Annotated in this window: 45 protein-coding genes, 1 tRNA gene and 3 riboswitches (2 of these 49 running past the window's edge); of the genes, 21 read left to right on the top strand and 25 right to left on the bottom strand. The window is 62.1% G+C overall.

The annotated features are described in order from the left end of the window. From AC57B1_RS11740 to AC57B1_RS11695, 10 genes are all read left to right on the top strand, one after another. Positions 1 to 444, top strand: partial view of a flagellin gene (locus AC57B1_RS11740; RefSeq protein WP_408344107.1) — the 3' portion only. The gene continues 705 nt to the left of window position 1, outside the view; only the last 444 of its 1,149 coding nucleotides appear in the window; the start codon falls outside the window, past its left edge; it ends in the stop codon at positions 442 to 444. 157 nt (positions 445 to 601) lie between these two features. After that, positions 602 to 2,107, top strand: coding sequence for a flagellar filament capping protein FliD (fliD, locus tag AC57B1_RS11735; RefSeq protein WP_496417578.1), 1,506 nt, complete (start codon positions 602 to 604; stop codon positions 2,105 to 2,107). 3 nt (positions 2,108 to 2,110) lie between these two features. Beyond that, positions 2,111 to 2,425, top strand: coding sequence for a flagellar protein FliT (gene fliT, locus AC57B1_RS11730; RefSeq protein WP_408344101.1), 315 nt, complete (start codon positions 2,111 to 2,113; stop codon positions 2,423 to 2,425). Positions 2,426 to 2,701: 276 nt separating this feature from the next. After that, the gene (locus tag AC57B1_RS11725) at positions 2,702 to 5,089 is read left to right on the top strand and encodes an O-linked N-acetylglucosamine transferase family protein (RefSeq protein WP_496417577.1); all 2,388 of its coding nucleotides are present in this window, start codon (positions 2,702 to 2,704) and stop codon (positions 5,087 to 5,089) included. Then, positions 5,086 to 6,231 carry a dTDP-4-amino-4,6-dideoxy-D-glucose aminotransferase VioA gene (vioA, locus tag AC57B1_RS11720; protein ID WP_408344095.1) on the top strand — a complete coding sequence of 382 codons (1,146 nt, stop codon included), beginning with the start codon at positions 5,086 to 5,088 and terminating at the stop codon, positions 6,229 to 6,231. The genes AC57B1_RS11725 and vioA overlap by 4 nt, the downstream gene beginning before the upstream one ends. A gap of 5 nt (positions 6,232 to 6,236) precedes the next feature. Beyond that, positions 6,237 to 6,935: a WbqC family protein gene (locus AC57B1_RS11715; protein ID WP_408181653.1), complete on the top strand. Its 699-nt coding sequence runs from the start codon at positions 6,237 to 6,239 to the stop codon at positions 6,933 to 6,935. After that, positions 6,932 to 7,909 (top strand): hypothetical protein, encoded by a 978-nt coding sequence (locus AC57B1_RS11710; RefSeq protein ID WP_496417576.1) that lies wholly within the window; start codon positions 6,932 to 6,934, stop codon positions 7,907 to 7,909. Before AC57B1_RS11715 ends, AC57B1_RS11710 begins: the two co-directional genes overlap by 4 nt. Then, the gene (locus AC57B1_RS11705; protein WP_408344086.1) at positions 7,906 to 8,430 is read left to right on the top strand and encodes a GNAT family N-acetyltransferase; all 525 of its coding nucleotides are present in this window, start codon (positions 7,906 to 7,908) and stop codon (positions 8,428 to 8,430) included. The genes AC57B1_RS11710 and AC57B1_RS11705 overlap by 4 nt, the downstream gene beginning before the upstream one ends. Before the next feature lie 33 nt (positions 8,431 to 8,463). Next, positions 8,464 to 9,249, top strand: a complete 786-nt coding sequence (locus AC57B1_RS11700; RefSeq protein WP_408344083.1) for a phytanoyl-CoA dioxygenase family protein — start codon at positions 8,464 to 8,466, stop codon at positions 9,247 to 9,249. Between the two features lie 4 nt (positions 9,250 to 9,253). After that, complete coding sequence (locus AC57B1_RS11695; RefSeq protein WP_496417575.1) at positions 9,254 to 9,991, top strand: class I SAM-dependent methyltransferase; 738 nt, start codon at positions 9,254 to 9,256, stop codon at positions 9,989 to 9,991. Between the two features lie 232 nt (positions 9,992 to 10,223). Here AC57B1_RS11695 and AC57B1_RS11690 read toward each other — a convergent pair whose 3' ends face one another. Both AC57B1_RS11690 and AC57B1_RS11685 read right to left on the bottom strand, forming a co-directional pair. Then, positions 10,224 to 11,198 carry a SphA family protein gene (locus tag AC57B1_RS11690; protein ID WP_408181665.1) on the bottom strand — a complete coding sequence of 325 codons (975 nt, stop codon included), beginning with the start codon at positions 11,196 to 11,198 and terminating at the stop codon, positions 10,224 to 10,226. After that, positions 11,185 to 11,880 (bottom strand): DUF1214 domain-containing protein, encoded by a 696-nt coding sequence (locus AC57B1_RS11685; RefSeq protein ID WP_408181667.1) that lies wholly within the window; start codon positions 11,878 to 11,880, stop codon positions 11,185 to 11,187. The genes AC57B1_RS11690 and AC57B1_RS11685 overlap by 14 nt, the downstream gene beginning before the upstream one ends. A 586-nt stretch (positions 11,881 to 12,466) precedes the next feature. Here AC57B1_RS11685 and AC57B1_RS11680 point away from each other — a divergent pair. Continuing rightward, positions 12,467 to 13,534 (top strand): HAD family hydrolase, encoded by a 1,068-nt coding sequence (locus AC57B1_RS11680; protein ID WP_496417574.1) that lies wholly within the window; start codon positions 12,467 to 12,469, stop codon positions 13,532 to 13,534. A gap of 81 nt (positions 13,535 to 13,615) precedes the next feature. On the opposite strand, the gene AC57B1_RS11675 is transcribed toward AC57B1_RS11680, so the two are convergent. The 3 genes from AC57B1_RS11675 to AC57B1_RS11665 form a co-directional block, all read right to left on the bottom strand. Beyond that, positions 13,616 to 14,626 (bottom strand): sodium:calcium antiporter, encoded by a 1,011-nt coding sequence (locus AC57B1_RS11675; protein ID WP_091797913.1) that lies wholly within the window; start codon positions 14,624 to 14,626, stop codon positions 13,616 to 13,618. A gap of 96 nt (positions 14,627 to 14,722) precedes the next feature. Further along, positions 14,723 to 14,898: riboswitch (yybP-ykoY riboswitch) on the bottom strand. Between the two features lie 161 nt (positions 14,899 to 15,059). After that, the gene (locus AC57B1_RS11670; RefSeq protein WP_496417573.1) at positions 15,060 to 15,581 is read right to left on the bottom strand and encodes an outer membrane protein; all 522 of its coding nucleotides are present in this window, start codon (positions 15,579 to 15,581) and stop codon (positions 15,060 to 15,062) included. Between the two features lie 383 nt (positions 15,582 to 15,964). Then, positions 15,965 to 16,040, bottom strand: a tRNA-Arg gene (locus AC57B1_RS11665). A gap of 275 nt (positions 16,041 to 16,315) precedes the next feature. On the opposite strand from AC57B1_RS11665, the gene AC57B1_RS11660 reads away from it, so the two are divergent. After that, positions 16,316 to 17,215, top strand: coding sequence for a c-type cytochrome (locus AC57B1_RS11660; RefSeq protein WP_091797907.1), 900 nt, complete (start codon positions 16,316 to 16,318; stop codon positions 17,213 to 17,215). A 168-nt stretch (positions 17,216 to 17,383) separates the two neighbouring features. On the opposite strand, the gene AC57B1_RS11655 is transcribed toward AC57B1_RS11660, so the two are convergent. Beyond that, positions 17,384 to 19,474, bottom strand: a complete 2,091-nt coding sequence (locus tag AC57B1_RS11655) for a UvrD-helicase domain-containing protein (RefSeq protein WP_091800949.1) — start codon at positions 19,472 to 19,474, stop codon at positions 17,384 to 17,386. 320 nt (positions 19,475 to 19,794) lie between these two features. On the opposite strand from AC57B1_RS11655, the gene AC57B1_RS11650 reads away from it, so the two are divergent. The 8 genes from AC57B1_RS11650 (at position 19,795) to AC57B1_RS11615 (ending at position 31,185) form a co-directional block, all read left to right on the top strand. Next, entirely contained in the window at positions 19,795 to 20,844 is a 1,050-nt protein-coding gene (locus tag AC57B1_RS11650; RefSeq protein ID WP_091797904.1) for an oxidoreductase, read from the top strand. Between the two features lie 194 nt (positions 20,845 to 21,038). Next, positions 21,039 to 21,389, top strand: a complete 351-nt coding sequence (locus tag AC57B1_RS11645) for a YdgH/BhsA/McbA family protein (RefSeq protein ID WP_091797901.1) — start codon at positions 21,039 to 21,041, stop codon at positions 21,387 to 21,389. Positions 21,390 to 21,536: 147 nt separating this feature from the next. Continuing rightward, a riboswitch (glycine riboswitch) is annotated at positions 21,537 to 21,619 on the top strand. A 43-nt stretch (positions 21,620 to 21,662) separates the two neighbouring features. After that, a riboswitch (glycine riboswitch) is annotated at positions 21,663 to 21,818 on the top strand. Positions 21,819 to 21,898: 80 nt separating this feature from the next. Continuing rightward, positions 21,899 to 23,017 carry a glycine cleavage system aminomethyltransferase GcvT gene (gene gcvT / locus AC57B1_RS11640; RefSeq protein ID WP_496417572.1) on the top strand — a complete coding sequence of 373 codons (1,119 nt, stop codon included), beginning with the start codon at positions 21,899 to 21,901 and terminating at the stop codon, positions 23,015 to 23,017. A 144-nt stretch (positions 23,018 to 23,161) separates the two neighbouring features. Continuing rightward, on the top strand, positions 23,162 to 23,542 hold the full coding sequence (gcvH, locus tag AC57B1_RS11635; protein ID WP_408181677.1) for a glycine cleavage system protein GcvH: 381 nt from the start codon (positions 23,162 to 23,164) through the stop codon (positions 23,540 to 23,542). Positions 23,543 to 23,615: 73 nt separating this feature from the next. Next, positions 23,616 to 26,552 carry an aminomethyl-transferring glycine dehydrogenase gene (gene gcvP / locus AC57B1_RS11630; RefSeq protein ID WP_496417571.1) on the top strand — a complete coding sequence of 979 codons (2,937 nt, stop codon included), beginning with the start codon at positions 23,616 to 23,618 and terminating at the stop codon, positions 26,550 to 26,552. Between the two features lie 159 nt (positions 26,553 to 26,711). Further along, a complete protein-coding gene (locus tag AC57B1_RS11625) occupies positions 26,712 to 27,821 on the top strand; it encodes an alginate lyase family protein (RefSeq protein WP_496417570.1) in 1,110 nt (369 codons plus the stop codon). A 29-nt stretch (positions 27,822 to 27,850) separates the two neighbouring features. Further along, a complete protein-coding gene (locus AC57B1_RS11620) occupies positions 27,851 to 29,239 on the top strand; it encodes an L-serine ammonia-lyase (protein WP_496417569.1) in 1,389 nt (462 codons plus the stop codon). Positions 29,240 to 29,454: 215 nt separating this feature from the next. Continuing rightward, positions 29,455 to 31,185: a thiamine pyrophosphate-binding protein gene (locus tag AC57B1_RS11615; protein ID WP_496417568.1), complete on the top strand. Its 1,731-nt coding sequence runs from the start codon at positions 29,455 to 29,457 to the stop codon at positions 31,183 to 31,185. A 115-nt stretch (positions 31,186 to 31,300) separates the two neighbouring features. Here the strand turns inward: AC57B1_RS11615 and AC57B1_RS11610 are convergent, their stop codons facing one another. The 7 genes from AC57B1_RS11610 to hemE all read right to left on the bottom strand — a co-directional run bounded on the left by AC57B1_RS11610 (position 31,301) and on the right by hemE (position 43,852). After that, positions 31,301 to 31,921, bottom strand: coding sequence for a hypothetical protein (locus AC57B1_RS11610; protein ID WP_496417567.1), 621 nt, complete (start codon positions 31,919 to 31,921; stop codon positions 31,301 to 31,303). 8 nt (positions 31,922 to 31,929) lie between these two features. Then, positions 31,930 to 32,202, bottom strand: coding sequence for a hypothetical protein (locus AC57B1_RS11605; protein WP_496417566.1), 273 nt, complete (start codon positions 32,200 to 32,202; stop codon positions 31,930 to 31,932). A 233-nt stretch (positions 32,203 to 32,435) separates the two neighbouring features. Next, on the bottom strand, positions 32,436 to 33,584 hold the full coding sequence (locus tag AC57B1_RS11600) for a branched-chain amino acid ABC transporter substrate-binding protein (RefSeq protein WP_091797879.1): 1,149 nt from the start codon (positions 33,582 to 33,584) through the stop codon (positions 32,436 to 32,438). An 86-nt stretch (positions 33,585 to 33,670) separates the two neighbouring features. Then, positions 33,671 to 37,600 carry a trifunctional transcriptional regulator/proline dehydrogenase/L-glutamate gamma-semialdehyde dehydrogenase gene (putA, locus tag AC57B1_RS11595; RefSeq protein WP_408344045.1) on the bottom strand — a complete coding sequence of 1,310 codons (3,930 nt, stop codon included), beginning with the start codon at positions 37,598 to 37,600 and terminating at the stop codon, positions 33,671 to 33,673. Positions 37,601 to 38,447: 847 nt separating this feature from the next. Continuing rightward, positions 38,448 to 39,869 (bottom strand): YeiH family protein, encoded by a 1,422-nt coding sequence (locus tag AC57B1_RS11590; RefSeq protein WP_408344042.1) that lies wholly within the window; start codon positions 39,867 to 39,869, stop codon positions 38,448 to 38,450. A 171-nt stretch (positions 39,870 to 40,040) separates the two neighbouring features. Next, the gene (locus AC57B1_RS11585; protein WP_496417629.1) at positions 40,041 to 42,287 is read right to left on the bottom strand and encodes a primosomal protein N'; all 2,247 of its coding nucleotides are present in this window, start codon (positions 42,285 to 42,287) and stop codon (positions 40,041 to 40,043) included. Positions 42,288 to 42,751: 464 nt separating this feature from the next. Next, positions 42,752 to 43,852 (bottom strand): uroporphyrinogen decarboxylase, encoded by a 1,101-nt coding sequence (hemE, locus tag AC57B1_RS11580; protein WP_091797873.1) that lies wholly within the window; start codon positions 43,850 to 43,852, stop codon positions 42,752 to 42,754. Between the two features lie 218 nt (positions 43,853 to 44,070). Here hemE and AC57B1_RS11575 point away from each other — a divergent pair, with 218 nt between their 5' ends. Continuing rightward, positions 44,071 to 44,868: a transporter substrate-binding domain-containing protein gene (locus AC57B1_RS11575; RefSeq protein ID WP_496417565.1), complete on the top strand. Its 798-nt coding sequence runs from the start codon at positions 44,071 to 44,073 to the stop codon at positions 44,866 to 44,868. Positions 44,869 to 45,747: 879 nt separating this feature from the next. On the opposite strand, the gene AC57B1_RS11570 is transcribed toward AC57B1_RS11575, so the two are convergent. The 12 genes from AC57B1_RS11570 to AC57B1_RS11515 form a co-directional block, all read right to left on the bottom strand. Continuing rightward, complete coding sequence (locus tag AC57B1_RS11570; protein ID WP_496417564.1) at positions 45,748 to 47,478, bottom strand: AMP-binding protein; 1,731 nt, start codon at positions 47,476 to 47,478, stop codon at positions 45,748 to 45,750. A gap of 233 nt (positions 47,479 to 47,711) precedes the next feature. After that, positions 47,712 to 48,137, bottom strand: a complete 426-nt coding sequence (locus AC57B1_RS11565; protein WP_007180027.1) for a F0F1 ATP synthase subunit epsilon — start codon at positions 48,135 to 48,137, stop codon at positions 47,712 to 47,714. A gap of 208 nt (positions 48,138 to 48,345) precedes the next feature. Further along, the gene (gene atpD, locus AC57B1_RS11560) at positions 48,346 to 49,740 is read right to left on the bottom strand and encodes a F0F1 ATP synthase subunit beta (protein ID WP_408344030.1); all 1,395 of its coding nucleotides are present in this window, start codon (positions 49,738 to 49,740) and stop codon (positions 48,346 to 48,348) included. Positions 49,741 to 49,855: 115 nt separating this feature from the next. Then, positions 49,856 to 50,740 (bottom strand): F0F1 ATP synthase subunit gamma, encoded by an 885-nt coding sequence (gene atpG, locus AC57B1_RS11555; protein WP_011490290.1) that lies wholly within the window; start codon positions 50,738 to 50,740, stop codon positions 49,856 to 49,858. A gap of 139 nt (positions 50,741 to 50,879) precedes the next feature. Then, positions 50,880 to 52,421: a F0F1 ATP synthase subunit alpha gene (gene atpA, locus AC57B1_RS11550; RefSeq protein ID WP_091797860.1), complete on the bottom strand. Its 1,542-nt coding sequence runs from the start codon at positions 52,419 to 52,421 to the stop codon at positions 50,880 to 50,882. Positions 52,422 to 52,479: 58 nt separating this feature from the next. Continuing rightward, positions 52,480 to 53,019: a F0F1 ATP synthase subunit delta gene (locus AC57B1_RS11545; RefSeq protein ID WP_091797857.1), complete on the bottom strand. Its 540-nt coding sequence runs from the start codon at positions 53,017 to 53,019 to the stop codon at positions 52,480 to 52,482. 2 nt (positions 53,020 to 53,021) lie between these two features. Beyond that, positions 53,022 to 53,492, bottom strand: a complete 471-nt coding sequence (locus AC57B1_RS11540; protein ID WP_006050845.1) for a F0F1 ATP synthase subunit B — start codon at positions 53,490 to 53,492, stop codon at positions 53,022 to 53,024. Between the two features lie 138 nt (positions 53,493 to 53,630). After that, on the bottom strand, positions 53,631 to 53,900 hold the full coding sequence (gene atpE / locus AC57B1_RS11535) for a F0F1 ATP synthase subunit C (protein ID WP_007180033.1): 270 nt from the start codon (positions 53,898 to 53,900) through the stop codon (positions 53,631 to 53,633). Positions 53,901 to 53,982: 82 nt separating this feature from the next. After that, positions 53,983 to 54,834: a F0F1 ATP synthase subunit A gene (atpB, locus tag AC57B1_RS11530; RefSeq protein WP_091797855.1), complete on the bottom strand. Its 852-nt coding sequence runs from the start codon at positions 54,832 to 54,834 to the stop codon at positions 53,983 to 53,985. A 177-nt stretch (positions 54,835 to 55,011) separates the two neighbouring features. Further along, positions 55,012 to 55,557 (bottom strand): ATP synthase subunit I, encoded by a 546-nt coding sequence (locus tag AC57B1_RS11525; RefSeq protein ID WP_091797852.1) that lies wholly within the window; start codon positions 55,555 to 55,557, stop codon positions 55,012 to 55,014. Positions 55,558 to 56,293: 736 nt separating this feature from the next. Beyond that, positions 56,294 to 57,184, bottom strand: coding sequence for a ParB/RepB/Spo0J family partition protein (locus AC57B1_RS11520; protein ID WP_408479491.1), 891 nt, complete (start codon positions 57,182 to 57,184; stop codon positions 56,294 to 56,296). Between the two features lie 18 nt (positions 57,185 to 57,202). After that, positions 57,203 to 57,671, bottom strand: the 3' portion of a protein-coding gene (locus tag AC57B1_RS11515) for a ParA family protein (RefSeq protein WP_091797847.1). It continues 323 nt past the right edge of the window; the window shows 469 of its 792 coding nt (coding positions 324–792); its start codon lies off the right edge, out of view — the gene reads right to left on this strand; the stop codon is at positions 57,203 to 57,205.

The following is a 57,671-nucleotide window of genomic DNA, read 5'->3' as shown; positions in this document are numbered from 1 at the left end:
ACGGCCGCGGGTACGGGCACGGCAGTCACGAACCTGACGCTGAACTCCACGCTCGCCACGGCGATGGGCGCAACGGCTTCCGGCGTCGCGACCGCATCGATCGCACAGATCAACGCGATCAACAACCCGCCGACGGTTTCGGGCCTCGACATCAGCACGGTCACCGGCGCGAACGAAGCAATGGTCTCGATCGACAACGCACTGCAGACCGTGAACACGCTGCAAGCTGCACTGGGCGCCGCGCAAAACCGCTTCACGGCAATCTCGACGTCGCAGCAAGCTGAATCGACCGACCTGTCGTCGGCACAGTCGCAAATCACGGACGCCAACTTCGCACAAGAAACGGCGAATCTGAGCAAGGCACAAGTGCTGCAGCAAGCTGGTATCTCGGTGTTGGCGCAAGCTAACTCGAACCCGCAGCAAGTTCTGAAGCTCCTGCAGTAAGAGCTGACGCAGTAACGGCGATGCGTCGCGCGCAAGTGGGGCGCATCGCCGGGTTTCAAACGACGGGAGGCATGCCTCCCGCTGTGCATTTCCATCACGCAGTGATGTAGCATCGCGCACCACCCAATACAGATTTCCAGACGCCCGGAGCCTCTGCATGTCCTCGATCTCAACCTCGTCTTCTACAGCAAGCGCCAACGCCGCGCTGCAGTCGGCTGCTCAATCGATCATCAGCGGTTCGACGGGCAATTCGTCGATGGACGTGTCGACGCTCGTCACGGCGCTTGTGAACGCGAAGACCGCAGGACAAACCGCGGCACTGGCGGCACGACAAACCACCGACAACACCACGCTGTCCGCCTACGGCGCACTAAGCTCGGCGCTGAGCGCACTGCAGTCGGGCATCACGAATCTCGCCAACGGCACCACGCTGTCGACGTTCGCGGCCACCGCGAGCGGCACCGGCTTGACCGCGACCGCCGGCGTCGGCGCCGTGGCCGGCAGCTACTCGGTCGCCGTGACGCAGATTGCCAGCTCGCAAGCCTTGTCGTCGGCGGCCTTCAGCTCCACGACACAACTGGGTACCGGCACGCTCTCCATTTCGCTGGGCGGCAAGTCGATGGATATCAACGTCGACGGCACCAACAACACGCTCTCGGGCATCGCTTCGGCGATCAACGCGAGCAGCAGCAACCCCGGCGTCACGGCGACCATCGTGACCGGCACGGACGGCGCCCACCTCGTGCTGCGCGCGGCGAACACCGGGGCGGCGAACGTCATCAACGTCACGACCAGCAACATCACGACCGACAACGGCCTGTCGAGCCTCGGCGTGACCTCGACCGCCAGCACCACCGGCGGCCAGTCGACGATCACCTCGGCCAACGCGGGGAGCGCCTGGACGCAGAGCGGTTTTGCCCAGGACGCGGAATTCACCGTGGGCGGAATCGCGGCCAGCAGTTCGACCAATGCGGTGACGAGCGCCATTGCGGGCGTCACGATGAACCTGACGTCCGCATCCGCGGGCACCACGCAGACGCTGACCATTGCGGCCGATACGACCTCGCAGAACACCGCGATCAATAATTTCGTGAGCCTCTACAACACCGTCGTCACGACGATGTCCACGCTCACCTCGTTCAGCTCCGGCTCGTCCTCGCAAGGTCCGCTGCTCGGCGACTCCACGCTGCAGACGATCAAGAACACGCTGGCCACCATCATCGGCGGTTCGGTCGGCTCGGGTAGCACCGGCACCACGCTGGCGGCGATCGGTATCTCGCTGAAGGACGATCCGGCGGACGGCACGCTGGTGGTCGACAACACCGCGCTGAACACCGCGCTGACGAGCAGTCCGGCCACGGTCGCATCGCTCTTCAACTCGACCAACGGCATTGCCGAGCAGTTGAACTCCAGCATCACCACGTTCACGCAGACCGGCGGCATCATCGACTCGCGTAATACCGCGCTCAATGCCGATCTGAAGAGCATCACCACGCAGCAAACCGCCCTCGCCGACTACACGACACAGTTGACGAACCAGTATCAGGCGCAGTTCACCGCCCTGAATACGTTGATGGCGACCATGAACAACAATTCGCAGTACCTGACCGCGCTGTTCGGCGGCACCAACAGCGCGGGCGCGCTGGCCACGAACAAGGGCTAAGCAATGAACGCGCACACCATGAATCAGACGGAACTGGTCGAACGCGTGCTGTCGATCACGCGCGAAATCGAGCAGGCGGCGTCGCTTGCCGACTGGCCGGAAGCCGCCCGCCTGACCGAAGCACGCTCGCCGCTGCTGATGTCGCTCATCGCGGAACAGGAGCCGGCCGCGCTGGAAATGATCCGCCAGATCCAGGCGATCGACGCTGCACTGGTCGCCGACGCGGCAGTCACCCAGAACGAACTGCATATCGAGTTTGAAGCGGCGATCGGGCGCACCAAGGCCGCCGGCGAATATCAGCGCATGGCCCGCCTTTAAAAATCACCCGAAGCGGCATGCCCCAAAGCGGCATCCGCTCCGTAAGAGCCGGTTCGACCGGCCGACCGAATAATTAGAACTACGCGCCGAAGTGAGGCGCGCTCGTTCCCTCAGCCCGCCTCGTGCGGGCTTTTTTCTTGTTTTCCGCTGGTCTTCCGGCTTTCCGCCCCCCCTCTCCATACGCTAAACAGGCGGCCTTTTTACCGTCATCTCCGAGCATCGGAAACGCCCTCTCCGTCGCACAATTTCCGTCATAGACCATTCTGCGCTGAGACCATGACTCTCCTGTACGAGCAGCCGACAGCTGACCCCTTGACGCCCGAACAACAGCTCGAGCACGACATCGCACTCGTTTTGCAAACGGCGCTGGAGCACCACCACAAGGGCGAATTCGACGATGCCGAAGCGCTCTATCTGGCGATCCTCGACGCCAAACCGCAGCACTCGGACGCGCTTTACGACCTTGGCGTGCTGCTCGTTCAAACTGACCGTCCCAAAGACGCATTGCCCCGCTTCGAACTGGCGCTAGGTCAGCAACCGCAAAACGGCCAGTATTGGACGGCTTATATCAGCGCGTTGATCGACGCGGGTGAAACAGCCGCCGCGTGGCTCGCGCTGGAAATGGCGCAGAAGCAAGGACTGAAGGGCCCGGCGGTGGACGGCCTGATCGTGCGGATGGCGAATCCCGGCAAGATCGTCCTGACGCAGCCCGTGGCAGCCCAGAACCCGCAGACAGCCGGCAGCGCGGCCGCTTCACCACATAGCGGCGGCGCGGAAGCAACCGCAGATGCCGGCAAGTCCACGATCGCAGCCGGACGGCGCGTGAGCCAGCAGGAAACCTCGCGATTCACGTCGCTCTACAACAAAGGCCAGATCGCCGACGCCGTCAAACTGGCTCGCACGCTCACCCAGCGCTTCCCCGCCGACGGCAACGCGTGGCGCTGGTTCGGGATTGCGTTGCATCGTCTGGGCCGCTACGACGACGCGCTCATCCCGCTGCGCAAGGCTGCCGAACTCCTGCCCGAAGAGCTGGAGAGTCGCGCCGTCCTCGCGGATACGCTGCGACTGAAAGGCTTGCACAAGGACGCCGAAGATGTCTGCCGCGCGATCATCGCGATCAACCCGGCCTACGCCGAAGCGCAACGGATCTACGGCATGTCGCTGGTTCACCAGGGACGAGTGGCCGAAGGTCTGGCTGCGGCCCGGCGCGCGATCGAACTGGCGCCGGACACGTCCGGCATGTACAACACACTGGGCGTGTTGCAGCTCGATCTGGGCATGGTGAGCGAAGCGGAGAAAAGCTTTCACGTCGCGCTGGAGAAAGACCCGAAAGACCCGATCGCGGCGGACAACTATCTGTTTTCGCTCGCCCACAATCCTGAAGTCAAGCAAGACACGCTGTTCGCCGAACACGTCAAGTTCGCCCAACAGCACGAAGCGCCGGTGCGTTCGCAGTGGCCGCGTCATGTGAACAAGCGCACGCCGAATCGCAAGCTGAAGATCGGCCTCGTTTCCGGTGACCTGTTCCGTCACGCCGTCGCCTCGTATCTGTTGCCGATCATGGAGCGTCTCGCGACCGACGCCAGCGTCTCGCTTCATGTGTACAACAACCACATCCTGGAAGACGACTACACCCATTTGCTGCGCAAGTGCGCCCATGAATGGCACCAGGTCACCGGCATGCCGGACGCGCACCTGGCCAACCGGATCCGCGACGACAGAATCGACATTCTGTTCGACCTGTCCGGCCACACGGGCCGCAATCGCCTTCTCACGTTCGCGCGCAAGCCCGCGCCGATCCAGGTCAGCTGGCTCGGCTACCCTGCCACGACCGGCCTGAGCGCGATGGACTATTACCTCGTGGACCGGTTCGGTGTGCCGTTCGGCGAGCCGGAGCGCATGTTCTCCGAGAAGATCGTCCATTTGCCCGCGAACGCGCCTTTTCTGCCAGAAAAAAGCGCCCCGCCGGTCAACATCCTGCCGGCCATGCACAACGGCTACGTGACGTTCGGCAGCTTCAACCGCCTCAACAAACTGCGCCCCGACGTGATCGCCCTCTGGGCGGAATTGCTGAACGCGCAACCGTCGTCGCGAATGTTGCTGGGCGCGATTGCAACCGACGAGGACGAACAATTGCTCCTCGACTGGTTCGACAAAGCAGGCATCTCGCGCGAGCGTCTGATGTTCCGCCGCCGCTCGAGCATTCCGGTCTATCTGCAGCAGCATTTTCACGTCGATATCTGTCTCGACACGTTCCCGTACACGGGTTCGACCACCGTGCTGAATTCCCTGTGGATGGGCGTGCCGACCTTGACGATTGCAGGCGACACGTTGCCGAGCCGCGCCGGCGCCACCTGGATGTCGCACGTCGGCCTGCAACAGTATCTCGCCACCGATAAGGCGGACTTCGTCGCCAAGGGCGTCGCGCTGTCGTCGGATATCGAGGCGCTCGCCGCACTGCGCACCGGTTTGCGCGAGCGCTGCATGGCCTCGGCGGCATTCCGGCCTGAAGTCGTCGCCGCGGGCTTGTCGCGCGCATTGCGAATCATGTGGCAACGCTGGTGCGACGACCAAGCGCCCGTCGCGTTCGAAGTAACGGCAGAAGAAGCCACCGCCGCCACCGACGACGCCGCCGCGCCGTCCAAGACAGGGGACAACAAGTGAACGCAGCCTTACCGCTTGGGGCCATCGAGCCGCAGATCGACGAGCGCATTTACGTTACCCAGCCGCACCTTGCGCCGCTCGAAGAATTCATCCCTTATCTTCAACAGATCTGGGACAGCAAGATCCTCACCAATGCCGGCCCGTTTCATCAACAGTTCGAAGAGGCGCTGTGCAAGTACCTCGGCGTGCGTCATCTTGCGCTGTTCACCAACGGCACGCTGGCGCTGCTCACCGCGCTGCAGGCGCTGCGCGTGACCGGCGAGGTGATCACGACGCCCTATTCGTTCGTGGCAACCGCTCACTCGCTGGTCTGGAACGGCATCAAACCGGTATTCGCCGACGTCGATCCGCATACGCTCAATCTCGATCCCGCCAAGATCGAGGCCGCGATCACGCCGCAGACCACCGCGATCATGCCGGTGCATTGCTACGGCAAGCCGTGCGACGTCGAGGCGATCCAGAAGATCGCCGACAACTACAATCTGAAGGTGATTTACGACGCGGCCCATGCTTTCGGCGTGCAGACCGAAACCGGCAGTGTGCTCGAACACGGCGACCTCGCCGTGCTGAGCTTCCACGCGACGAAGGTCTTCAACACCTTCGAAGGTGGCGCGATCATTTGCCAGGACGCCAAGACCAAACAGCGCATCGACCATCTGAAGAACTTTGGATTCGTCGATGAGGTGACCGTAGTTGCGTCCGGCATCAACGGCAAGATGAGCGAAATCAACGCCGCGTTCGGGTTGCTGCAATTGCAGCACATCGACGAAGCGCTGGCGCGGCGCGCGCGGATCGACGCAATCTATCGCGAACGCCTGCGCGACGTGCTCGGTATCCGCTGCCTGCCCAAAGAAGGCCAGAAAGTCGCGAACCATTCGTACTTTCCGATTCTCGTCGGCCCGGAGTATCCGATCAGCCGGGATGCGCTGTATCAGAAGTTCCGCGACCAGAACATCTACGCGCGCCGCTATTTCTATCCGCTGATCTCGGACTTTCCGATTTATCGCGGCCTGCCTTCGGCGCGTCAGGACAATCTGCCGGTCGCGCATGCCGCTGCACAACAGGTACTGTGTCTGCCGATTTTCCCGGCGCTGACCGACGACATGCTCGATCGCATCATCGGGATCATCGCGGATACCTGAACGCCATGAAGCTCGCGATCATGCAGCCCTACCTGCTGCCGTATATCGGGTATTTTCAGCTGGCAGCGGCTGTCGACAAGTTCGTCTTTTACGACGACGTGAACTTCATCAAGAACGGCTGGATCAACCGCAACCGGATGCTGCAGGGCGACCAGGTGCGTTATCTCACCGTGCCGCTCAGCGGCGCGAGTCCTATGCTGAAGATCAACGAGGTGCTCGTCGAGCCGCGCGAGCGCTGGCTACGCAAGCTGCTCGAATCGATTCGGCATGCTTATGCCAAAGCGCCTCACTACCCGCAGGTGAGCGCGCTGATCGGACGGATTCTGGCGGAGCCGCTCGCGCCGGTTTCGCTGCTCGCCTCGCACACCGTGATGGAAATCTGCAAATACCTCGAGATCGATACCGAGTTCGTCCCGTCGTCGACGAAATACGGCAATGCGCAACTCAAAGGTACTGAGCGGGTCCTGGACATCTGCGCGCGAGAGCAGGCGGCTACCTATGTGAACCTGCCGGGCGGTCGAGCGCTTTACGATAGCAACGCATTTTCGGCACGCGGCGTGGAGCTTGCCTTCATCGAGCCGAACCTGAGCCCGTACGCACAGTTCGATGACGCGTTTCACCCGGCCTTATCCATTCTCGACGTCCTGATGTTCAATAGCAAAAACAGCGTGAGAGATATGCTGTGCGTCGAGGTGAACGCATGACGGCTCGCGAATCGCGTGCAATCGGCGGCTATTTCGAACTCGAACTGCCGCGAGTCGACGCGCCGCTTCACGGCAACGCACTGCGCTTTCAGTCATCGCGCGCCGCGTTTCTTGCGCTGCTTCGCGCGGGGCGACCGACTGCCGTCTGGATGCCCTGGTACGTCTGCGATGCGATGATCGAACCGCTGCGCATGACCGGCACGCCGGTCAAACGCTATCGGCTCGATGCCGACTTGCGCGTGCAGTCTGCCGACCTCGCGCACGGCGAGTGGCTCGTCTACGTCAACTACTTCGGACTGTGCGCTCGCCAGGTCGACGACGTGCTCAGCCGGTTTCCGCGCGAACGCGTGCTGATCGACAATGCGCAGGCGTTGTTCGCGCGGCCCGCCGATTGTCTCGCCACACTGTATTCGCCGCGAAAATTTCTCGGCGTGCCGGACGGCGGCTATATCGTCACGCAGCAGCCGGTCGACACGCCGGCAGCGTTTGACGAAGGCTCATTGCTGCGCTCTCGGCATCTGCTGACCCGGCTCGCGAAAGATGCGGAAGCAGGCTACGCCGACTACGCGGCGGCCGAAGAAAGTCTGAAGCAACAAGAGCCGTTGCGGATGTCGACATTGACCGAGCGGTTACTCGCCAGCATCGACTACGACGGTGTGAGAGCACGGCGAGTCGAAAATTTCGCCTTCCTGCACGAGAAGCTGCAGCGCTACAACCGCTTCACGTTTCGCTACGACGAACAGACGGTGCCGCTCTGCTATCCGTTGTTCGACGCGCCCACCGGCGCGCGCGAAGCGCTTCGTGCGCAGCGCATCTATACACCCACCTACTGGCCGGACGTGGCGGACGCCAAAGGCGCGCCGGACTTCGAACGCGATCTCCCGGGTTCGACGCTTTGCGTGCCGTGTGATCAGCGCCTAACACGCGACGACCTCGAGCCGATCGTGCAACACTTACTGGACCGGCTCGCATGAGCGACAACACGATATTCCTGCGCGAAATCGAGCGCGGCGATCTGCCGACGATCAATGCATGGCGCGCCGACAAGGCATTGGTCAGCCTGCTGGGCGGCGCCTTCCGCTATGTGGGCGCCGAGATCGACAACAAATGGTTCGATAGTTACCTCGGTTCCCGCGCGGGCAACGTGCGTCTCGCCGTATGTCTCGCCTCGACCCAGGCCGTGGTGGGCGTGACATACCTGCTGGGCATCGACTGGGTGAACCGCAGCGCGGAGTTCTCGATTCAGATCGGCGCGGAAACGGCACGCGGCCGGGGTATCGGCGAGGCCGCGACGCGTCAGACGCTCGACCACGCGTTCGGCGACCTCAATCTCAACCGCATTTCGTTGACCGTGCTCGCATCCAATGCGCGCGCCATCGCGCTTTACGAGAAAGTGGGTTTTCGTGCCGAAGGTCTGCTGCGCCAGGCCGCCTTCAAAGGCGGCCGCTATCTCGACGTCATTCCGATGGCCGTCCTGGCTGACGATCGGCGCTGAGCCCTCCCCTTTTGCCGTTGCTTTGCTCCACCCATGAACACGATTGACGCTCATCACCACACCGCACTTGCAACGGCAGGCTGGACCGTGCTTCCTCGCCTGATACGCAGCGAACTACTCGATTCGCTGGTCCAGGCGCTGGGTCCTTCGCTCGCGCTGCGCGACGCAATCCGACGACGCAACGGCGTGCTGGAAAACAGCGCCGGCACCTTGCATCATCTGCTGATGGATGACCCGTGCTACGTCGAATTGCTCGCGGAGCTCTCGGCGCTGGAGCCGGTCTTCAAAGGTTACTTTGAAGGCAACTTCATCCTGAATTCGTACGGTGGCGTGATCAACGAACGCGACTCGCGCTCGTACGTGCAGAACGTGCATCGCGACATTCGCTTCGGCTCGGACACGCGGCGCTTCATGGTGAACGCGTTGGTGATGCTCGACGATTTCACGCTCGAGAACGGCGCAACGCATGTTCTCTCGCACTCGCAAAACATCCAGCAGCAGCCTACCGACGAGCATTTCTACGCTCAGGCCGCGCGTGCGACCGGCGAGCGCGGCTCGGTTCTGCTGTTCGATTCGCGCATGTGGCATGCCACCGGACGCAATACCACCGACGCGCCGCGGCGTGCGCTGACACTGACTTTCACCAGCCCATTCTTCAAGCCACAGCTCGATTACGCGCGGCTGTTCGGCTACCGCAACCTCGACCGCTGCAATGCATGGATGCGCCAGGTGCTCGGCTTCAACGCCCGGGTGCCGGAGTCGCTCGATGAGTTTTACGTGCCGGTGGAGCAGCGGTTCTATCAACGCGGACAGGATTGACGACATGAGCAGAGACTACAACGCGGAAGCGAAAGATCATCCGGAACATCGCTACGCTTACGACTTCGACTACCTGATGCATGAGTACATGCTTCGGACCTTCGAGCCGTTCCTCGCCGGCGATAACGCGCTTGAACTGGGATGCTTCGAAGGCAACTTCACGCGCCTTCTGACGAAGCGCTTCGATTCAGTGGAAGTGGTCGAAGCATCGGCGGACTGTATCGCCGTTGCGTCGGATAAGACCCAAGGCGCCGCCAGCTTCCATCACTCGACGTTCGAAACTTTCGAACCGTCGCGACGCTATGACAATATTTTCCTCATCCATACGCTCGAACACCTCGATCATCCGGTTGAAGTGCTGAGGCGGATTGGTGGCTGGTTATCCGAGGGTGGCCGGCTGTTCGTGGCCGCGCCGAACGCGCGCGCCGGCTCCCGGCAGATCGCGGTCAACATGGGGCGGATCGACCATCACGCCGCCGTGACGCCGGCGGAAGCCGCACATGGACACCGGGTAACCTATTCGATCGATACGCTGCGGGCCGATCTGCGTGCGGCGAACCTGCGCCCGGTTACTGAAGGCGGCGTGTTTTTCAAGGGTCTCGCCAACTTCCAGATCGATGCGGCATTGCAGGCCGGCATTATCTCTCGAGAGTATCTGGACGGCTGTTTCGAGTTGGGCCGCGTCTATCCAGATTTGTGCTCGAGCGTGTACGCGATATGCCAGCGCAAGATGGAGCGCTGATCGAGACGCTCGAGTCCAGTTTGCGTCTGCCTGAGCCGGCGGCCCGACCTTCGGCGGTGCGCTGCCGCGCGGCCGCCTGCCGTCATAGCCGCGCTCTTGCCGATAGATGTTACGGCGGAAGCGGACGCATCGCGGCCCCCAAGCGACCACACAGTCTTTCCTTGCCATTCAAGCAAGCGACGGGCGCAACGCTTCCGGCAACTCACGTCTCACGCTCGACTCACCGCGCGCGCTACTGAAAAGTCGCATTGACCGACAGTTGCACCGCATTGCCCTTCGGCCGGTTGCTCGTGTTGAACTCATTGACCCAACGCAGGGCCGCCGACACAGGGGTTTTCTGGATCTTGCCCGACCACGTGACCATCGGCCCGAGGCCGACGGAATGACCCTGACTGCCGCCGACGAGGTCTGCGATACCGCCGCTGTCATTGCCGATCTGCTGAATGTAGCCGCCCACCACGCCGACGCCCCAGCCATTGCTGAAGCGCTTGAGCGCAAGTAGATCGAGCACGCTGACCGGCGCGTTGTGATAGTGGGTGTCGTTATTGGGTGTGTAGAACTCGAGACCATAGTTCAACGACAATTCGATATTCTCTTTCGGAAGCAGCTTCGTATAGGCGATCGTCGGCGTGAAGGTCCACGTGTTCTGCCCGGCATTGGCCAGCCGGTTGGGGTTGTATGCGCCAGTCGGCGCATAGATCTGCACGCTCAGCGCGACATGGTCTGTCTTCGTTAAGTGATAACCGGCGATGACCGGCGTGAAGAAGAAATCGGCGAATTGCGTGCCGTGGTCGTTCGGCAAGCGGCCATGGAACGACGAGATGTCGGTGTACTGGACCGGCACGCCGAACGAGGACGCGAAGTTCCAGCCGCCCACGGTGATACCCCACGTCTTGACCGCAGCGAGGATGGTGTACTCGGCCGTCGCGTTGACGCCGGCCGTGACCTGCCCGGCGATCGGAATCGATTTGCTCGCGCCTAGCGACCCTTCGTAATATATCGTGGCGGCGGACACGATCCAGTCGTTGGTGGGCGGCACGACACCGCCGTACGGCGTCACCTGCATGCCGGTAATGGGCCGGCCTATACCGCCTTCAGTCGCCCACGCCGTTTGGCAAAGACTCACACCGGCGGTGGTGAGAAGCGCGCCTTTGCACAGCCGGGTGACGAGCTGCCTCGTCGCGAAGAAACGGTTAGGTTGACTCATGATCGTCCTCATCAAATAGAAGTTCGGCATTCTCACTCCAGCCGAACCGCATCCGCACCGTCTGCGTCGCCAAGCCGCACGCGCGCGGGTGCGACCTTGTGTCGGCCTTGTGTCGGCCTTCGCACGCGATTGACGGCGGCGTCCAGTTTTCATCGAGCATGGCTTGCCGCGACCCGTAGGCGCGCAAGTACAGGGAGAACTTCGCAACAGCCGGCACCGGCGACGCATTGGCGAAACTGTCTTCGCGGGCCTCGCGTCTCGCACGTGGAGCGAGAGCAGGCCGTTTGCGTTGAAATTCGAGTTTTTGATCGGCTTGCCGGGGCGCGTAGCGGTTATGTGCGTTGAGTGAAGAAAAGTAATGCCAGTTGTATAACGTCAGCGACCGGGTGCCTTTCTCAGACGGCGGCCGATCTCCATGGAAGCTCGCAGTGTAGCGCCCGCCGCCGTCGCGAAATGGGCCCGATGCGTCGGTGTCCGAATAAAAACAGTTTGTCTTTCTCACGCTGTTGACAAAGCTGTTCGACTTCTCTATCAGCGTTTGGATACGCTGGTCGATGTCAAAGACAGCGCCGCTCCTGATCGTACGGCGATTCCCCGGCAAGACATCGCTTAGACCGTCAAGGTTCGTCTTCTTACGTTCGCTCGAATCGGCCCGCATGCCGACCGGCGAGAACACGGACACGAACGCGCATACCGTATCCTCCCCAAACACGCACCTATAACCCATTATCGGGCCTCGTCTATGGGCGCTCTTATCGCCGAGCGCCTGCCTTTGCCTACGCGAAACCGTTTCAGAGGCGTGGTGGCTTTCGCGTGTCCGATTTAAATCGAATTCATTATTTCGCGCGTGTTCATGCGGCCGAGAAATCGGCAAGCAGATGCCAATCCACGCGGATAAAGCATGCTATGTCACTCGAACAATTGGGAATGGCAGTGCGACGGAATACAGGGCTTGCATGAGCGCTCCTTGAAAACGAGAAACGCCGCATCAAACGAAGCATGCGGAAAGTGGACGAATCACCACGCTGGCATCGTTGGCAATACTAGCAACGTTTCCGGCAATTTCAGAGATAAATTTGTAACGCAGCCGAAGGGCTAGGCGAAGCGGGGAGTCGTCCGGCTTGCTGATTTATTCAATGGATATTCGTACGGGAGGAGCGGGCTCCGCTGTCCCGCCGAAAAAATCTCGCAAGGGCTGCAATAAGCGCCTTAGCCCATTAGACTGGCGCTCGCTCCAGATTCGACCCACCGTTTTCGATGAGGCTTTCATGATTCGCTCGCTGCACCGGTACTGCATTGCCTTCACCGTCGTACTTCTCTCCGCTTGCTCCGTCACGCCGCGCCAGGATAGCGGCGAATCGCAGGCCGGCGCAGCGACGGCCGCGACGTTGGCATCATGGAACGACACCAGGGCCAAGCGCTCGATCGTCGATTTCGTCACGCTCGTGACGACACCGGAGTCCAAGGACTTCATCCCGCGCGCCGACCGTATTGCCGTGTTCGATAACGACGGCACACTGTGGCCCGAGCAGCCGGCCTCCGTGCAACTGGTGTTCGCGCTACAACGTGTGAAGACGGTGGCCGGACGGCATCCGGAGTGGAAGCGCCAGGAACCGTTCCGCTCGATCCTCAAAGGCAATCTCAAGAATGTGGCGGCAAGCGGCGACGCCGGCTCGATGCGGCTACTGGCCACGGCGCACGCAGGCATGACGAGCGAGCAGTTCGCCGCGCTCGTGCACGAATGGTTCGATTCATCGAGCGACCCGCGCTTCAACCGTCCTTATGCCGATCTCGCGTATCAGCCCATGCTCGAATTGCTTGCCTATCTGCGCGCGAACGGCTTCAAAACTTATCTGGTGACGGGCGGCGATGTCGAGTTCGTCCGCGAGGTGGCTCAGCGCATGTATGGCATTCCGCCGGAGCAGGTGATCGGCAGCACCGTCAAATACCGGTACAGCCAGACCAACGGCGCAATTTCGCTGACGCGCCTCGCGCAAGTCGACACGCTGGTCGACGGCGCGGCCAAACCGCTTGCCATCGATCGCGTGATCGGCCGACGTCCGGTGATCGCGTTCGGTAACGCGGATGGCGACGCGCCGATGCTCGAATGGACTTCGGCAGGTGACGGCCCGCGCCTTGCCGCGCTCGTGCATCACACGGATGCGGAACGCGAATACCAGTATGACCGCACGTCGAAGAGTGGCAAGCTCGACAAGGGTCTCGACGAGGCCGGCGCAAAGGGCTGGCTCGTCGTCGACATGAAAGACGACTGGAACACCGTGTTCAAGCCCGCCAGCGCAACGACATCAGCAGCAGCGAGCGCGCCGGCCCATTGAGCCTGAAGCGAGAAAAGCCGCCGGTGCGCGGCCTTTCCCGATTGCTTCACCTGCCGCTCGTTGACGCATTGAGCCGCGCGGCTAGCGCGTCAGCGTAATGGCCAGATACGTGACGTACAGCACGCCGCAAACCAGCAACGCCCATACCGGCACGCCGCGCTCGCGCACATTGATGCGCAGCCATGCCGCCGCGGCGAGCGTGATCACGATGCCGGTCACCACTTCGATGCGCGGCGTCCATGGTGTCAGCAGAATGCCGATCGCGGGCAGCAAGGTGCCCTGGAACACCATTGCACCGGTGATATTGCCGAACGCCAGCGTGTCTTTGCCGCGGCGAATCCACAGAATGCTGTTGACCTTCTCCGGCAGTTCGGTGGCGATCGGAATGATCAGCAGCGAGAGGAGCAGCGGCGACACGCCGAGCGCCTGCGAGACGCCGCGCACCCCGTGGATGAAGCCCTCCGCGCCCCACACCAGCAACGCGACGGCCAGCGCCAGCTGCACCACGATCGTGGCCATGTTGGTCGGCACGCCGAGGCGCGAGATCAGCATCTTGCCCGGCGCTTCGGTGCCGTGACCGGCATCGACCAGATCATTCGACGCGCGGAAGGTCATCACCACATAGGTGACATACACGCCGACCAGCGCCACGCTGAAGAGCGCGCGCACGAGCATCCGTTCGTGCGGCACGTACATCGCCGCGGCGGCCAGCACGAACGCGCATAGGAAATAGTTGAGGTCGCGCGTGAAGCCCGAGCGCTCCGGCGCGACCCAGCCGCTAGCGCCGCGCGAGCCGAGGATCGCGAGCGTCATCAGAAAGGTGGAGAGGGTGGAAAGCATTAGCGGCGCGCCGAGAATTGCGCCGACGCCGATCTCCTGATTGACCGCACTATCAGTCGTGCCGCCGGCGATCGCCAGCAACGGCACGAGAGTCTCGGGCAGAGCGGTGCCGACGGCGGCGAACAGCGAACCTGTCACGCCTTCGGAAATCTTGAGACGTTCGCCCAGGTGCTCGAGCGCGTTAGTGAAGAGTTCGGCCGCCAGCAGAATGACGACCAGCATGACTGCGAGTTCGAGCAGGAGACTGGTCATGCGCGTTTCCCTTCAAGCATGGAGAGGCAGCGGCGCGGCGGACGGCCAAGCGGGAAGACTGGCAGGGCAAAACGAGGTATCACGGGACAACTCCGCGGTCGGACGTAGATGACAAACCAATGACGCACCGCCACCCGTCCGACCAGAACGAGGCAGTACGTCAATGGTCTCGCCAAACCGACCCGGTCGAACGCGCCATGACCGAAAGGCCAAGTATGTTGACGCGCTCTCCTTCAATGGATGAAGGAAGGCTACTCCCCAGTGACCGGGGGATTCTAACGGCAGGGGACGCTTTCAACAACCTTGTTGCAGCGAGAGGCAGCCGGGGTGGCGCGGCACCTCGGAGCTTTGCCCGGTTCGGTGCGGCTTTGCGGCGAGAGCGCAGGAAATGCGATGTTCGATGAATTTGCCGCCCGGCCGCGAGCCGAACGGGTCAATTGAAGTGATACTGCAGTCCGATTGTGAAACTGTTATTCGTTCTTTTGGTGCCGTTGCAATTGCCGGTGTCGGTTGTCCATTCACCTACCGCGCTTACGTGTTTGGCAAATTTATATTCGACACCCAAGCCCCAATGGAAGCGCGTGTCCGGATCGTCCCCAGTGAACCCAATGCGGACATAAGGCAAAATCTGATTGAACGGCATGCCGAATTTCGCATCGATTCCGGCGTCTTTATAGGTTGTCGAGCCGTGATGTAAATCAGTAAAAGCCTCGGCGCCCACTATGAACCGTTCGACGTTGAAGTTATATCCAGCCGTGAAACCCGGAAAGACCGTAGTGTGCGATGGCTTGTTGATGACGCCGGAAGCATCGGACATATTCACACCCACCTTGAAGCCCAGATAGGGACCGGCAAATTGGCTTGCCCCCGTGACAGGCGCAACCGATTGCGCGTGCACGAGGTTGGATAGCATCGTGATCGATGCGATTAAAATCAACCGGGCTATTTTGTACATGACCTGCAAAATAAAACAATGGCGCGCGGATGGCTTCGCAATGCCTTTATTAATTAGGGAAGCGATTGTTGAATTACCGCTTATGGAACATCCACGCGTTATACGATTTGGATGGTCAACGCATGCTAATTAAACGGATAGGCTGGGGCAATTGGAAATTTCAGAAGGCAGACGTTTATATGTCTGAATCTGAATTGATGAACAGAAAGCTACAGAAATCTCGGGATAATTCTGTCGACGCGGACGGATCGTGGGCGGCAGGCAGTGAGCGTATGTGCGGCTTATGTGCGAGATTGCGGCGCCCAGAGGACATCGCAAGACGATGGAAAAACAAAAGGGCTTGGCGCACATGGCGCAAGCCCTTGATCGAGATCGACTCTTTATGGTGCGCCCGGCTGGGATCGAACCAGCAACCCCTGCCTTCGGAGGGCAGTACTCTATCCATTGAGCTACGGGCGCTTCAACACGAAAGCGCGGCAACCAGAATGGATGCGACGCCAAAGCGAGACCGAAAGGATACCCGGTTTCAGCCATACCGTCCACCGGACGGCCTGAATGGCGGCACCCGGCGCCTTCCGGCCGACCCTCGCGATGCGGGTAAACGCCTGCTGAACAGCTCGCCGCGCCCCTCGCCGCCGTCGAAATCTTGCGTCTATAATCGTCCGTGGCTGATTTGAGAACAAGAAGTTGCCGTCACGCTGTACCGCTCACATACCCACGGAGACGAGACAAGCATGAGCGAAGCACCACACGGAGCCCCGATCAAAACCCCCGGGCAGCTCGTCGCTGCGATCATTGCCAGTTTTGCGGTACCGATCGTCATCATCGTTCTGCTGGCCGTCTACGTCGATAACTCGACGCGCACCGGCGCCGGCACCGACTCTCTCTCCGAAGCCGAGGTCACCGCCCGCATCAAGCCATTCGCCCAGGTCGACATTCGCGACGCCAATGCGCCGCGCGTCTACAAGACCGGCGAAGAAGTCTACAAAGCCGTTTGCTCCGCTTGTCACGCATCGGGTGCGGCGGGCGCGCCGAAATTCACCAATACCGCCGACTGGGCGCCGCGCATCGCGCAGGGCTTCGACACGCTGCTGCACACGGCACTCGCCGGCAAAGGTGCAATGCCGCCGCGCGGCGGCACCAGCCCGGACGACTACAGCGACTTCGAAATCGCCCGCGCAGTCACCTATATGGCGAACAATTCCGGCGCGAGCTTCCCTGAACCGGCCCAACCGGCGGCGGGCGCCGCGGCGGCATCCGGTGCAGCAGCAGCCGCGGCTCCGGCCGGCGCTTCTGACGCAGGCGCGGCCCAAGCCGCCGCGGCCATGGCCGCGATGGCCAGCGTGCCGCAAGCGGCCGCACCGGCGGCCGGCGGCACGCAAAGCGCGGATGCCTCGCAAGCCGGCAAGGCGCTGTATCAGCAAGTCTGTCAGGCCTGTCACGCGGCAGGCGTACTGAACGCACCGAAGTACGGCGACAAGGACGCCTGGGCGCCACGTCTGAAAGAACCCATGGACACGGTCTATAACTACGCGCTGCACGGCAAGGGCGCGATGCCCGCGAAAGGCGGCTCGAATGCCTCGGACGCGGACGTGAAGGCCGCCGTCGACTACATGGTCAGCGCGGTGAAGTAAGACGAACTACGGCGTCTGCCAGGTCGTAAAAAATCCCTGCCCGCGGTGACGCGGTGCAGGGATTTTTTTATCGGCCATCGCTGAAGCGCGCTACCCAGGTGCCCGATTTCGACACTCACTCACGCGCGCTGGACGCGCGTCTTTTGCCTCGGTATTCGCGACACTCGCTCAAGGCTTCTGCAACAGCGCCTTCAAACTGGCAAGCCGGTCTTTCGGCGACATCGGCGCTTCTTCGGGCGTCGGCGGAGGAGCGTCGTCGAGCAGCATTTCGGGAATGAAGCGCGACGGCTCGCACACCACCGTTTCTCGCGCGCGCTTGCGCTTCTTGCACCAGTTCAGATGCAAACTGCGCTGCGCACGCGTGATCGCGACGTACATCAGCCGGCGCTCTTCTTCGATGCGCGCGTCGTCGATCGGCTCGTCGTCGGGACCGCCGCGATGCGGCATGATGCCTTCTTCGACACCGACCAGAAACACGTGCGGATACTCCAGGCCCTTCGACGCATGCACCGTTGAGAGCCGCACCGCGTCGGGATCTTCCTCGCGGCCTTCGAGCATCGACATGAGCGCGACGGTCTGGATCAGACCGAGCAGATTCTTGCCGGTGTCGCCGAGACCGTCGGCGGTGTCGTAACCGGTGGCCTCGTCTGCCGCGGCGCCCGTCGGCTCAGCCTTGGTGCCTTTGCGCTTCAGCCACTCCATGAACTCCAGCACGTTCTGCCACTTGGACTGCGCCTGACGTTCGTCGAACGCGTCGTACAGATAGGCTTCGTAGTGGATGGCGTCCATCAGTTCGTCGAGCAGCGTACCGGCGGCGTCTTTCTCGGCGCGGTCGGTGAGGCGCTGCATGAAGTCGCAGAACACGCGCATCGGTTCGATCTGCCGCGGCGACAGACGCGCCTCGATGCCGCCCATGTACACCGCTTCGAACAGCGACACCTTGGCCTGTCCTGCGAACGAGCCGAGCGCCTCGAGCGTGGTATTGCCGACGCCGCGGCGCGGCGTGGTGATCGCGCGGATGAACGCGGGGTCGTCGTTCGCGTTGGCGATCAGACGCAGATAGGCGCAGATGTCCTTGATCTCGGCCTTGTCGAAGAACGATTGGCCGCCGGACAGCACATACGGAATCCGCTCACGCCGCAACACCTGTTCGAAGATGCGCGCCTGGAAATTGCCGCGATACAGGATCGCGTAGTCGCGAAAATTCGCGCGGCGCTCGAACTTGTGCGCCGACAGGCGAAACACCACGGACTCGGCCTCGTGTTCTTCGTCGTTGCACGGCGTGACGGTGATCGTGTCGCCCATGCCGTGTTCGGACCACAGCTTCTTTTCGAACAGCTTTGGATTGTTCGCGATCACGTTGTTCGCGGCCGTCAGAATGCGCACCGTCGAGCGATAGTTCTGCTCCAGCTTGATCAGATGCAGCTTCGGAAAATCCTTGCTGAGCTGCCCGAGGTTTTCGAGCGTAGCGCCGCGCCAGCCGTAGATAGCCTGATCGTCGTCGCCGACCGCCGTGAACGCCGCACGCTTGCCAGCCAGCAGTTTCACCAGTTCGTACTGGCAGGCGTTGGTGTCCTGATATTCGTCGATCAGCAGATAGCGCAGCTTGTTCTGCCAACGGTCGCGCACCTGTTCGTTCTTCTCGAACAGTTCGGCGGGCAGGCGGATCAGATCGTCGAAATCCACCGCCTGATAGGCATGCAGCGTCGCCACGTAGTTGCGATAGACAATCGCGGCCTGATGCTCGTCCTCGTTCGCGGCAATGGCGATCGCCTGCTCTGGCATGATCATGCCGTTCTTCCACAGCGAGATGATCGACTGGATCTTGCGGATAAAACCCTTGTCCGTCGAGCCGACCTGTTCCTGGATCATGCCGAAGCAGTCGTCCGAATCCATGATCGAGAACTGCGGCTTCAGGCCGACGTGTTCCGCTTCCTGCCGCAGAATCTGCACGCCGAGCGAGTGGAAGGTGCAGACCGTCAACTGATTGACGGGCACTTTGCGGCCTTCCTTGCCGGGCGTGGTGAGCGTCTTGCCTTCGAGCAGCTTGCCCACGCGCTCGCGCATTTCCAGCGCGGCCTTGTTCGTGAATGTGACGGCGGCGATGTGGCGCGGCTCGAAGCCTTTGGCCTCGATCAGATGCGCGATTTTCTGCGTGATCACGCGCGTCTTGCCGCTGCCTGCGCCGGCGAGCACGAGACACGGACCGTCGAGATAACGGACCGCTTCATTTTGAGCGGGGTTCAGGCCTGCGGACATCGTCTGTGGATGGGTGATGCGGTTAAAGCGGCGGTTGAGGGCGCGGTGGCGAAACGCCGGCCGAAGGCCCGGGGGCATGCTGCGCGGCGCCGTGCCGGAACAGGCGCCCCGCACGGTGCGGAGGATGTTCTGGCCCGCTTCGCAAACGCGCGAGAGGAGCGATGTTAACACGGATGCACGCAACCAATGCCCGCGCCCCATGACGGCCGACGGCATCATGACGACGCTGACGGTCCACCTTCAGGACATGCCACAATTGCGGTGTTGCGCGCCGCCGCCACGGTGGCAAAGCGGCGCGCCGTTTTTGCAGGAAGACACGCATGTCCGCATCGCTGAAGATTGGATTGATGGGTTACGGTTTCGCCGGCGCGACCTTTCACGCGCCGGTAATCGCGCACTGCGGCCGCGCGAGCGTCGCGGCCATCGCCACGAGCCAGCCGGAGCGCGCGCTCGCCGATTATCCGCACACGAAGGTGGTGGCCGACCTCGACGCGCTGCTCGCGCTCGACGACATCGACTGCGTCGTGATCGCCACGCCGAACGACACGCACTTCGAGCTGGCGCGCCGCACGCTGGAAGCGGGCAAGCACGTGGTGGTCGACAAGCCGGTCACGCTGAACGCCGCCGACGCCCGCACGCTGGCCAACATCGCACTCGCCCGCTGCAAGCTCTTCATGCCGTTTCACAACCGTCGCTGGGACGGTGATTTTCTGACCGTGCGCGATCTGCTCGCGAGCGGCGAATTGGGACGGATCACGCAATACGAATCGCATTTTGACCGTTTCCGGCCGGAGGTGCGGCAGCGTTGGCGTGAGGAAGCGTCGCGAGGCGGCGGCTTGCTGCTGGACCTGGGGCCGCATCTGGTCGACCAGGCGTTGGCCCTGTTCGGCACGCCGCAGAGCGTGTCGGCCACCGTGCGCACGCATCGTGACAATGCCAGCGCGCCTGACTACGTGCATATCCAGCTCGGCTACGGTGAGTTCGAAGTGGTGTTGCACGCCAGCGCGTTGACCGCGCTGGTCGCGCCGCGCTTCTCGATTCACGGCACGCGCGGCAGCTATGTGAAAACCGGGCTCGACACGCAAGAAGATCAATTGAAAGCCGGCCTGCGGCCCGGCGACGAAGGCTTCGGCGCGGGGAATGCGGCCGGGCTGCTGCGCGTGCTGGAAGGCGATCAGGAAGTCGAGCGCGAGCTGCCGACGCGTAATGGAGATTACGTTGGCTTCTATATCGCCGTGGCCGACGCCATCCAGAACGGCGTGAAATTCCCGGTCAGCGCTCAGGACGCTGTCGACGTAATGACAATTATCGAACTCGCCGCCCGGAGTTCTGAAGAAGGCGTCCGGCTGCCGTTCGAGCGCGTTCGCTGACCCGTTTGCCCGCGCGTCGAAACGCCTTGTGTACCTAAAACGGCACTTGTCGCCTCCGCGCGGGCCACGCTCCTGACAGGCCCGAAAGGAACATAACGTTACAAATAAGGCCGTGCCGCCAGTCAGCGCGCTCCGGCAGTCAGCCGTTGCTACCCAAGTAGCAAGACAAAACGACTATGACTTCCGGAGAGTTCATGCCCCGTACTATCCGCGCGCTCGCCGCGTGCGCCCTGCTCAGTTCGCTCGCCGCCTGTGTGGTGACGCCTCAACCCGCGCCGGCACCGCGCCCCAACCCGCAGCAGATCGCGGATCAGCGCCTGCGCCAGGTCGACGGCCGCATCGAGAATCTCAGCCGTCGTATCGACAATCGCGTGAATCAGGGCTACTACCCGCCCCCGCAAGGCGGCGCGCTGCACCATCGCCTCGACGTGATCCGTCAGGAAGCGCATGACATGGCCGCGCAACACGGCGGTGGCCTGTCCAGCGACGAACAGCGCGTGCTGAATCAGGAACTGGACAACGCGGCACACGCCATCGGCGAATAATCGCGCGCTCAGGCGCCGAAGCAGTGCAAGCGCGGGCATCGCGTCCCGCGCTTTTTTGGCGAGGGCAAGACGCCGCGCCAACCGCCGTGCCGCTCGCGGGCCCAGATTTGACAAGCCCCCGGCCCTCGCGTACATTCGCCGCACGCGTCGGGAGAGCGCGCTGGCCGCAGGAAACCGCAGGCCGCGCCGCCGAAGGGGCACACCCGCAAACTCTCAGGCAAAAGGACCGACCGCGTCGAAGAACCCGCGTTGAATCAAGCTCAACGCACCGGTTTTTCGCACTCTGGAGAGCGGCAGTAGCCGTCTGCGATCGTTTGATCGATACAGATTCTGGCAGGCTGCCCACCGAAGGGGCGCGCGTTTCACCGTGACGGATTCACATTCTCACGGCAACGCAATCTCTCAGGTATCGAGGACAGAGGGGCCATGCAACGCATCGCTCGCAGCTAAAAGGCCGCGAGGCGTAGCGCCGCATGGCCTTTTTTGTTTCGCGAGATGCCCGAGGCCCCATGACCGAACTCAAACACACCCCGCTCAACGCCACCCATCGTGCGCTCAATGCCCGCATGGTCGATTTTGGCGGCTGGGACATGCCCGTCAACTACGGCTCGCAAATCGACGAACACCGCGCCGTGCGCACCGACGCCGGCATGTTCGACGTCTCGCACATGTGCGTCGTCGATTTCACCGGCGAGCGCGTGCGCGCCTTCTTCGAATATGCGCTGGCCAATAACGTCGCCAAGCTGCAAACGCCCGGCCGCGCGCTGTACTCCTGCCTGTTGAACCCGAACGGCGGCGTGATCGACGACCTGATCGTCTATTACTTCGGCGAAGATCACTTCCGCGTGGTCGTCAACGCCGGCACCGCCGACAAAGACATCGCCTGGTTCGGCCAGCTCAACGCCGAAGGCGGCTTCGGCCTGACCATCACGCCGCGCCGCGACTACGCGATCGTCGCCGTGCAAGGCCCGAACGCGCGCGAAAAAGTCTGGCAAACCGTGCCGGCCGCGCGCGCCGCCACCGAAGCTCTGAAGCCGTTCAACGCCGCCCGCATCGAAGACACGCCGTTCGGCGAATTGACGGTAGCCCGCACGGGCTATACCGGCGAAGACGGCTTCGAAATCATCGTCCCGGCGGATCACGTCGAAGCGCTGTGGAACGCGCTGCAGGCGCAAGGCGTGCGCCCGGCCGGACTCGGCGCGCGCGACACACTGCGCCTCGAAGCCGGCATGAACCTGTACGGCCAGGACATGGACGACAACGTCTCGCCGCTCGACGCCGGCCTCACCTGGACGGTCGACCTCACCTCGCCGCGCGACTTCGTCGGCAAGGGCAAGCTGGAAGCGGACGGATCGCAGGCCGCGTTCGTCGGCCTGATCCTGCTGAAGGACAACGGCAAGGCAGCAGGCGTGCTGCGTGCTCATCAGAAAGTCGTCACGCCGCAAGGCGAAGGCGAAATCACCAGCGGCACGTTTTCCCCGACCATGCAGGAATCGATCGCCTTTGCGCGCGTGCCGAAAGGCGTGCAGCCGGGCGACACCGTTCACGTTCAAATTCGTGACAAGAACGTTCCCGCAAGCGTGGTAAAACTGCCGTTCGTGCGCAACGGCAAAGTGCTCGCGGTTTAAGCAAGCCGGCGCGTGCGCAAACCTTCACAAGAAAACGCCGGGCCGCCCCAAGTTTTCTTGTTCCCCTCGGGGGAACCTGGCGCGAAGCGACAGGTTTGGGGGCCCTTTAAGTCATTACCGAATCACACCGCATAGGAGCATCCGATGAGCATCCCGGCCGATCTGAAATACACCGAATCGCACGAGTGGGTCCGCACCGAAGCGGACGGCACGCTGACGGTCGGCATCACCGACCATGCGCAGGAAGCGCTCGGCGATATCGTCTTCTTCGAAGTCCAGGAACTGGGCAAAACCGTGACCGCTGGCGACACCGTCGCCGTGATCGAATCGGTGAAAGCCGCTTCCGATATCTACGCGCCGGTCTCGGGCGAAATCATCGAAGCGAACACGGCCGTGGCCGACACCCCGGACTCGGTCAACACCGCGCCGTACGAAAGCTGGCTCTTCAAGATCAAGCCGGCCGCGGACGCCACGCAAGACCGTCTGATCGACGCCGACGCGTACAGCAAGTCGATCGGCGCCTGATTCACCTTTACGTTTAACCCGATTGGTGCGGCGCGTCCCTCGCGCAGAGATAGCCGCACCGCCAGGAACACCCATGAAGCTCGAACACCCGGATCGTCTGATGAACCGCACTCCTCTCTCGCTCGCCGCGCTCGAAGTGCATGACGCCTTCGCCGAACGGCACATCGGCCCGGATGCGGCCGACCAGCACTCGATGCTCGAAGCCCTCGGCTTCGCGTCGCGCGCCGCGCTGATCGACGCCGTCATTCCGAAGACGATCCGCCGCACCGAAACGCTGCCGCTCGGCCCCTTCGCGCAACCGAAAAGCGAAGCCGAAGCGCTTGCCGCGCTGCGTGAACTCGCGGACAAGAACCAGGTGTTCCGCTCGTATATCGGGCAGGGCTATTACAACGCGCACACGCCGACGGTGATCCTGCGTAACGTGCTGGAAAATCCGGCGTGGTACACCGCGTACACGCCGTATCAGCCGGAAATCTCGCAAGGCCGTCTGGAAGCGCTGCTGAACTTCCAGCAGATGATCGTCGACTTGACGGGTCTGGCGATCTCGAATGCGTCGTTGCTCGACGAAGCAACCGCCGCCGCTGAAGCGATGACGCTGCTGCAGCGCATCGGCAAGCCGAAGTCGAACGTGTTCTTCGTGGCCGACGACGTGCTGCCGCAAACCATCGAAGTGGTGAAGACGCGCGCCACGCCGGTCGGTATCGAAGTCAAAGTGGGCCCGGCTGAGGAAGCGGCGAACGCGAATGCGTTCGGCGTGTTGCTGCAATACCCGGGCGTGAATGGCGACGTGCGCGACTACCGCGCCCTGGCCGAAGCCATCCACGCAGCGGGCGGCCACGTGGTGGTCGCCGCCGACCTGCTCGCGCTGACCGTGCTCACGCCGCCGGGCGAATGGGGCGCGGACGTGGCCGTGGGCAATACGCAGCGCTTTGGCGTGCCGGTCGGCTTCGGCGGCCCGCATGCGGCTTACCTCGCTGTGCGCGACGAATTCAAGCGTCAGATGCCGGGCCGCCTCGTCGGCGTGACCGTCGACGCACAAGGCAACCCCGCGCTGCGTCTCGCGCTGCAAACGCGCGAACAACATATCCGTCGCGAGAAGGCCACCTCGAACGTGTGTACCGCGCAAGCGCTGCTCGCGATCATGGCCAGCATGTACGCCGTCTATCACGGCCCGCACGGCTTGAAGACGATCGCGCTGCGCGTGAACCGGATCGCCGCGTTGCTGGCCGAAGGTGCGAAGCAGCTCGGCTATACGCTAGTCAACGAAACCTTCTTCGACACGCTCACTTTCGAAACCGGCGCACGCACGCAAGCGCTGCACGACGCAGCGATTGCGAAGCGTATCAACCTGCGCCGCGTGAGCGACACGCAAGTCGGCCTGTCGATCGACGAAACCACCTCGCGCCGCGATCTGGCCGATCTGCTCGAAGTGTTCGCGCAAGCCGCGGGCGCGAAAGACACTCCGCAAGTCGACACGCTCGACGCAAAACTGGCCGCATCGAACACCGCATCCGTGCCGGCCGCGCTCGAACGCACCAGCGCGTACCTCACGCACCACGTGTTCAACCGTCATCATTCGGAAACGGAAATGCTGCGCTATCTGCGCAGCCTGTCCGACAAGGACCTCGCGCTCGACCGCTCGATGATCCCGCTCGGTTCGTGCACGATGAAGCTGAACGCGACCTCGGAAATGCTGCCGGTCACGTGGCCGGAATTCGGCCAGATCCATCCGTTCGCACCGGCGGAGCAAACCGTCGGCTACCGCGAAATGATCGATCAGCTCGAAGAAATGCTGGTCGCCGCCACCGGATACGCCGCCGTGTCGCTGCAGCCGAACGCCGGCTCGCAAGGTGAGTACGCGGGCCTGTTGATCATCCACGCTTACCATGCGTCGCGCGGCGAAGCGCATCGTAATGTCTGCCTGATTCCCGCTTCGGCGCACGGCACCAACCCCGCGTCGGCACAGATGGCCGGCATGCAGGTAGTCGTGGTTGCCTGCGACGCGCAAGGCAACGTCGATATCGAAGACCTGAAGAAGAAGGCCGATCAGCACGCTGACAAACTCGCGGCGATCATGATCACGTACCCGTCCACGCACGGCGTGTTCGAGCAGAACGTGCGTGAAATCTGCGAGATCGTGCACGCGCACGGCGGCCAGGTCTATGTGGACGGCGCGAACATGAACGCCATGGTCGGCCTCACCGCCCCTGGCCAGTTCGGCGGCGACGTGTCGCACCTGAACCTGCACAAGACGTTCTGCATTCCGCACGGCGGCGGCGGACCTGGCGTCGGTCCTGTCGCGGTCGGCGCGCACCTCGCGCAGTTCCTGCCGAACCAGATCTCGTCGGGCTATGAACGCGCGCCGAACGGCATTGGCGCAGTGTCCGGCGCACCGTACGGCTCGGCGTCGATCCTGCCGATCTCGTGGATGTATATCGCGATGATGGGCGCGAAGAACCTCACCGCCGCGACCGAAACCGCGATCCTCAACGCGAACTACGTCGCGAAGAAACTCGCGCCGCACTATCCGGTGCTGTATTCGGGCCCGGGCGGACTGGTCGCGCACGAGTGCATTCTCGATCTGCGTCCGATCAAGGAAACCAGCGGCATCACCGTCGACGACGTCGCCAAGCGTCTCGCCGACTACGGCTTCCATGCGCCGACCATGAGCTTCCCGGTGCCGGGCACGCTGATGGTCGAGCCGACCGAATCGGAATCGAAGGAAGAACTCGACCGTTTCATCGAAGCGATGATCGCGATCCGCGAGGAAATCCGCGCGGTCGAAGATGGCCGCTCGGACCGCGAGGACAATCCGCTCAAGCACGCGCCGCACACGGCGGCGGTGGTCATCGCGAATGACTGGAAGCACGCGTATGCGCGCGAAACCGCCGCGTATCCGCTGCCCACGCTGATCGCGAAGAAGTATTGGCCGCCGGTCGGCCGCGCGGACAACGTGTACGGCGACCGCAATCTGTTCTGCTCCTGCGTGCCGATCGCCGACTACGAGTAAGCGGACCGCTGCCGCGCAGCGCCCGCTGTCTCGAAAAGAGGCGGCAGGGCGCTGTGCGGTTCTCTCCTGAGTTCTCTGTCGCTCCTGGCCGCAAACGGCTAACATCACACACCGAATCAGCCAAACGAGGAGTTTCGCATGGCGCGAAAGGTGCGATCGATGCAAAGCCGGACCGAACCAGGGCGAGCCCCCACGTGGCGGCAAACCTGCACACTGTTGCTGGCAGGCGCGGCCGTGCTGCTGCCGCTGGCGCAAGCGCAGGCCGCGATGAATTTCTGTGCGGCGCCCGCGTTGCAAACCAGTGAACGCACGAACGCCGATCCCGGCGTGAAAGCGCTGGTGAGCAACGTGCAGGCCCATCTGAACGACCAGCCGCATGCGCTGGCGAAACTGCATACCGAAGGCACGCTGCCGCACGAAGGCATTTACGACCAGAGCGTCGAAGCGGAGCAGGATCTCGATCTGATGCGCGACGCCGCGCTCGCCTGGCGCGCCACCAGCGACGACCGGTATCTGAAGCTCGTCGACCGTCTGTTGTTCGCGTGGGTCACGACGTACCAACCGAGCTTCAATCCCATCGACGAAACCCGCTTCGAAGGGCTGATTCTCGCGTACGACATGACGGCGAGCGCGTTGCCGGTGAAAACGCGCAATGCGTCGATGGCGTTTCTCACGAAACTCGCGACCGGCTATATCGGGCAAGTCGACGCGCAGCCGCGGCCGCTCAAAGGCACGTACAAAAACAACTGGCAGAGCCATCGGGTCAAACTGATCGCCATGGCCGCATTCACGCTCGATAACCGCAAGATGATCAACGCGGCCCAGCGGTTGTTCGTCGAGCATATCGGCGACAACATCGAACCGGATGGTTCGACGGTCGATTTCAGCGAGCGCGACGCGCTGCATTACGTCACCTACGATCTGCAGCCGCTCGTGACCGCCGCACTCGCCGCGCGCCGCCATAACCGCAACTGGCTGCCGGAGAAGGGCACGGACGGCGCTTCGCTGGAAGCCGCGCTGAACTGGCTCGCGCCATACGCGGCCGGCAACAAGACCCACGAAGAATTCGTGCATTCGAGCGTTCCGTTCGATGCAAAACGTCGCGAAGCCGGCTTGCCCGGCTATTCGGGTCAGTGGGACCCGAAGAACGCGACCGAACTGTTCCACCTGGCGGCACGCCTCGACGGGCGCTATACGCCGATCGCGCTACAGCTCGCACCCACGCCGCCTGCCTGGCTCGCCGTGTGTTTGCCGCTGCCGGCGCGATGAACCAACCATCTATCAGCAGGGAGCAGTAAATGGCAGTCAGCGTGTTCGATCTCTTCAAAATCGGCATTGGTCCGTCCAGTTCGCATACGGTCGGGCCGATGCGCGCGGCGCTGATGTTCGCTCAAGGGCTTGAACGCGATGGGCTGCTTGCTGCGACCGCATCGGTGAAGGCGGAGCTGTATGGCTCGCTCGGCGCGACAGGCAAGGGGCACGGCACCGATCGCGGCGTAATGCTCGGCCTGATGGGCGATGCGCCCGACACCGTGAACCCGGACACGATCGCCGAGCGGCTCGACAACGTGCGCGTGTCCCGCAAACTGGCGCTGCTCGGCACGCACGAGGTGCCGTTCGTGCAGAAAGATCAGATTGCGTTTTATCGCCAGGCGCTGCCCGAGCATCCGAACGGTCTCAAGCTGCGCGCTTACGATGCGCAGGGTGAGACGTTGCGCGAGTCGACCTATCTGTCGGTGGGCGGCGGTTTCGTGGTGACGGCGGGTGCGCCGAACACGAAAGTGCTGAGCGCCGTCGATCAATTGCCGCACTCGTTTCGCAGCGGCAACGAGTTGCTTGCGCTGTGCGAATCGACTGGCAAAAGCATCGCTCAGTTAATGTGGGAAAACGAGCGCGTCTGGCATACGGAAGAAGAAACGCGCACCGGCCTGCTGAAGATCTGGGACGTGATGCAAGCGTGCGTCGCACGCGGTTGTGGCATCAACAATCCGGACGCCGACGGTAACTTGCCCGGCCCGTTTCAGGTGAAGCGCCGTGCGCCGCAGCTGTATCGTGCGCTGTCGGGCAATCCTGAACTGGCGCTGCGCGATCCGCTTTCCATGGTCGACTGGATCAATCTCTATGCGATCGCCGTCAACGAAGAAAACGCTGCTGGCGGACGCGTGGTCACCGCGCCGACCAACGGCGCGGCCGGCATCATCCCGGCAGTGCTGCATTACTACACGCGCTTCATGCCCGGCTCGAATCAGCAAGGCGTGATCGACTTCCTGATGACCGCTGCGGCGATCGGCATTCTGTACAAGCTGAACGCGTCGATTTCCGGCGCCGAAGTGGGTTGCCAGGGTGAAGTGGGCGTGGCCTGTTCGATGGCGGCGGGCGCACTCGCCGCGGTCATGGGCGGCACGCCCCGGCAGGTCGAGAACGCCGCGGAAATCGGCATGGAACACAACCTCGGCCTGACGTGCGATCCGGTTGGCGGCATGGTGCAGATTCCATGTATCGAGCGCAACGCGATGGCATCGGTGAAAGCAGTCAATGCGGCGCGCATGGCGTTGCGCGGCGACGGCAGCCACTATGTGTCGCTCGATTCGGTGATCAAGACCATGCGCGAAACCGGCGCGGATATGAAGACCAAGTACAAGGAAACGTCGCGCGGCGGCCTGGCGGTGAATATCGTCGAGTGTTGAGTTCCGCGCTTCATGGCGCATGACGGCAATCACGCGGGCTCTCGGGCCCGCGTTTTCATTTGCGCGGCGCGCCATGCGCGAGCGCTACGGTTGCGCTGCGCCGTGACAGCGCAGGCGCTGGCGGCGTAAGCTGTCGAAGCGCCACATCGGCCAGCGTCCGGTCGATGCTTGCATTCTCACATCGCACTCATGCACTGCCTGGAGGCTTCATCGCAATGTCGCAGCCGAATGCTCCCGTTTCAGTTTCCGGTTCCTCCGCCGCTCAAACCACCGGCGCGCGTCTTGTCGTCGATGCTTTGCTGACGCACGGTGTCGAACGTGTTTTCTGTGTGCCCGGTGAAAGTTTTCTCGCCGTGCTGGATTCGCTGCACGACGAAACCGAACAGATCCAGACCATCGTGTGCCGTCACGAAGCGGCCGCGGCGAATATGGCCGAAGCCGTCGGCAAATTGACCGGCCGGCCCGGCGTCGCGCTGGTCACGCGCGGGCCGGGCGCCACGCACGCGTCGATCGGCGTGCACACCGCGTTTCAGGATTCCACGCCGATGATCCTGCTGATCGGCCAATGCGCACGCGAGCATCTCGACCGCGAGGCGTTTCAGGAGATCGACTATCGGCGCATGTTCGGTCAGATGGCGAAATGGGTTGCGCAAATCGACGATCCCAAACGCATTCCCGAGTATCTGAGCCATGCGTTTCACACAGCGACGTCCGGACGGCCTGGTCCCGTCGTATTGTCGCTGCCGGAAGACGTGTTGAGCGACGCATGCGACGCCGTAGCAGGGGCGCCGGCGTATCAACGCGTCGCGGCGTCACCTTCGGCGGCGCAGATCGAGAAATTGCGCGCGTTGCTCGAAGGCGCACAACGGCCGATGGTGATCGCGGGCGGCAGCGGCTGGACGCCTGCTGCGTGCGCGGACTTTCAACGCTTCGTCGAGAATTGGCAACTGCCGGTCGGCCTCGCGTTCCGCTATCAGGACACGCTCGACAACGAGCATCCCAACTATGCCGGCGATGTCGGCCTCGGCATCAATCCTGCGCTCGCGCAACGTATCCGCGACGCCGACGTATTGCTCGCGATCGGACCTCGTTTAGGCGAAGCGACGACCAACGGCTACACGCTGCTCGACATTCCAAAAACGAAGCAGACGCTCGTGCATGTGCATCAAGGCGCGGAGGAGTTGGGACGCGTGTATGCGGCGGATCTGCCGATCGTCTCCGGCATGCCAGAGCTGGCGGCAATGCTTGCGGAGTTGGAGCCTTCGTCCGAGCAACTTGCCTGGTCCGGCGCCGCGAGCGAGGCGCATCAGGCGTATCTCGACTGGCGCAAACCGCGCCAGATTCCCGGCGACGTGCAGATGGGCGAAGTGATCCAGCAGTTGCGCGCGCATCTACCGGACGACGCGATTCTCACCAATGGTGCGGGTAATTACGCGACGTGGCTGCATCGGCACTTCTCGTATCGCCATTTTCGTTCGCAACTCGCGCCGACGAGCGGCGCGATGGGTTATGGCGTGCCGGCGGCGATCGCGGCGAAGTCGATGTATCCGCAACGCGCTGTCGTCGCGCTGGCTGGCGACGGCTGCTTCATGATGTCCGCGCAAGAACTCGCGACGGCGATGCAGTACGACCTGCACGTGCTTTTCATCGTGGTGAATAACAGCCAGTTCGGCACGATCCGGATGCATCAGGAGCGGCATTATCCGAATCGCGTGCACGGCACCGGACTCACCAATCCGGATTTCGCGGCGTTCGCTCGCTCGTTCGGCGCGCATGGCGAGACGGTGGAGCGGACTGAAGATTTTCTGCCTGCGCTGATGCGTGCGATGGAGGTGAAGCGCGCCGCGGTGATCGAAATTCTTATGCCGCAGGAAGCGAGCACGCCGGGGGCGACGCTGGAGCAGATTCGCGAGCAGGGGAGGAAGTTGCGGGGGGAATCGACGTAAGCGCTCGCTAGTTACTGACGGGAATCTGGCTTAAGGGTGAGGGTGAGCGCGAACTCACCCTTCCTGGACACCCTCAGTAAGCCGCTGGCCTCATCGTGCTGTAGGCGCGCAGCAGCTACGCATAGACCACTGACAGCGCGCCGAGTTCTCTCATCAGCTCAGGCTTGCGCGACTCAACGACGTCCGCGTGAATCTGATAGATCACCGATTTGATGACTTCCGTCTGACTCAATGTCGTGTCGTGCATCAAAGTCTTCATACCCTCGACAATACGCGGCGTCACTTTCATGGAAAGCCGACGACGTGCCGCGCCACGGCGCTCCTTGAAACGTTCAGACGTCGCGCGATGCGCCTTGATCAGCCTGGCACGTGGGAACTCGCCGGATGCAAACCGATGCAGGTAAAGGATCATTAACACCTTGCGAAATTCGGTTGAGCTCGTGCTGTCGACGATAAACGCGGCAAGGTCGAGCACATCCAGATAAATCGCCGGCAGTTGCGCCTCGATCGGCTTGACCTCTTTGCGGCGCGCTTCTCGAATGGCCGGCGTCGATTGCGCGGGAACAGCCGCTACTTCACCGCACACGTCGCACACTGCCGCGAGAATATTCTTCACCTCACCTTTGCCATCGCTAAACGGTACGTCGCGCCGCGCAAATGTTGTGCTCACGAGTTGTCCGCAGTGGTCGCAGACCGCCTTGCTTTTCTCACCCTCTTCGTACAGTTTTATCTTCATGGCTTTACTCACTGATGCACGCTAATGAACACGGTGTCTGGATCGCTCACAAAGTAAAACTTCACGTACCAGCCGCCCGTCGCGATCACATGCACATCGATTGAGTCAACGCGATGGTGCGGCGACGCGCTGTATTGCGTGCCATTGCTTCGGGCAACGAGGACCTCGACGAACTCGGCGGTCACCTGCCCCGTCGCCAGAAGATTTTTTACGTTAATGTCGGACCTTCCTTCGTGCTGGAACCGGCCCGATTGGAGCGCTGCAATAACCGCTCGTTTCACCTGTTTGTACTTGTTTGTACTTGTTTGATACTGACAATCTCACCTCCCATTATACGATAACTCTCGTATTTAAAACACAATGGAGATCGCTCGCCACTGCCGGGAAATTGTCGACCAATTCTTTTTCGGGAGAAGGCCAGGCAGGCGGGTATCAGCAAGCTTGACGAATCGTCCGGCCAAAAAAAACCCCGCCGAAGCGGGGTTTCCTTCACAGCATCAAACCAGGCAGCGGCTTACTTCCCACCCACGCTTTGCAGCGTCGTCCACTTGCCGTCGACAACCTTGTACAGCGTGATGCCGCCGTTCTTCAGGTCGCCCTTGCTGTCGTACGCGAGGTTCGACGACGTCACTGCCGGCATCGAGGTCTTCGCGAGCATCGGCAGATACTTGGCCGGATCGGTCGAGTTCGCCTTCTTCATTGCGTCGAACATGGCCATTGCGCCGTCGTAAGCGTACGGCGAGTACGTTTGCACGTCTTCGTTGAAACGCTTCTTGTACTTCGCGACGTAGTCCTTGCCGCCCGGCATTTCTTCCAGCGGCAGGCCGGCCAGCGAAGCCACCGTGCCGTTCGCCGCGTCACCCGCGATCTGGATGAACGTCGGCGTGTGGACCATTTCGCCGCCCATCAGCGGCGCCTTGATGCCCAGTGCCTTCATCTGCTTGACCATCGGTGCCGCTTGCGAATCCGCGCCGCCGTAATAGATCAGGTCCGGTTGAACAGCCTTCAGCTTGGTCAGGATCGACTTGAAGTCGACTGCCTTGTCGTTCGTGTATTCACGATCGACGATCTGGCCGCCCGCTGCCTTCGCCGCCTTTTCGAACTGATCGGCCAGCCCCTGGCCGTAGGCCGTGCGGTCGTCGACGATCACGATCTTTTTCATGCCCAAGGTCTTCACCGCGAACGTGCCGGCGACCGAACCTTGCTGCGTGTCGGACGTCATCATACGGAACGTGGTCTTGAAACCTTGTTGCGTATATTCAGGCGCCGTCGCCATTGCGATTTCGGGGATGCCCGCGTTCGCGTAAATGCGCGAAGCCGGGATCGTGGTACCCGAGTTGAAGTGGCCGAGCATGCCCTTGATGCCGTCATCCACCAGCTTTTGCGCAACGGTCGTACCCGTACGCGGGTCGGCCTGGTCGTCGGCCGAGTCCAGCACGAAGCGAACTTGCTTGCCGCCGATCACCGGCTTGGTCGCGTTCATGTCTTCCACTGCCAGCGTAATGCCGTTCTGGAAGTCCTTGCCGTAGTGCGCCTGCGCGCCAGTCATCGGGCCGGCAAAGCCGACCTTCACGTCTTCCGTCGATTGAGCGTTGGCCGTCCCCGCCAGCGACATCGCCGCAACCAGTGCAGCGCCTGCCAGCTGTTTCATCTTGTGTTGCATAGCTTCTCCTTGGTACCAGGTGTGGATGGAGCGGTTTCGGGGTCGCCGTACCGCTTCCGTTTTATTGAGTGATCAGAGAGGTTCGCTCAACCGATCGTCATCAAATTCGCATTACCGCCGGCGGCTGCCGTATTCACGCTGACCGAGCGTTCCGTCAACAGACGCTCGAGCGCGTAGTCCTCATCGCCGCTTTCCAGCGCGCGAGACGCGACGCCCTGCACCGACACGATCGGCCCCGCACGCTTCGCGACTTCCTTCACCAGCGCCAGCAGTTCGTCGCTATCGCCTTCGAACAGCACGGCGTCGAACGGCGTATCCGCGCTCTTCTTCACGCTTGCATGCAACTTCAGCGAGGCGGGCAACTGCGACACCAATTGTTCCCCAGCCGCGCCTTCGAACAACGCGCGATTTCCCGTAGCCAGCGCCGCGGCGAACTGCACGCGCGCACCGCTTGCCGTCGACGCGACACACAGCACCGTGCCGCGCGCGCCGAGCGTGTACGTATTGCGCTCGCCGGTCGGTCCCGACAATACCGCCGTGGCGCCCGCCGGCACATGCGACAGATAGCCGTCGCAGCGCGCGGCCAGTTGCGGCTCGCGTTCGGTAATCAGCCAGTCGCGGTAAGCCGTCAACGCAGCGGACGGATTGTCGCCGTTTTCGGCAGCGCGTGGTACATCCACGATCAACGCCTGTGCGAGCGACTTCGGCAAACCGGCCGGACGCGTGGCGAGGAGGCGCTGCAGATACAGCGCGCCGCCCGCTTTCGGCCCCGTGCCCGACAGACCTTCGCCGCCGAACGGCTGCACGCCGACCACCGCGCCGATCACGTTGCGGTTCACGTAGATGTTGCCCACGTGCGCGCGGCTGATCACATGCGCGATCGTTTCGTCGATCCGAGTATGAATGCCGAGCGTCAGGCCGTAACCGGTCGCGCGGATCTGCTCGAGCAGTTTATCCAGCTGGCTGCGGCGGTAACGCACCACGTGCAGCACCGGACCGAACACCTCACGCTTCAATTCGTCGATGCTGTCGAGCTCGATCAGCGTCGGCGGCACGAAGGTGCCTTGCGCGCAACCGTCCGGCATCGGCAGTTGCTCGACCTTGCGGCCCTTCTCGCGCATCGCCGCGACGTGCGCGTCGATACCGCGCTTCGCGTCGAGGTCGATCACCGGGCCGACGTCGATCGACAGGCGGTCCGGATTGCCCACGGCCAGTTCGCGCATTGCGCCGGTCAGCATCTCCAGCGTGCGGTCCGCAACATCGTCCTGCAGACAAAGAACGCGCAACGCGGAACACCGTTGACCTGCGGAGTCGAACGACGATTGCAGCACGTCCGCCACCACCTGTTCGGCGAGCGCCGACGAGTCGACGATCATCGCGTTCTGGCCGCCCGTTTCGGCGATCAGCGGAATCGGCTTGCCGTCCGGATCGAGTCGGCTCGACAGCGTCTTGTTGATCAGACGCGCGACTTCGGTCGAGCCGGTGAACATCACGGCGCGGGTACGCGGATCGGCCACCAACGCGGCGCCGACCGTTTCGCCGTTGCCCGGCAGCAGTTGCACCGCGCCAGCCGGCACGCCAGCTTCACGCAGAATACGCACGGCTTGCGCGGCGATCAGCGGCGTCTGTTCAGCCGGCTTCGCGAGCACGGTGTTGCCGGCTGCAAGCGCAGCGGCCACCTGGCCCATGAAAATCGCCAGCGGGAAGTTCCACGGGCTGATACACACCACCGGACCGAGCGGACGATGCGTGTCGTTGGAGAACTCGTCGCGAATCTGCGTGGAGTAATAACGCAGGAAGTCGATCGCTTCGCGGATCTCCGCGACAGCGTTGGCCAGCGACTTGCCGGCTTCACGCACCACGAGGCCCATCAGCGTATGCATCTGCGCTTCGAGCAGATCGGCTGCACGTGCGAGGCAATCGGCCCGTGCATCGACCGGCGTGGCTTGCCAGATCGGCGCCGCGGCGACTGCGTGAGCCAAAGCGGCGCTCACGTGCTCCGCCGTTGCTTCGACGACCGTGCCGACGAGGTCGCGATGATCGGCCGGATTGCGCACGTCGCGCGCGAGGCCCACGGCGATCTCGTTGTCTTCGAGCATCGGCGCGGCGCGCCACGGATGATGCGCGCTCGCCAGCAACGCCGACGACAGCGACGCCAGACGATGCTCGTTCGACAGGTCGAGACCCATCGAGTTGAGGCGCTCCGAACCGTACAGATGTCGCGGCAGCGGAATCTTCGCGTGCGGCGCGCCGAGCGGGACGATCTTCGAGGCTTCGTCGACCGGGTCGGCGATCAGGTCCTTGATCGCGACGGTTTCGTCGGCAATACGATTCACGAACGACGTGTTCGCGCCGTTTTCCAGCAGACGGCGCACGAGATAAGCGAGCAGCGTTTCGTGCGTGCCGACCGGCGCGTACACACGGCACGGACGGTTCAGCTTGTCACGGCCGGTGACTTCTTCATACAGCGGTTCGCCCATGCCGTGCAGGCACTGGAACTCGTACTGGCCGGGATAGTAGTTGTTGCCCGCGAGGTGATAGATCGCCGACAGCGTGTGCGCGTTGTGCGTGGCGAACTGCGGATAGACCGCGTCGGGCGCGCTGAGCAGCTTCTTCGCGCAGGCGAGGTACGACACGTCCGTGTAGATCTTGCGCGTGTAGACCGGATAGCCTTCGAGGCCGTCCACTTGCGCGCGCTTGATTTCGGTGTCCCAGTACGCGCCCTTCACGAGGCGCACCATGATGCGGTGACGGCTGCGGCGCGCCAGATCGATCAGGTATTCGATCACGAACGGGCAGCGCTTCTGATACGCCTGCACCACGAAGCCGATGCCGTTCCAGCCGGCCAGCTCCGGATCGAAGCACAGCGCTTCGAGCAGATCGAGCGAGATTTCGAGGCGGTCGGCTTCTTCCGCGTCGATGTTCAGGCCGATGTCGTAGCGGCGCGCGAGGATCGCGAGCGAGCGCACGCGCGGCAGCAGTTCGCTCATCGTGCGTTCCTGCTGCGAACGCGAGTACCGTGCGTGCAGCGCGGAGAGCTTGATCGAGATACCCGGGCCTTCGTAGATGCCACGTCCGCCGGCGGCCTTGCCGATCGCGTGGATCGCCTGTTCGTACGACGCGTAGTAGCGCTGCGCGTCGGCTTCGGTGGTGGCCGCTTCGCCGAGCATGTCGTACGAGTAGCGGAAGCCGCGTGCTTCGTATTTGCGGCTGTTGGCGAGCGCCTCGGAGATGTTCTCGCCCGTGACGAACTGCTCGCCCATCAGGCGCATCGCCATGTCCACGCCCTTGCGGATCAGCGGTTCGCCGCCCTTGCCGATCAAACGCGTGAGCGCCGACGAGAGGCTCGTTTCGCTATTGGTCGTCACCAGCTTGCCGGTGATCATCAGGCCCCAGGTCGCGGCATTGACGAACATCGACGGCGCCTGGCCCATGTGCGATTTCCAGTCGCCCTTGCTGATCTTGTCGCGGATCAGCGCGTCGCGCGTGGCGCGATCGGGAATACGCAGCAGCGCTTCGGCGAGACACATCAGCGCCACGCCTTCCTGGCTCGACAGCGAGAACTCGTGGATCAGACCTTCGACGCCACCGCCCTTGCTCTTGCTGCGCAGCGTTTCCACGAGCTTGCCGGCCATGGCCTGCACGTCGCCCGCGAGGTTGGCCGGCAAACGCGCCTGACCGAGCAGGAACGGCAGGCATTCCGGTTCCGGACGACGGTACGCCGCCGTGATCGCGGCGCGCAGCACCGACTGCGGTTGCACGTTCTGCGCGAAATCGAGGAACGGGTGCGATGCACCGTCTTCCTCGTGCTCGACCGCAGAGCCGTCGGTCAGATCGGCCGAGCCCGCCACGCCCGACAGTTCGGGCGGCAGTTGACCGTGCTCGATCTTTTCGAGGTACGCGAAGATGGCCTGCTTGATGAGCCAGTGCGGAGTGCGTTCGAGACGAGTGGCGGCATCTTTCAGCCGGGAACGCAGGAGGTCGTCGACCTTAACGCCAAGGGTGGTGCTAGCCATGTTTCCTTCTTCGGAGACCAGACGAATGCGCTGGCAAAAAGACTAAAAGTTGGGCGAATCGTACGCCTCCCAATAAAAAGGTGCAACCATCTCAGGCGCGCGGTTGCACCCTGTCGTGAGCCTTATGTGACGGGGGTTTGCGCGCGATGGCGCCGCGCGGGGCGACGGCGGTTGCGATCGGTACTTTCCCTGGCGTGATTCTTTTTGCATTTACCCTTATCAGAACGGGTCGGCGCGCCGTTATACGGAACATAGCGGCGCGCGGCCTCCCTGGGGGCACGCACAAAAAAAACGGTACGGGGTTTTAGAGGACAGGCGAAATGGAAAAATGGCTGGTGGTACTGGGCATCTGGGCAATGTGCGCGACTTGCGCGGTGTTGTTCATCCGCGGTGCGACAAGTGGCCCGGGCAGGCGGGAACCCGCGCAGGAACGAACACCCGCGGCTTCACGCGCATCGGCGGGCGATCCGCGGGCCGCGCTGAACGATTGAATAGGGATGCCTGGCGTGGCATGCCGGGGTGAGCGACACCGGCTTCCGGCCTGCACGGCGGGAAGCCGCGGGTAACACCCGGCTTGGTGCCGCAGCAAAGCGCAGGCGGTATCAGTGCCGCAAAATCGGCTCGAACCGAGGACAGGCGTCGGCGGGCGAAACGAGTTGGTCGTGCAGCCGGCAAAGCCGGCTGTCCGCCACGCTCGCGCCAAATGCCGAACCCAACACCGCGAGACCCGGCATGCTCTGCTCCAGCGATTCCCGACTCTCGGCACGATACCAGCAGCTGGCGCAGCACGGCGCGCACGCATCGTCGCGTGCGTCCGCCGTGCCGGGGATGCGAAGCGCGCCGCTCGTCACGAGCCCTGCCCCAAGCTATTCCAGTACGGTGCGAACACGTGCGCGGACAGCGCGTAGCCGATGGCGATATTGACCACCACGCCTACCGTAAAGGCCAGGAACGGCTTCAGGCCAGTGGCGCTCAGCGAACGCAGGCGCGTGGTCAACCCAATGCTCAGGAAACAGAAGGTGAACGCCCATGTGCGCAACGCGGTGATCGGGGCGACGAATTCGGGCGTCACGACCTTGCGGTAATCGGCCAGCGAGTAGTGGCTGGCGACCCACGTCACCAGTGCCGACGCAATCACGAAGCCGATCACGAACTTCGGAAAGCGCGCCCAGATCTCGCCGGCGTTGGGTTTGGCTTTGACGCCGCTATCTTGCGACTCCCAGCGCGTGCTCGCGACGATTGCGAGCACGAACGCCCAGATACCGATCCAGATATCTCGGCCGACCACTTTCATCAGCGTGAACGCCTGTAGCGACGCCTCCGGCGCACCCGCGATCGCTCCACCCGCGTGTTTGGCGAGGTCGCCATAAGCTTGCGCGGCCGCGATCCCGGCGGCGTCGGCGAATTCGGACGTGCCGATCCATGCGCCGGCGACCGCGGTTGACAATCCGAGCGAGCGGGACGCGAACGGCAACACGAAGATCATCACGATCGCCCACAGCACCACCAGCGTGATCGCCACCGAAGCCTGTTCGCGCTTGGCCCGCACCGCGCCGGCAATCGCGATCGCCGCGGAGACGCCGCACACCGCGCCGCCGACGCCGAGCACGGCCGCAAAACGCCGGTCGAGGCCAAACGCCGTCGCAGCAAAAAAGATCACGAAGAACGTGACGAGCGAGACGATGCTCGCCTGCCCGACCGCCACCGGCCCCGCCCACACCAACAGCGTGAACGGCAATGTCGCGCCGAGCAGCACGATACCGACCTTGATATAAAACTCGACGCGCAAGCCCGCCGAAAACCACTCGGGCAGCGTGAACACGTTCGAGATCAACAGGCCCAGCGCCAGTGCGACGAGCGGTGGTTCGAGGTTGTACTTCGACGCGTTGACCCACGCGCCCAGCGTAAAAATCAGCGCCGATGCGATGAACAGGATCAGGAATGAGCCGAGGAAAGCGCCGACCCGCTGCTTGAGCGCTGCGAGGCTCACGCCGAACAGGAGCGCGAACACGACGAACAGCGCGGCATAGTTCGGCACATGCTTGCCGGCGTCCTGCACGGCCTGCGCGACGCTCGACCATTTAGCCGGCGCGACCGCGAGCCACTTGATGCTGCTGCCGGACGCGAACAGCGCCCACGCAATCACGACCACCAGCAGCCCGACCCAGACCGCCCACCAGTCTTCGGTCGAAAAAAGTCCACCGCCGTGCGTGCTTTGCCGGTTCGCCGGAGCGGCGCCCGTTGGTAGCGTTTGATTGGTATCGCTCATCGCCATGCCCCGAGAGAAGTTGAGGTGCGTCGGCGCCGGAATGTTGGAGTTTTGCCTGAATGTGCGCCGGTTCGGCGAAATATAGGCGAGCGGAGTCGCAAAACGAAACGACCATTCGCTCTATGAATATGACCGAAAGGAGTAACGGCGCCGCCGTGCTGGCGACGTGCCTCAAATGTCGAGCGGATCGACTTCGAGATTCCAGCGCAGCACGCCCTTCATGCCGCGCAGCAGCGGCTGCCAGGCGCGCAAGGTGGCGTGCAACGCGCCACGCGACGCGCTCTCGATCAGCAACTGTGCGCGATGCACGTGCATCACCTTGACGATAGTGAGCGGCACCGCGTCATACACGGTCACGCGTTCTGCAGCGGGAATACCGGCCAGTGCGGCCGCCGCCTGCTGCAGAAAGGCCAGCGCGGCCTCGAGCGTGCGGCCTTCGGCCCGCAGCAACGCCTGATAGACGAACGGCGGCAAGTGCGCATCGCGCCGCTCGGCCAGCGTGGAGTTGGCAAAGCCGACATAGTCGTGGCGGCCCAGCGCGTGGTAGAGCGCGTGGCGCGGATAGCGCGTTTGCACCAGCACTTCGCCGGGCAAACCCGCGCGGCCCGCCCGGCCGCTTACCTGCATCAGTTGTGCGAAAAGCCGCTCGCTCGCGCGGAAGTCGTGGGAAAAGAGCGCGGTGTCGGCGTTCAGCACGCCGACCAGCGACACGCGCTGGAAGTCATGCCCCTTGGCGATCATCTGTGTGCCGACGAGGATGTCGACCTCGCCCGCGTGCACGTCGGAGAACAGCGCCTGTGCGCTGCCTTTGCGGCGCGTGCTGTCGGCATCGATACGTAACACCCGGGCGCCGGGCACCGCGCTCGCCAGTGTTTCTTCGACGCGCTGCGTGCCACGGCCCATCGGTGCGATGTCGACGTTGCCGCACTCGGGGCACGAACGCGGAATGCGCGCTTCCCAGCCGCAGTGGTGGCAGCGTAGCGCGCGCTCGGGTTTATGCAACACGACATACGCGCTGCAACGTGGGCAGCCGGCGACCCAGCCACAGGCATCGCAGGCCAGTTGCGGCGCATAACCGCGGCGGTTCAGGAACACGAGGCTTTGCTCACCGCGTTCGAGCCGCGCTTTCAGCGCGGCAAGCAACGGCCCCGACAACCCTTCCACGGAAGCCCGCCCGCGCCGCCGCTCTTCTTCCAGATCGATCAGCTTCACGGTAGGCAGCACGGCCTCGGCGACCGCGCGGCGCGATAAGGTGAGCCGCTTGTAGCGCCCCTGATCGGCCTGCCACCAGCTTTCCAGCGACGGCGTGGCCGAGCCAAGCACGACCGGCAAACCGAGTTGCTTGGCGCGATAGACGGCCAGATCGCGGGCTGAATAGCGCAAGCCTTCCTGCTGCTTGTACGCCGGGTCGTGCTCTTCATCGACGACGATGATCGCGAGGTTCGGCAGCGAGGCGAGCACCGCCAGCCGGGTGCCGAGTACGATGCGGGCGCGGCCCGTGTGAGCGGCGAACCAGTTGCGAGCGCGCTCGCCTTCTGCGAGACCGCTGTGCAGCGTGACGATCGACGTGCCCTCGAGCGCGGCGAAGCGGGCGCGGAAGGCCGACTCGAATTGCGGCGTCAGATTGATTTCGGGCACGAGAACCAGCGCCTGAGCGTCGGGCTTTGCCGCGAGAATCTCGGCCAACGCGCGCAAATAGACCTCGGTCTTGCCGCTCCCCGTCACACCGTGCAGCAGGAACGGCGCGAAGCCGTTGGCGTCGCGAATCGCTTCGACTGCGGCGGCCTGCTCGTCGGTGAGCGTCGGCAGCGAGGGCGCGGGCGCGTCGGACGACGCTGGAATAGCAAGCGCTGCGGCGGCTTCGATGATGTCGAGCGCCACCCAGCCTTCCGCCTGCCAGGCATCGAGCGTCGCGATCGCTTTGGGATGCAGCGCGCGAGCGTCGGCAGCCAGCAGGAAGTCGGTCCCGGCCAATGTCTGCGCGAGCTTGCGCAACGCGCTCGCCCGCGCAGGCAGTACGTCAGGTAGCGACGCGCGGCCAGCCGGCGTGAGGCTGTAGCGCTCCTGCGGCGCAAACAGGCGCGACCACCGGGAAGCATCTCGCAACGCCTGCGGCAAAGCCGGCAACGCCACTTCGCCAAGACCGCGCTGGTAGTAGTCTGCGGCGAACGCGGCCAACCTCAACCATTCCGACGAGACGGGCGGGCACGCCGTGCACACGCCATTGACTGCGCGCAGGCGGTCGGGCGGGACCTCACTGTGAGTGGTCACTTCGCAGACGAGTCCCACGACATCGCGCTTGCCAAACGGCACGCTCACCAGCATGCCCCGCGCGACCGGCTCGGGCGTGTCGCACCGGTAGTCGAACAGGGTCGGCAGCGGATGATCCAGCGCGACGCGAACGAACACGTCACTCACGCGTAAGCGGAAATCAGAAGCACGGGCGTGACACGACGCCGCATCGTGGTGCCCGTCGAGCATACGGCGCTCCCCCCGAAGTTAAAGTAAAACTTCAATTTCGGCGCTAAGTTTTGGATTCCGCTGAACAATTGCAATCGGCCCGCGTGCCTGTGGATAACTTTGTTGAGAACTTTGCCCGGAACGCCCCGAAAGCACGGCGCAGCGGCCTTCTGTGGGCTTCCGCACATTCTGTATCGCCGCCGTCAAACCCTTGCCAGACAAGGCTTAGATCAAATGCGCCTGCAATGTGCAAGGGTTGCGATGCGACTAAAGCTTCTACCGCGCCGCAGCGTGATGAATGTGCATAAGTCAAGTCTTGACTTTCGCAGGACCGCCATCTGACGGCCCGCCAACCGCAAATTTTCCCTTAGGCCGAGAGCCCAGTTCGCTGCGTTGCAACAAAATTGGTAACGATTACGGCCTCATACCGGTGCATGAGCGCCGCTGCGAATAGCCCGGCTATGGCGATGCACCTCGTCCACCAGTTCGGCGACATTCTCCGGCGGCGTGAACTGCGAAATGCCGTGGCCGAGATTGAACACGTGGCCCGGATGGTTGCCGAAGCTGTCGAGCACGGCGCGCGCTTCCATGCGGATCGTAGCCGGCGGGGCAAACAACACCGAGGGATCGATATTGCCTTGCAGCGCCACCTTCCCGCCCACGCGTTCGCGGGCCTTGCTCAGATTCACGGTCCAGTCCAGGCCGACCGCATCCACGCCGATCTCAGCGATCTCGTCGAGCCATAGGCCGCCGCCCTTCGTGAAGGTGATTACCGGCACCTTTTCGCCGTCGTGGTCGCGCTTCAACTGGCTGACCACCTGCTGGATGTAGTGCAGTGAAAAGCGCTGATACACGCCGTCCGCCAGCGCCCCACCCCACGTGTCGAAAATCATCACGGCTTGCGCGCCAGCTTCGATCTGCGCGTTCAGGTAAGCCGCGACCGAGCGCGCGTTGACGTCGAGAATGCGATGCATCAGGTCCGGACGCGCATACAGCATCGACTTGACCGTACGGAAATCCGCCGAACCGCCGCCTTCCACCATGTAGCACGCGAGCGTCCACGGACTGCCCGAAAAACCGATTAGCGGCACGCGCTGACGTCCCTGCGCGTCTGTGAGCGCGGTGCGGATTTCGCGCACCGCGTCGGTCACGTAGCGCAGCGTGGCGTCGATGTCCGGCACCGCGAGGCGCGCGACATCGTCTTCTGTTCGCACCGGGCGCGCAAACTGAGGGCCCTCGCCCGTCACGAACTCGAGGCCGAGCCCCATGGCGTCGGGCACGGTCAGGATGTCGGAGAACAGGATCGCGGCGTCGAGCGGATAGCGCTCGAGCGGTTGCAGTGTGACTTCCGTCGCGAATGCCGGGTTCTTCGCCAGACCGAGGAAACTGCCCGCGCGACCCCGCGTGGCGTTGTACTCCGGCAGATAGCGGCCGGCTTGCCGCATCAGCCAGATCGGCGTGTAGTCGGTCGGCTGGCGCAGCAGCGCGCGCAGGAAAGTGTCGTTCAGGAGTTTATGGGCCACGTTGCGTACGACTCAGGGCAAAAAGGCATTTTACCGGAGCGGGCTCGCCACATCTCGCTTGATGCGGGCAATAAGTGTTGTGCGCCCCGCTGGCGACGGGTTTTTGCAGGGGGCGGCGGCAGCGCTGCACCTGGCTGAACGGCCAATGTTCAAGCCCGAATTGCCGCGCTATGATCAGACGGACTTACCACACGATTACATACAAACAAGGAGACTCGATGAACAAGGCGACACTCGCGCTGCTCGGCACGCTAACCGGGGTTTTGATGTTCGCGGGTGCGGCTCAGGCCCAGAGCACCGCCGCTGCCGCGGCCCCTTCGCGGCTGGACGAAATCATCGCCCGCGGCACACTGCGCGCCTGTACGACTGGCGACTACAAACCCTACTCGTTCTACAAGGCAGACAGCCAGTTCGAAGGTATCGATATTGACATGACGGAGTCGCTCGCCAAATCACTCGGCGTCAAGGCGGAGTACGTCAAGACGTCGTGGCCAAACCTGATGAACGACTTCGTCGCCAAATGCGACGTAGGCGTAGGCGGTGTATCGCCAACACTTGAGCGCCAGAAGCGCGCGTTTTTTACGCAGGCGTACATGATCGACGGCAAAACGCCGATCGTCCGGTGCGATGACGTCGCCAAATATCAGACGGTCACGCAGATCGACCAGCCTGCTACTCGCGTGATCGTCAACCCGGGCGGCACCAACGAGCGCTTCGCGAAGCAGTATTTCCCGCACGCCAATCTGACCGTCTATCCGGACAACGTGACGATCTTCAAGCAGATCCTCGCCGGCAAAGCCGATGTCATGGTGACCGACGCGTCTGAAACGCTGCTGCAGCAAAAGCTGAATCCGGGCCTTTGCTCAGTGCATCCGGATAAGCCCTTCCAATACGGAGAAAAGGCCTGGCTGCTGCCGCGTGGAGATGTGGCATTCCAGGAGTATGTCGACCAATGGCTGCACCTCGCTCGGGCAACCGGCGAATATCAGGCCATTTCGGACAAGTGGCTGAAGTAGCAAGCCGCTTTGCCTCGACCGCCCGCGTTTCGCTCCCACAGTGAAACGGGCGGCGGTCGGAAAATGCTGACCGATTTCGCTCACGCGTCGAATCATGTAACGGTGACGGGCTGACGTTAAGTAAAAGCGGAACAATTACCCCGGTTCGGCGGCGGACGAACCATCCCTCTGCACGTTGAACGTCTATCCTTCGATATGCTGCGACACAACAAAGCCACGACGTTTGACTTGCTAAGATTTTTCCCGCGGTGGCAGACCTGTAACACAGGCGATTCTTCGCCCCAAAAGATGACCATGCAACCATTTCATGCGGAATCGACTGAACGGAATACGCCGCAATATGCTTCGCGAATCGCATTAATCATGCGTATGAAATTGCGAGCGAGTCATCGGTAAATATTACGTTTCAAACAATTCTTTTTGGCAATATGTCCCGCAGCGCCTTATCTGGCGGGCGTTACAACCTGAAACACTTTGTTACCGCGCTCATAGGGTAATTCGCCCACAATGCCCTCAACGGTTTCAACACGGATGTGGCTGGGTGCGTGGTGTGAGCGGATACGATGCACTTGCCGGTCGGCGCATGCCGAAGCCCTGTGAAGGGGCATCCCTGCTGGGGCCGTAGTCGACGCAGGGTCGTCGTCTCAGTCGGTTCCTTCTTTGGTCTCCTCGCGCTAACCCCGTAGCGTGTGGTTTTTAGCGGGCTCCAGGCCCGCTTTTTTTTCGCCTAGCCAAACGTTTGCGCAGTGCAGTAAGGCGCTTTTTAGAGGGTGTTAGCGGCTGTTTTGCGACTCTTGCGCCGGGCAAACGGTTGGTTTTCTGTTCTTCAATAACTGGTCCGTCGCGCCCTTACTTCGCGCGCGGACCGGCCATTGACCGTCACGCTGTCTTGTCTTCCCGCAGCTTCAATTCGCTAATCATCCGTTCGCGCATGATGAACTTCTGAACCTTCCCGGTCACCGTCATGGGCAGTTCGTCGACGAAACGGATGTATTTCGGCACCTTGTAGTGCGCGATCTGACCTTGGCAGAACTGCTGGATCTCCTCCGCGGTAGCCTGCTCGCCCGAGCGCAATACGACCCACGCGCAAACCTCTTCGCCATACTTCGAGTCGGGCACGCCGAACACCTGCACGCTCTGAATCTTCGGGTGGCGGAACAGAAACTCCTCGATCTCGCGCGGGTAGATGTTCTCGCCACCGCGAATTAGCATGTCCTTCAGGCGCCCGACGATATTGCAGTAGCCTTCAGCATCGAGCGTCGCCAGATCGCCGGTGTGCATCCAGCCGTCGACAATGCTTTCGCGCGTCTTCGTCTCGTCGTCCCAGTAGCCTTGCATCACCGAATATCCGCGAGTGCACAGCTCGCCGGTTTCGCCCACTGGCACGATGTTCCCGAGGGGATCGACGATCTTCACTTCCAGATGCGGCTGGATGCGGCCCACTGTGGTCGTGCGCTTGTCGAGCGGGTCGGTGGTCGAACTCTGGAACGAGACCGGGCTGGTTTCAGTCATGCCGTAGGCGATGGTGATCTCTGCCAGATGCATCCTGGAGACCACCTTCTTCATGGTCTCGATCGGGCACGGCGAGCCCGCCATGATGCCGGTGCGCAGGCGCGACAGGTCGTAGGTGGCGAAGTCAGGGTGATCGAGTTCTGCGATGAACATGGTCGGCACGCCGTGCAGCGCGGTGCACTGCTCCTCCGCGACCGCGGCTAGCGTTGCCGCCGGGTCGAATCCCTCGCCGGGAAACACCATATTGGCGCCGACCGATACGCACGCCAGCACCGACAGGACCATGCCGAAACAGTGATACAACGGCACCGGGATGCATAAGCCATCTTGTTCGGTCAGCCGCATCGCCATCGCGATGTAGCGCGCGTTGTTGACCACGTTGCGATGGGTGAGCGTCGCGCCCTTCGGATTGCCTGTCGTGCCGCTGGTGAACTGAATGTTGATCGGCTCGTGGCACGTAAGCGTGGCGCCGATGGCGTCCAGTTTTGGAACGTCCAGCGCCGCTCGACCTTGTTCGATCACACCGGAAAAGCTCAACATACCCGGCGTTTCGGTATCGCACATGCGAATCACGTAGCGCAGTTCGGGCAACCTCGACGCATGTAATTCGCCCGGCGCTTGCGTGGCCAGTTCGGGCGCGAGTTCCTGCAACATCTCCAGATACATGGACGTCTTGAAGCGCTCCGCCGCAATGATCGCCTTGCATCCGACCTTGTTCAGCGCATATTCGAGCTCCGCGAGCCGGTATGCCGGATTGATATTGACCAGCACGGCGCCGATGCGCGCGGTCGCAAACTGGGTAAGCAACCATTCCACCCGATTCGGCGACCAGATGCCCACCCGGTCGCCTTTCACGATGCCGAGCGCGAGCAAACCGGCCGCCAACACGTCGACTTCTTCAGCGAACTCCTTCCATGTCCAGCGAATACGCTGCTCGCGAAACACCACGGCTGGACGATCCGGAAAGCGCTCCGCCGTATCGCGCAGAAACTGTCCAACTGTCGCGTCGCTCAACGGGATGTCGGTCGGACCGCGGACGTAAGACAGTCCGTCTTTGGGTTCGATGAGTGCACCTTCGCCTGACACGTGCGTTGCCATGGTGTTGTCTCCGTGAACTGAGCTGAAGCTCGCTTATTGAAATGAATTTGAAATCGATTGTGCCATCGGCATGTGTCCGTCAGGCATCAAGTGTTACCCGCAGCGCATCACCGTCTATTAAAGCGTGGCATCCATCGATGCTCGAACACAATTCTGCTGACCTTTCCGTAAACGTCAACTAAAGGTCAAAAAAAAGCAGCCAAGAAGGCTGCTTTCTCTCTGATACGTGTTGCTTAGTGCTGACCGCGCAGCTTGCGCAGACGCTGAATCGCAGCGAGCTGAGCCGTCGCATACGCCAATTCCGCTTGCGCGGTCGCGTATTCGAGGTTCGAACCCGTGTTCTGCAGCGCTTCTTCCGCGCGCTTGCGTGCATCTTCAGCCTTGGCTTCGTCGAGATCCTTGCCGCGGATCGCCGTGTCGGCGAGGACCGTCACAGCGCCTGGCTGGATTTCGAGAATGCCGCCGGCGACGAAGACAAACTCTTCCTCGCCATTTTCAGCTTCGATTCGCACCGCACCCGGACGAATCCGCGTGATGAGCGGCGTGTGCCCCGGCAGAATGCCGAGTTCACCCGCTTCGCCCGGCAGCGCGACGAACTTCGCCTGGCCCGAGAAGATCTGCTCTTCCGCGCTGACGACGTCTACCTTGATTGTTGCCATAAGTGTCGACTCCTGTGACGACCAGAGTTGGCGCTTAAGCGCTTACTCGGGTCCCCTGCAAAGCTTGACGAGAGCGAACGCTTTAGCGCTTACTCTCGTCCCATGCAAGGCTGGGTTGAGCGTATTAAGAGGCGCCGGCTTTGCGAACCGATACGTTAATGGTATCCGTTCCGCGCGAGACCGGCGCCCGCTTCGTTACACCCGACCTTTACTGGATCTTCTTGGCCTTTTCGAAGGCTTCGTCGATCGTGCCGACCATGTAGAACGCCTGTTCCGGCAGGTGGTCGCATTCGCCTTCAACGATCATCTTGAAGCCACGGATCGTCTCCTTCAGCGGCACGTACTTGCCCGGCGAGCCCGTGAACACTTCAGCGACGTGGAACGGCTGCGACAGGAAACGCTGGATTTTACGAGCGCGCGCCACGGCGAGCTTGTCTTCCGGCGCCAGTTCGTCCATGCCCAGAATCGCGATAATGTCGCGCAGTTCCTTGTAGCGCTGCAGCGTTTGCTGCACGCCGCGCGTGATCGAGTAGTGCTCTTCACCGATCACGTTCGGGTCGATCTGACGCGAGGTCGAATCGAGCGGGTCGACTGCCGGGTAGATACCCAGCGAAGCGATGTCACGCGACAACACAACGGTTGCGTCCAAGTGGCCGAAAGTCGTAGCCGGCGACGGGTCGGTCAAGTCATCAGCAGGGACGTACACGGCCTGAACCGACGTGATCGAGCCGGTCTTGGTCGACGTAATACGCTCTTGCAGCTTACCCATTTCTTCAGCCAGCGTCGGCTGATAGCCCACTGCCGACGGCATACGGCCGAGCAGTGCCGACACTTCCGTGCCTGCCAGCGTGAAACGGTAGATGTTGTCCACGAAGAACAGCACGTCGAGACCTTCGTCACGGAAGTGCTCAGCCATCGTCAGACCGGTCAGCGCGACGCGCAGACGGTTGCCCGGCGGCTCGTTCATCTGGCCGTACACCAGCGCGACCTTGTCGAGGACGTTCGAGTCCTTCATTTCGTGATAGAAGTCGTTCCCTTCACGGGTACGCTCGCCAACACCCGCGAACACGGAGTAACCACCGTGTTCCTTCGCGATGTTGTTGATCAGTTCCATCATGTTCACGGTCTTGCCCACGCCGGCGCCACCGAACAGACCAACCTTACCGCCCTTTGCGAACGGGCAGATCAGGTCGATAACCTTGATGCCGGTTTCGAGCAGTTCCGTCGACGGCGAAAGTTCGTCGAACGCCGGAGCCTTCTGGTGAATGCCACGAACCACGTCCGAGTTGATCGGGCCGGCTTCGTCGATCGGGCGACCCAGCACGTCCATGATCCGGCCGAGGGTCGGCTTGCCGACCGGCACGCTGATAGGGTTGCCGGTATTCTTCACGACCGTACCGCGGCGCAGACCGTCCGATGCACCCAGACAGATGGTACGGACGACGCCGTCGCCCAGCTGTTGCTGGACTTCGAGGGTCAGTTCCGAACCTTCGAGAATGAGCGCGTCGTAAATCTTCGGCATGTGGTCACGCGGGAATTCCACGTCGATCACCGCGCCGATGCACTGTACGATCTTGCCTTCTACCAAAGCAGTAGTACTCATCGCTTTTCCTTTAGATACTCAATTCTTCACTCGCGCAAAGGCGCAATTTCGATGGGGCCGCCCAAGTGGGTGCGCCACGAAGGCGCACACGAAGCGGCGTGTTTGACCGTTAAGGTCAGACTGCCGCCGCGCCACCGACGATTTCCGACAGTTCTTTCGTGATCGCGGCCTGACGGCTCTTGTTGTACACGAGCTGCAGTTCGTTGATGACCGTCTTCGCGTTGTCCGAAGCGGCCTTCATTGCGACCATTCGTGCCGACTGTTCCGATGCCATGTTTTCCGCGACGGCCTGATAGACCAGCGCTTCGACATAACGCACCAGCAGTTCGTCCACCACTGCCTGCGCGTCCGGCTCGTAGATGTAGTCCCACTGCGTGCTCGGCGTCGTGCCGTCTTCTTCCTTGCGCTCGAACTGGTCTGCCGACAGCGGCAGCAGTTGCTCGATCACCGGCTCCTGCTTCATCGTATTGACGAAGCGCGTGTACGCCAAGTACACCGCCGAAACCTTGCCTTCCGAGTACAGGTCGAGCTGCACCTTCACCGCGCCGATCAGCTTTTCCAGATGCGGCGTGTCGCCCAGATGCACGACATTCGACACCACCTTGGCGCGCAGACGGTTCAGGAAACCCAGACCCTTGGTGCCGATCGCAGTTGCTTCGATCGTCTTGCCCTGGCCTTCCAGTTCCTTGAACTTCTGCAGCGACGCGCGCAGCACGTTGGTGTTCATGCCGCCGCACAAACCTTTATCGGTCGTGACGAGGATGATGCCGGCCGTCTTCGCGCCTTCGTTCGACACCATGAACGGGTGACGATACTCCGGGTTCGCACGGCTCATGTGTGCAGCGATATCGCGGACCTTGTCAGCATACGGGCGAGCAGCGCGCATACGCTCTTGAGCGCGGCGCATCTTCGATGCGGCCACCATCTCCATCGCTTTCGTGATCTTGCGCGTGTTTTGCACGCTCTTGATCTTGCCGCGAATTTCCTTCATTCCAGCCATTGCTTGCTCCTTGTCGGCCCGAGTTGCCGCTTTAGCGGTTACTCGGGTCCCATGCAAAGCGATCGAAGCAGCACGGGTTCAGTTTCCTGCGGCCCGCGCCGCTTCAAGGTCCGTTTATGCCTTGCGGGTCACTCGCGGATCAATAAGCGCCGGACTTCTTGAAGTCTTTGAGGGCCGTGTGCAGCAGGCCTTCGTCGTCCTTCGAGAGTTCCTTGGTATCTTCGACGCGCTTGATCAGGTCAGCGTGCTTCGACTTCAGGTAGTCGCGCAGGCCCTTTTCGAACGGCAGCACTTGCGAAACTTCCAGATCGTCGAGGTAACCGTTGTTCGCTGCGAACAGCGCGACAGCCAGCTCCCACACTTGCAGCGGCTGATATTGCGGCTGCTTCAGCAGTTCCGTCACGCGGCGGCCACGTTCCAGCTGCTTGCGGGTTGCTTCGTCGAGATCCGACGCGAACTGCGCGAACGCAGCCAATTCACGGTACTGCGCGAGGTCGGTACGGATACCGCCCGACAGCTTTTTCACGACCTTCGTTTGAGCCGCACCACCGACGCGCGACACCGACACGCCGGCGTTAATTGCCGGGCGGATACCTGCGTTGAAGAGGTCGGTTTCCAGGAAGATCTGGCCGTCGGTAATCGAGATCACGTTCGTCGGAACGAATGCGGTCACGTCGCCTGCTTGCGTTTCAATGACCGGCAGTGCCGTCAGCGAACCGCTCTTGCCCTTCACTTCACCGTTCGTGAACTTCTCGACGTAGTCTTCCGACACGCGAGCCGCACGCTCCAGGAGACGGGAGTGCAGATAGAACACGTCACCCGGGTATGCTTCACGGCCCGGCGGACGGCGCAGCAGCAGCGAGATCTGACGGTATGCCCAAGCTTGCTTGGTCAAGTCGTCATAAACGATCAGCGCGTCTTGACCGCGGTCGCGGAAGTATTCGCCCATCGTGCAGCCGGCGTATGGTGCCAGGTACTGCATGGCAGCCGATTCCGAAGCCGAAGCGGCCACGACAATCGTGTATTCCAGCGCGCCGGTTTCTTCCAGCTTGCGCACCACGTTCATGATCGACGAAGCCTTCTGGCCGATCGCGACGTAGATACAGAAAAGGTTCTTACCCTTCTGGTTGATGATCGTGTCGACTGCGACTGCGGTCTTGCCGCACTGGCGGTCGCCGATGATCAGCTCACGCTGGCCACGGCCAACCGGCACCATCGCGTCGATCGACTTCAGGCCGGTTTGGACCGGTTCCGAAACCGACTTACGCCAGATCACGCCCGGAGCAATCTTTTCGATTGCGTCGGTCTTCTTCGCGTTGATCGGGCCCTTGCCGTCGATCGGGTTGCCGAGCGCGTCGACCACGCGGCCGAGCAGTTCCGGACCCACCGGCACTTCCAGAATACGGCCCGTCGTCTTGACGACGTCGCCTTCCGAAATGTGTTCGTACTCACCCAGAATCACGGCGCCGACCGAGTCGCGCTCGAGGTTCAGTGCGAGACCGAAGGTGTTGCCCGGAAATTCGAGCATTTCGCCCTGCATCACTTCCGACAGGCCGTGGATGCGCACGATACCGTCGGTCACGGAGATCACAGTGCCCTGGTTGCGAACGTCTGCGCTCGCTTCAAGGCCCTGGATCCGGCTCTTGATCAGCTCGCTGATCTCAGAGGGATTGAGTTGCATTATTCGCTCCTGATAGTCAATTCTGTTGCGTGCCAGCCGCTTCAGCGCCTTGGGCGCTTCAGGCCGTCAGAGCCGTCTGCATGCTGGCAAGCCGCGCGCGGACCGAGGTATCGAGCACTTCGTCGCCGACCGTCACGCGCACGCCGCCGATCAACGACGAGTCGACTTCGATCGTCGGCTTCAGCTTGCGTTTGAACTTGCGTTCGAGACTTGCGACGAGGTCATTCAACTGCGCGCCTTCGAGCGGGAATGCGCTGACGATCAGCACATCGGCCGCCCCTTCGCGGGCGTTCTTCAACTCTTCGAACTGCACGGCGATTTCCGGCAGCAATTGCAGGCGATGGTTGTCCACCAGCATTTGCACCAGATTCTTCGCTTGTGCGTTGTCCTTGAGCGGCGACTTGACCGCGGTGAGCAGCAGTTCGCTGACCTGGGCGCGGCTTACTTTCGGGCTCGAGGCGATCGACAGCACTTCGGGCAGACGCGCAACCTGTGCCAGCTCCTGCACGAGCGTGGACCAGGCGGCGATGTCACCAGCTTCGGCCACGCCAAACAGCGCTTCTGCGTACGGACGGGCGATGGTTGCAAGTTCGGCCATGATCAGAGCTCGGCTTTCAGTTGATTCAGCAGGTCAGCGTGAGCTGCCTGGTCGACTTCGCGCTTCAGGATCTGTTCAGCGCCCTTCACGGCGAGTGCAGCAACTTCGCCGCGCAGCGTTTCGCGCGCTTTCACGACTTGCTGTTCCGCGTCGGCCTTCGCTTGCGCGATGATGCGAGCGGCTTCAGCTTGTGCTTGAGCCTTGATTTCGTCAGCGACTGCCACAGCGCGCTTTTCTGCGTCAGCAATACGTTGCTGACCGTCGTTGCGTGCCTGAGCGAGTTCCTGGTCGACGCGCTTGTGAGCGGCTTCGAGTTCTGCCTTGCCCTTTTCAGCAGCCGACAAACCGTCAGCAATCTTCTTCGAGCGCTCGTCGAGGGCGTTGATCAGCGGCGGCCACACGAACTTCATCGTGAACCACGCGAGGATCAGGAACACGACCATTTGCGCAAACAGGGTTGCGTTGAGATTCACGGTGTTTCCTTAAACGTTGCTAGTTCGGAAAGTGAAACGGCAAGGCGCTCATCGATTCTGTATTCGATCAGCGCCCGAGTGCCCGTTCCGCCCTGCGCCCTCACTAGTTATAGCTCAGGCGCAAACTTCCGAGGAACCTCAGCCTGCCAGCTTCGACAGCAGCGGGTTCGCGAACGCAAACAGCATTGCCACACCAACGCCAATCAGGAACGCCGCATCGATCAGACCAGCCAGCAGGAACATCTTGGTTTGCAGCGGGTTCATCAGTTCAGGCTGACGTGCACATGCTTCGATGTACTTGCCGCCCATCAGGCCGATACCGATACAGGCGCCGATTGCACCCAGGCCGATGATGATGCCGATACCGATGGCGGTCAGACCCTGGATGTTGGCGATGAAAGCTTGCATGATCACTCCTTTGTGAAAAGTCTTTTAGAACTGGTTGGAACTGGGATTTAAAAAACGATGAATCTTTTGTCGACGGCGCAGGTTAGTGCGTGTCGTGTGCCTGGCCGATGTACACCAGCGTCAGCATCATGAAAATGAACGCCTGCAGCAGAACGATCAGGATGTGGAAAATTGCCCACACGCTGCCGGCGATCACGTGGCCGATGAAGCCAAGCACCGTCGTGTCCGCGCCGAAGCTCCAGATGCTGCCGAGCAGGGCAATCAGCAGGAACAACAGTTCGCCCGCGTACATGTTGCCGAACAGCCGCATGCCGAGCGAGACCGTCTTCGCGACGAACTCGATGATGTTCAGTGCAAGGTTCGGGATCCACAGCAACGGATGTGCGCCGAACGGAGCAGACAGCAGTTCATGCACGAATCCGCCGGCGCCCTTGATCTTGAAGTTGTAGTAAATCATCAGCGCGAACACACCGAGTGCGATGCCGAGCGTGCCGTTCAGGTCGGCGGTCGGCACGATGCGATGATGCGGGATGACTTCGGAAAGACCCAGCCAGCCAATCACGTGGCCCGGCAGGTCGACAGGGATAAAGTCGAGCGAGTTCATCAGCGCGACCCAGACGAACACGGTCAGGGCCAACGGTGCGATGAAGGTGCGCGTGCCGTGGATCATCGACTTCGATTGATCCTCGACCATTTCCACCAGCATTTCGATCGCGCACTGGAAACGGCCCGGCACGCCGGACGTTGCCTTGCGGGCAGCGAGATGCAGGATGAAGATCGTGGCCAGACCGCAAACGATCGACCAGAAAAGGGTGTCCAGATTCCACACGTGAATGTCGAAAATCGACGTCTGGTGCGCGGTGGAAAAGTTCTGCAAGTGGTGCGCGATGTACTCGGACGGATCCATTGCGCGCGTGCCTTCGCTAGCTGCCATATCGTTAAAGCCACCCAAATTGTCGAAAATCGTCTCAGGCCGTTCCCGCTGCAATTCTGTATTGCGGGAACACGCCGGGTGCGGACCGTGTCATATCCGCACACCTGTTGCCGGCGCTGCGCGCCGGCCTGAATTTTTTGCTGCTACTTTTTTGCTGCCACTTTTGTTGCTGCTACCTTAGCGCCAAGCCAAGGCAATCCAGTACGTCTTGAGCGCGATGAGGTAGGTCACGAGCAGCGGAACCCAGCGTACGTCGTGATACCAGAAGGCGATGGCTACGAACATCGCGATCGTTGTCCCCATTTTGAGCGCTTCGCCGATCATCCAGCTCATGACTGTTTCGGCGCCGCTCAGCGTTCTAAGCCGTGCCGCGAACAACGCGCCCGGCACCCAGCAGATCGCTCCCCCCAGGAACGCGGACAGCGCAGCAGCGCCCGGCGGCTTGTAGAACAGCCACCACACCAGCGTAGCACCCAGGGACAAGGCCATTTGCGCTGCCACGACCTTGAAAGGCGTAACGCGCGATGGACGACTCACGTTGGGACCAAACAGCTTTTCAGCTTCAGCCCGCGTGAGCGGAACGATATTGTTATCTTGCTGCTCGACATCCCACGCTTCATCAGGTGTCGCTTGCTGACCGGTGGACGCAACGGAATCTTTGCGTTCAGCGCGGTGTTCGTCGTGCCCATTCTTCGGCGCTTGATTCGACGTTTTGACCGCCATCGCAGTGTTCCGAAAGTCTTGTTCCAGCCCGCGAGCTTACGCTGCCATTACGGGGTTGCCGTGCAATTAAATCCGGGCGATTGTAAGCGATAGTTGCAGGCAATTCAAGACTTTAGGCCGTTCAATAACCGGCGTGAAAAGCCTCCTCACGATGCGGGAACGGCTGCCTGGCGGTACGAAACACGTCAAATGTAAGGCTGTCGGGGGGCGTCAAATCATGCGGTTTGGATCGAGCGACTTTGCACTCGCCGACAGGTCGTTTAAACGCAGTAGCAGACGTCTCGAAAATGCAACAAACGCCGATTTTTGCCTCCGCAGGTGGACATACGGGTTGGCACCAGTTAGGCGGCGACTCGGCGCGAGCGTATTCGGAAGCTCGTGTGTCGATGACAAGAGGGATCGCCGTAATCACACCGCCGCACCGGATGAATGGGCGACCGCTCTCGGGAGACTTGACGCGAATCAGGCGGCATTGCAAACGCATCGGCGCCCGGCATCGTCGTAACAGACGCCAACAAACCAATATATCAGCGATCCTGATTATTTATCGCCGCATTTATTTAGGAATCCATTAAATATAGGTCGTTTGACATGCATCAAGTCAGGCCCAATCTCTATGTGTTTGCAACTCGCCGGGAAAGCTGCGGCGCCAGAGGCGCACAGCGCACCAAATGGCTTGCGATCGGCATTAAGCCTGATCGCAAGCCTTCGGTGCCGCTTACGTTCAACGCGCCGATCAGGCGGCGGTGGCGTTGCCGCGCAACCTCACCAAGATGCCTTCCAGCGCGTCCAGATCGCCGAAGTCCACCAGTACCTGCCCTCGCCCGCGTCGGCCGAGTTTGATCTTGACCGTCGCCGCCAGCAAATCCGACAACTCTTCTTCGAGTCGTCGCGTATCACGACCACCGTCCGGATTCGCACGCGCCTTCACTGCTGGCGCGGCTTTGGTCGTCGTCGTTACCAGCTTTTCGGTTTCGCGCACCGACATGCGCTTGTTGATAACCTGGTTGGCCAGCGTAATCTGCGTTGCAGCGTCGACGGCCAACAGCGCGCGGGCATGCCCCATGTCGAGATCGCCGGCCAGCAGCATCGTCTGTACGGGCGACGCCAGATTGAGCAAGCGCAGCAGATTCGACACGGCACTACGCGAGCGGCCGACCGACTCCGCCGCCTGTTCGTGCGTGAAATTGAACTCGTCGAGCAAGCGCTGGATGCCCTGCGCCTCTTCCAGCGGATTCAGATCTTCGCGCTGAATATTCTCGATCAGCGCCATCGCGGCGGCGGCCTGGTCCGGCACGTTCTTCACCAGCACCGGCACTTCGTCGAGACCTGCGAGACGCGCCGCGCGGAAACGCCGCTCGCCGGCAATGATCTCGTACTTGTCCGCGGAGACGGGCCGCACGAGAATCGGCTGCATCAAGCCCTGCGCCCGAATGCTGGCCGCCAGTTCCTGCAATGCGCCTTCATCCATACGCGTGCGCGGCTGGTATTTGCCCGCCTGCAACTTGCTGAGCGGCAGCACGTTCGGCGCACCCTCTATCGTCACCGCCTCGGTGATGTCCGCAGTGCCGCCAAGCAATGCTTCCAGGCCTCGTCCCAACCCCTTCTTTCTCGCTACTGCGTTCATCGTGCTTTCCCGATCCACTTAGGATGCCTGGGGCGCGTCATTCAATGCGCGCACCCGCTCAATCATTTCCGCGCCGAACTGCACGTACGCTTGCGCGCCGCGCGATGCCCTGTCGAACACCACGCCCGGCAAACCATAGCTGGGCGCCTCGGCAAGACGCACGTTGCGCGGGATCACGGCGTCGAACACCTTGTCACCAAAATGCTCTTTTAACTGATCTGAGACTTGCTGTTGCAACGTGATACGTGGATCGAACATGACGCGCAGCAGGCCGATCACTTTCAGGTCACGGTTGAGGTTCGCGTGCACCTGCTTGATCGTGTTGACCAGGTCTGACAAGCCTTCGAGAGCGAAGTACTCGCACTGCATCGGAATCACCACGCCGTGCGCGGCGCACAGGCCGTTGAGCGTGAGCAGCGACAAAGCCGGCGGACAGTCGATCAGCACAAAATCGTATTCGTTTTCGACTGCCGCGAGCGCGACCTTC

The organism is Paraburkholderia sp. BGA-UO-ETr-F21, from assembly GCF_059567925.1.
Note: the sequence above shows the minus strand (reverse complement) of the source record. Positions and strands in the feature narration are given on the sequence as shown.

Bases quoted from the DNA above. Each gene is read 5' to 3' on its own strand.
- gcvP (WP_496417571.1), top strand. From the start codon at position 23,616: ATGAAGCTCGAACACCCGGATCGTCTGATGAACCGCACTCCTCTCTCG.
- AC57B1_RS11690 (WP_408181665.1), bottom strand. From the start codon at position 11,198: ATGAGTCAACCTAACCGTTTCTTCGCGACGAGGCAGCTCGTCACCCGG.
- AC57B1_RS11670 (WP_496417573.1), bottom strand. From the start codon at position 15,581: ATGTACAAAATAGCCCGGTTGATTTTAATCGCATCGATCACGATGCTA.
- AC57B1_RS11725 (WP_496417577.1), top strand. From the start codon at position 2,702: ATGACTCTCCTGTACGAGCAGCCGACAGCTGACCCCTTGACGCCCGAA.
- gcvT (WP_496417572.1), top strand. From the start codon at position 21,899: ATGACCGAACTCAAACACACCCCGCTCAACGCCACCCATCGTGCGCTC.
- AC57B1_RS11575 (WP_496417565.1), top strand. From the start codon at position 44,071: ATGAACAAGGCGACACTCGCGCTGCTCGGCACGCTAACCGGGGTTTTG.
- AC57B1_RS11705 (WP_408344086.1), top strand. From the start codon at position 7,906: ATGAGCGACAACACGATATTCCTGCGCGAAATCGAGCGCGGCGATCTG.
- AC57B1_RS11700 (WP_408344083.1), top strand. From the start codon at position 8,464: ATGAACACGATTGACGCTCATCACCACACCGCACTTGCAACGGCAGGC.
- AC57B1_RS11590 (WP_408344042.1), bottom strand. From the start codon at position 39,869: ATGAGCGATACCAATCAAACGCTACCAACGGGCGCCGCTCCGGCGAAC.
- atpG (WP_011490290.1), bottom strand. From the start codon at position 50,740: ATGGCTGGAATGAAGGAAATTCGCGGCAAGATCAAGAGCGTGCAAAAC.
- AC57B1_RS11565 (WP_007180027.1), bottom strand. From the start codon at position 48,137: ATGGCAACAATCAAGGTAGACGTCGTCAGCGCGGAAGAGCAGATCTTC.
- AC57B1_RS11545 (WP_091797857.1), bottom strand. From the start codon at position 53,019: ATGGCCGAACTTGCAACCATCGCCCGTCCGTACGCAGAAGCGCTGTTT.
- AC57B1_RS11600 (WP_091797879.1), bottom strand. From the start codon at position 33,584: ATGCAACACAAGATGAAACAGCTGGCAGGCGCTGCACTGGTTGCGGCG.
- AC57B1_RS11525 (WP_091797852.1), bottom strand. From the start codon at position 55,557: ATGGCGGTCAAAACGTCGAATCAAGCGCCGAAGAATGGGCACGACGAA.
- atpE (WP_007180033.1), bottom strand. From the start codon at position 53,900: ATGCAAGCTTTCATCGCCAACATCCAGGGTCTGACCGCCATCGGTATC.
- AC57B1_RS11615 (WP_496417568.1), top strand. From the start codon at position 29,455: ATGTCGCAGCCGAATGCTCCCGTTTCAGTTTCCGGTTCCTCCGCCGCT.
- AC57B1_RS11715 (WP_408181653.1), top strand. From the start codon at position 6,237: ATGAAGCTCGCGATCATGCAGCCCTACCTGCTGCCGTATATCGGGTAT.
- AC57B1_RS11570 (WP_496417564.1), bottom strand. From the start codon at position 47,478: ATGGCAACGCACGTGTCAGGCGAAGGTGCACTCATCGAACCCAAAGAC.
- AC57B1_RS11620 (WP_496417569.1), top strand. From the start codon at position 27,851: ATGGCAGTCAGCGTGTTCGATCTCTTCAAAATCGGCATTGGTCCGTCC.
- atpB (WP_091797855.1), bottom strand. From the start codon at position 54,834: ATGGCAGCTAGCGAAGGCACGCGCGCAATGGATCCGTCCGAGTACATC.
- AC57B1_RS11695 (WP_496417575.1), top strand. From the start codon at position 9,254: ATGAGCAGAGACTACAACGCGGAAGCGAAAGATCATCCGGAACATCGC.
- AC57B1_RS11660 (WP_091797907.1), top strand. From the start codon at position 16,316: ATGAGCGAAGCACCACACGGAGCCCCGATCAAAACCCCCGGGCAGCTC.
- atpD (WP_408344030.1), bottom strand. From the start codon at position 49,740: ATGAGTACTACTGCTTTGGTAGAAGGCAAGATCGTACAGTGCATCGGC.
- AC57B1_RS11680 (WP_496417574.1), top strand. From the start codon at position 12,467: ATGATTCGCTCGCTGCACCGGTACTGCATTGCCTTCACCGTCGTACTT.
- AC57B1_RS11520 (WP_408479491.1), bottom strand. From the start codon at position 57,184: ATGAACGCAGTAGCGAGAAAGAAGGGGTTGGGACGAGGCCTGGAAGCA.
- fliT (WP_408344101.1), top strand. From the start codon at position 2,111: ATGAACGCGCACACCATGAATCAGACGGAACTGGTCGAACGCGTGCTG.
- gcvH (WP_408181677.1), top strand. From the start codon at position 23,162: ATGAGCATCCCGGCCGATCTGAAATACACCGAATCGCACGAGTGGGTC.
- AC57B1_RS11645 (WP_091797901.1), top strand. From the start codon at position 21,039: ATGCCCCGTACTATCCGCGCGCTCGCCGCGTGCGCCCTGCTCAGTTCG.
- putA (WP_408344045.1), bottom strand. From the start codon at position 37,600: ATGGCTAGCACCACCCTTGGCGTTAAGGTCGACGACCTCCTGCGTTCC.
- AC57B1_RS11710 (WP_496417576.1), top strand. From the start codon at position 6,932: ATGACGGCTCGCGAATCGCGTGCAATCGGCGGCTATTTCGAACTCGAA.
- AC57B1_RS11650 (WP_091797904.1), top strand. From the start codon at position 19,795: ATGTCCGCATCGCTGAAGATTGGATTGATGGGTTACGGTTTCGCCGGC.
- AC57B1_RS11610 (WP_496417567.1), bottom strand. From the start codon at position 31,921: ATGAAGATAAAACTGTACGAAGAGGGTGAGAAAAGCAAGGCGGTCTGC.
- atpA (WP_091797860.1), bottom strand. From the start codon at position 52,421: ATGCAACTCAATCCCTCTGAGATCAGCGAGCTGATCAAGAGCCGGATC.
- AC57B1_RS11625 (WP_496417570.1), top strand. From the start codon at position 26,712: ATGCAAAGCCGGACCGAACCAGGGCGAGCCCCCACGTGGCGGCAAACC.
- AC57B1_RS11675 (WP_091797913.1), bottom strand. From the start codon at position 14,626: ATGACCAGTCTCCTGCTCGAACTCGCAGTCATGCTGGTCGTCATTCTG.
- fliD (WP_496417578.1), top strand. From the start codon at position 602: ATGTCCTCGATCTCAACCTCGTCTTCTACAGCAAGCGCCAACGCCGCG.
- AC57B1_RS11655 (WP_091800949.1), bottom strand. From the start codon at position 19,474: ATGTCCGCAGGCCTGAACCCCGCTCAAAATGAAGCGGTCCGTTATCTC.